This is a genomic window from Amycolatopsis sp. cmx-8-4 (assembly GCF_046548675.1).
Lineage (GTDB): Bacteria > Actinomycetota > Actinomycetes > Mycobacteriales > Pseudonocardiaceae > Amycolatopsis.
In genome coordinates this window covers 220614-278284 of the sequence record NZ_JAEBDZ010000012.1, presented here as the reverse complement: position 1 = coordinate 278284, position 57671 = coordinate 220614, and the positions used below count along the sequence as shown (strand labels likewise).

At 71.0% G+C, this 57671-nt stretch carries 52 protein-coding genes and 2 pseudogenes (2 of these 54 cut by a window edge); 21 read left to right on the top strand and 33 right to left on the bottom strand.

The genetic code is table 11. From position 1 onward, the window contains the following. A protein-coding gene (gene istA / locus ACLJQZ_RS26295) for an IS21 family transposase (RefSeq protein WP_410622532.1) crosses the window boundary here: on the bottom strand, positions 1-624 show its 5' end (the start). Its footprint begins 732 nt before the window's first position; only the first 624 of its 1356 coding nucleotides appear in the window; the start codon lies at positions 622-624; the stop codon falls past the left edge of the window. Between the two features lie 743 nt (positions 625-1367). On the opposite strand from istA, the pseudogene ACLJQZ_RS26290 reads away from it, so the two are divergent. Next, positions 1368-1547, top strand: a pseudogene (locus tag ACLJQZ_RS26290) (IS5/IS1182 family transposase); the annotation flags it as partial. Positions 1548-1672: 125 nt separating this feature from the next. Here ACLJQZ_RS26290 and ACLJQZ_RS26285 read toward each other — a convergent pair. The 4 genes from ACLJQZ_RS26285 to ACLJQZ_RS26270 all read right to left on the bottom strand — a co-directional run bounded on the left by ACLJQZ_RS26285 (position 1673) and on the right by ACLJQZ_RS26270 (position 4194). Beyond that, positions 1673-1966, bottom strand: a complete 294-nt coding sequence (locus ACLJQZ_RS26285) for a hypothetical protein (RefSeq protein WP_410622531.1) — start codon at positions 1964-1966, stop codon at positions 1673-1675. 25 nt (positions 1967-1991) lie between these two features. After that, positions 1992-3194, bottom strand: coding sequence for a non-hydrolyzing UDP-N-acetylglucosamine 2-epimerase (gene wecB / locus ACLJQZ_RS26280; RefSeq protein WP_328452814.1), 1203 nt, complete (start codon positions 3192-3194; stop codon positions 1992-1994). 92 nt (positions 3195-3286) lie between these two features. Then, positions 3287-3466: a peptidase gene (locus ACLJQZ_RS26275; RefSeq protein WP_410622530.1), complete on the bottom strand. Its 180-nt coding sequence runs from the start codon at positions 3464-3466 to the stop codon at positions 3287-3289. Between the two features lie 38 nt (positions 3467-3504). Then, positions 3505-4194, bottom strand: coding sequence for a choice-of-anchor P family protein (locus ACLJQZ_RS26270; protein ID WP_410622529.1), 690 nt, complete (start codon positions 4192-4194; stop codon positions 3505-3507). Positions 4195-4893: 699 nt separating this feature from the next. Here ACLJQZ_RS26270 and xrtP point away from each other — a divergent pair. Both xrtP and ACLJQZ_RS26260 read left to right on the top strand, forming a co-directional pair. After that, the gene (gene xrtP / locus ACLJQZ_RS26265) at positions 4894-5460 is read left to right on the top strand and encodes an exosortase P (protein WP_410622528.1); all 567 of its coding nucleotides are present in this window, start codon (positions 4894-4896) and stop codon (positions 5458-5460) included. After that, complete coding sequence (locus ACLJQZ_RS26260) at positions 5460-6845, top strand: glycosyltransferase (RefSeq protein WP_410622527.1); 1386 nt, start codon at positions 5460-5462, stop codon at positions 6843-6845. Before xrtP ends, ACLJQZ_RS26260 begins: the two co-directional genes overlap by 1 nt. 90 nt (positions 6846-6935) lie before the next feature. Here ACLJQZ_RS26260 and ACLJQZ_RS26255 read toward each other — a convergent pair whose 3' ends face one another. From ACLJQZ_RS26255 to ACLJQZ_RS26240, 4 genes are all read right to left on the bottom strand, one after another. After that, positions 6936-7091 carry a hypothetical protein gene (locus ACLJQZ_RS26255; protein ID WP_410622526.1) on the bottom strand — a complete coding sequence of 52 codons (156 nt, stop codon included), beginning with the start codon at positions 7089-7091 and terminating at the stop codon, positions 6936-6938. 607 nt (positions 7092-7698) lie between these two features. Further along, a complete protein-coding gene (locus ACLJQZ_RS26250; protein WP_410622525.1) occupies positions 7699-8349 on the bottom strand; it encodes a response regulator in 651 nt (216 codons plus the stop codon). After that, positions 8337-9584 carry a sensor histidine kinase gene (locus tag ACLJQZ_RS26245; protein WP_410622524.1) on the bottom strand — a complete coding sequence of 416 codons (1248 nt, stop codon included), beginning with the start codon at positions 9582-9584 and terminating at the stop codon, positions 8337-8339. The genes ACLJQZ_RS26250 and ACLJQZ_RS26245 overlap by 13 nt, the downstream gene beginning before the upstream one ends. Positions 9585-9638: 54 nt before the next feature. Next, entirely contained in the window at positions 9639-9791 is a 153-nt protein-coding gene (locus ACLJQZ_RS26240) for a hypothetical protein (protein WP_410622523.1), read from the bottom strand. A 262-nt stretch (positions 9792-10053) separates the two neighbouring features. Here ACLJQZ_RS26240 and ACLJQZ_RS26235 point away from each other — a divergent pair, with 262 nt between their 5' ends. Both ACLJQZ_RS26235 and ACLJQZ_RS26230 read left to right on the top strand, forming a co-directional pair. Further along, positions 10054-10476, top strand: coding sequence for a hypothetical protein (locus tag ACLJQZ_RS26235; protein ID WP_410622522.1), 423 nt, complete (start codon positions 10054-10056; stop codon positions 10474-10476). Continuing rightward, complete coding sequence (locus ACLJQZ_RS26230) at positions 10473-10730, top strand: hypothetical protein (RefSeq protein ID WP_410622521.1); 258 nt, start codon at positions 10473-10475, stop codon at positions 10728-10730. Before ACLJQZ_RS26235 ends, ACLJQZ_RS26230 begins: the two co-directional genes overlap by 4 nt. 681 nt (positions 10731-11411) lie before the next feature. Here the strand turns inward: ACLJQZ_RS26230 and ACLJQZ_RS26225 are convergent. From ACLJQZ_RS26225 to ACLJQZ_RS26200, 6 genes are all read right to left on the bottom strand, one after another. Beyond that, the gene (locus ACLJQZ_RS26225) at positions 11412-11864 is read right to left on the bottom strand and encodes a VOC family protein (protein ID WP_410622520.1); all 453 of its coding nucleotides are present in this window, start codon (positions 11862-11864) and stop codon (positions 11412-11414) included. Then, on the bottom strand, positions 11861-12349 hold the full coding sequence (locus ACLJQZ_RS26220) for an SRPBCC family protein (RefSeq protein ID WP_410622519.1): 489 nt from the start codon (positions 12347-12349) through the stop codon (positions 11861-11863). Before ACLJQZ_RS26220 ends, ACLJQZ_RS26225 begins: the two co-directional genes overlap by 4 nt. Next, entirely contained in the window at positions 12346-12672 is a 327-nt protein-coding gene (locus ACLJQZ_RS26215) for an ArsR/SmtB family transcription factor (protein WP_410622518.1), read from the bottom strand. Before ACLJQZ_RS26215 ends, ACLJQZ_RS26220 begins: the two co-directional genes overlap by 4 nt. Positions 12673-12905: 233 nt before the next feature. After that, entirely contained in the window at positions 12906-14012 is a 1107-nt protein-coding gene (locus ACLJQZ_RS26210) for a beta-propeller fold lactonase family protein (protein WP_410622517.1), read from the bottom strand. A gap of 98 nt (positions 14013-14110) precedes the next feature. Then, the gene (locus tag ACLJQZ_RS26205) at positions 14111-14890 is read right to left on the bottom strand and encodes a polysaccharide deacetylase family protein (protein ID WP_410622516.1); all 780 of its coding nucleotides are present in this window, start codon (positions 14888-14890) and stop codon (positions 14111-14113) included. Further along, positions 14887-15858, bottom strand: a complete 972-nt coding sequence (locus ACLJQZ_RS26200; RefSeq protein WP_410622515.1) for a magnesium transporter CorA family protein — start codon at positions 15856-15858, stop codon at positions 14887-14889. The genes ACLJQZ_RS26205 and ACLJQZ_RS26200 overlap by 4 nt, the downstream gene beginning before the upstream one ends. 433 nt (positions 15859-16291) lie before the next feature. Here ACLJQZ_RS26200 and ACLJQZ_RS26195 point away from each other — a divergent pair, with 433 nt between their 5' ends. Next, positions 16292-16498: a hypothetical protein gene (locus ACLJQZ_RS26195; RefSeq protein ID WP_410622514.1), complete on the top strand. Its 207-nt coding sequence runs from the start codon at positions 16292-16294 to the stop codon at positions 16496-16498. Between the two features lie 170 nt (positions 16499-16668). On the opposite strand, the gene ACLJQZ_RS26190 is transcribed toward ACLJQZ_RS26195, so the two are convergent. The 4 genes from ACLJQZ_RS26190 to ACLJQZ_RS26175 all read right to left on the bottom strand — a co-directional run bounded on the left by ACLJQZ_RS26190 (position 16669) and on the right by ACLJQZ_RS26175 (position 18666). Beyond that, positions 16669-16965 (bottom strand): PadR family transcriptional regulator, encoded by a 297-nt coding sequence (locus ACLJQZ_RS26190; RefSeq protein ID WP_410622513.1) that lies wholly within the window; start codon positions 16963-16965, stop codon positions 16669-16671. A gap of 61 nt (positions 16966-17026) precedes the next feature. After that, complete coding sequence (locus tag ACLJQZ_RS26185) at positions 17027-17947, bottom strand: M56 family metallopeptidase (RefSeq protein ID WP_410622512.1); 921 nt, start codon at positions 17945-17947, stop codon at positions 17027-17029. Positions 17948-17950: 3 nt separating this feature from the next. Further along, positions 17951-18334 (bottom strand): BlaI/MecI/CopY family transcriptional regulator, encoded by a 384-nt coding sequence (locus ACLJQZ_RS26180; RefSeq protein WP_410622511.1) that lies wholly within the window; start codon positions 18332-18334, stop codon positions 17951-17953. Between the two features lie 68 nt (positions 18335-18402). Next, on the bottom strand, positions 18403-18666 hold the full coding sequence (locus ACLJQZ_RS26175) for a hypothetical protein (RefSeq protein ID WP_410622510.1): 264 nt from the start codon (positions 18664-18666) through the stop codon (positions 18403-18405). A gap of 76 nt (positions 18667-18742) precedes the next feature. Between ACLJQZ_RS26175 and ACLJQZ_RS26170 the strand changes: the two genes are divergently transcribed. After that, positions 18743-19357 (top strand): phosphatase PAP2 family protein, encoded by a 615-nt coding sequence (locus ACLJQZ_RS26170; RefSeq protein ID WP_410622509.1) that lies wholly within the window; start codon positions 18743-18745, stop codon positions 19355-19357. 75 nt (positions 19358-19432) lie between these two features. Continuing rightward, positions 19433-20062: a transglycosylase SLT domain-containing protein gene (locus ACLJQZ_RS26165; RefSeq protein ID WP_410622508.1), complete on the top strand. Its 630-nt coding sequence runs from the start codon at positions 19433-19435 to the stop codon at positions 20060-20062. A gap of 1 nt (position 20063) precedes the next feature. Here ACLJQZ_RS26165 and ACLJQZ_RS26160 read toward each other — a convergent pair whose 3' ends face one another. Then, complete coding sequence (locus tag ACLJQZ_RS26160) at positions 20064-20750, bottom strand: phosphatase PAP2 family protein (protein WP_410622507.1); 687 nt, start codon at positions 20748-20750, stop codon at positions 20064-20066. 138 nt (positions 20751-20888) lie between these two features. On the opposite strand from ACLJQZ_RS26160, the gene ACLJQZ_RS26155 reads away from it, so the two are divergent. Further along, complete coding sequence (locus tag ACLJQZ_RS26155) at positions 20889-21131, top strand: hypothetical protein (protein ID WP_410622506.1); 243 nt, start codon at positions 20889-20891, stop codon at positions 21129-21131. On the opposite strand, the pseudogene ACLJQZ_RS26150 reads toward ACLJQZ_RS26155, so the two are convergent. The 9 genes and pseudogenes from ACLJQZ_RS26150 to ACLJQZ_RS26110 all read right to left on the bottom strand — a co-directional run. Then, positions 21101-21199, bottom strand: a pseudogene (locus ACLJQZ_RS26150) (DNA-binding response regulator); the annotation flags it as partial. The gene ACLJQZ_RS26155 and the pseudogene ACLJQZ_RS26150 sit on opposite strands and share 31 nt — an antisense overlap. Positions 21200-21560: 361 nt before the next feature. Beyond that, the gene (locus tag ACLJQZ_RS26145; protein WP_410622505.1) at positions 21561-23579 is read right to left on the bottom strand and encodes a glycosyltransferase family 4 protein; all 2019 of its coding nucleotides are present in this window, start codon (positions 23577-23579) and stop codon (positions 21561-21563) included. Next, positions 23576-24199: a DUF998 domain-containing protein gene (locus ACLJQZ_RS26140; RefSeq protein ID WP_410622504.1), complete on the bottom strand. Its 624-nt coding sequence runs from the start codon at positions 24197-24199 to the stop codon at positions 23576-23578. The genes ACLJQZ_RS26145 and ACLJQZ_RS26140 overlap by 4 nt, the downstream gene beginning before the upstream one ends. Before the next feature lie 56 nt (positions 24200-24255). Next, positions 24256-25650: an ATP-binding protein gene (locus ACLJQZ_RS26135; RefSeq protein ID WP_410622503.1), complete on the bottom strand. Its 1395-nt coding sequence runs from the start codon at positions 25648-25650 to the stop codon at positions 24256-24258. After that, a complete protein-coding gene (locus ACLJQZ_RS26130) occupies positions 25647-26345 on the bottom strand; it encodes a response regulator transcription factor (RefSeq protein WP_410622502.1) in 699 nt (232 codons plus the stop codon). The genes ACLJQZ_RS26135 and ACLJQZ_RS26130 overlap by 4 nt, the downstream gene beginning before the upstream one ends. Before the next feature lie 141 nt (positions 26346-26486). Continuing rightward, positions 26487-26963 carry a hypothetical protein gene (locus ACLJQZ_RS26125; RefSeq protein ID WP_410622501.1) on the bottom strand — a complete coding sequence of 159 codons (477 nt, stop codon included), beginning with the start codon at positions 26961-26963 and terminating at the stop codon, positions 26487-26489. Further along, positions 26960-27382: a YkvA family protein gene (locus tag ACLJQZ_RS26120; RefSeq protein WP_410622500.1), complete on the bottom strand. Its 423-nt coding sequence runs from the start codon at positions 27380-27382 to the stop codon at positions 26960-26962. The genes ACLJQZ_RS26125 and ACLJQZ_RS26120 overlap by 4 nt, the downstream gene beginning before the upstream one ends. Further along, entirely contained in the window at positions 27379-27900 is a 522-nt protein-coding gene (locus tag ACLJQZ_RS26115) for a Chromate resistance protein ChrB (protein WP_410622499.1), read from the bottom strand. Before ACLJQZ_RS26115 ends, ACLJQZ_RS26120 begins: the two co-directional genes overlap by 4 nt. 72 nt (positions 27901-27972) lie before the next feature. After that, positions 27973-29007, bottom strand: a complete 1035-nt coding sequence (locus ACLJQZ_RS26110) for a cation diffusion facilitator family transporter (RefSeq protein WP_410622498.1) — start codon at positions 29005-29007, stop codon at positions 27973-27975. Between the two features lie 126 nt (positions 29008-29133). Here ACLJQZ_RS26110 and ACLJQZ_RS26105 point away from each other — a divergent pair, with 126 nt between their 5' ends. From ACLJQZ_RS26105 to ACLJQZ_RS26075, 7 genes are all read left to right on the top strand, one after another. Beyond that, positions 29134-29517, top strand: a complete 384-nt coding sequence (locus ACLJQZ_RS26105) for an ArsR/SmtB family transcription factor (RefSeq protein ID WP_410622497.1) — start codon at positions 29134-29136, stop codon at positions 29515-29517. 409 nt (positions 29518-29926) lie between these two features. Next, complete coding sequence (locus tag ACLJQZ_RS26100) at positions 29927-31708, top strand: exo-alpha-sialidase (RefSeq protein WP_410622496.1); 1782 nt, start codon at positions 29927-29929, stop codon at positions 31706-31708. A 20-nt stretch (positions 31709-31728) separates the two neighbouring features. After that, complete coding sequence (locus tag ACLJQZ_RS26095) at positions 31729-32109, top strand: hypothetical protein (RefSeq protein ID WP_410622495.1); 381 nt, start codon at positions 31729-31731, stop codon at positions 32107-32109. 811 nt (positions 32110-32920) lie between these two features. Beyond that, a complete protein-coding gene (locus ACLJQZ_RS26090; RefSeq protein ID WP_410622494.1) occupies positions 32921-34993 on the top strand; it encodes a hypothetical protein in 2073 nt (690 codons plus the stop codon). A gap of 267 nt (positions 34994-35260) precedes the next feature. Continuing rightward, positions 35261-44422: an RHS repeat-associated core domain-containing protein gene (locus tag ACLJQZ_RS26085; protein WP_410622493.1), complete on the top strand. Its 9162-nt coding sequence runs from the start codon at positions 35261-35263 to the stop codon at positions 44420-44422. 88 nt (positions 44423-44510) lie between these two features. After that, positions 44511-46772, top strand: a complete 2262-nt coding sequence (locus ACLJQZ_RS26080) for a hypothetical protein (protein ID WP_410622492.1) — start codon at positions 44511-44513, stop codon at positions 46770-46772. Between the two features lie 164 nt (positions 46773-46936). Beyond that, complete coding sequence (locus ACLJQZ_RS26075) at positions 46937-47485, top strand: hypothetical protein (protein ID WP_410622491.1); 549 nt, start codon at positions 46937-46939, stop codon at positions 47483-47485. A 184-nt stretch (positions 47486-47669) separates the two neighbouring features. Here the strand turns inward: ACLJQZ_RS26075 and ACLJQZ_RS26070 are convergent, their stop codons facing one another. Then, a complete protein-coding gene (locus tag ACLJQZ_RS26070; RefSeq protein WP_410622490.1) occupies positions 47670-48449 on the bottom strand; it encodes a non-ribosomal peptide synthetase in 780 nt (259 codons plus the stop codon). Between the two features lie 15 nt (positions 48450-48464). Then, positions 48465-49352, bottom strand: coding sequence for a DUF5937 family protein (locus tag ACLJQZ_RS26065; protein ID WP_410622489.1), 888 nt, complete (start codon positions 49350-49352; stop codon positions 48465-48467). A gap of 22 nt (positions 49353-49374) precedes the next feature. Between ACLJQZ_RS26065 and ACLJQZ_RS26060 the strand changes: the two genes are divergently transcribed. From ACLJQZ_RS26060 to ACLJQZ_RS26040, 5 genes are all read left to right on the top strand, one after another. Continuing rightward, positions 49375-49863, top strand: coding sequence for a tetratricopeptide repeat protein (locus ACLJQZ_RS26060; RefSeq protein ID WP_410622488.1), 489 nt, complete (start codon positions 49375-49377; stop codon positions 49861-49863). Positions 49864-49930: 67 nt separating this feature from the next. Then, the gene (locus ACLJQZ_RS26055) at positions 49931-52951 is read left to right on the top strand and encodes a DEAD/DEAH box helicase (RefSeq protein WP_410622487.1); all 3021 of its coding nucleotides are present in this window, start codon (positions 49931-49933) and stop codon (positions 52949-52951) included. After that, a complete protein-coding gene (locus ACLJQZ_RS26050; protein ID WP_410622486.1) occupies positions 52944-53675 on the top strand; it encodes a hypothetical protein in 732 nt (243 codons plus the stop codon). Before ACLJQZ_RS26055 ends, ACLJQZ_RS26050 begins: the two co-directional genes overlap by 8 nt. A 44-nt stretch (positions 53676-53719) precedes the next feature. Further along, positions 53720-54283, top strand: coding sequence for a GNAT family N-acetyltransferase (locus ACLJQZ_RS26045; RefSeq protein WP_410622485.1), 564 nt, complete (start codon positions 53720-53722; stop codon positions 54281-54283). Between the two features lie 73 nt (positions 54284-54356). Further along, on the top strand, positions 54357-55205 hold the full coding sequence (locus ACLJQZ_RS26040; RefSeq protein WP_410622484.1) for an SCO6745 family protein: 849 nt from the start codon (positions 54357-54359) through the stop codon (positions 55203-55205). A gap of 67 nt (positions 55206-55272) precedes the next feature. Here the strand turns inward: ACLJQZ_RS26040 and ACLJQZ_RS26035 are convergent, their stop codons facing one another. Next, positions 55273-56646, bottom strand: coding sequence for an endo-1,4-beta-xylanase (locus ACLJQZ_RS26035; RefSeq protein WP_410622483.1), 1374 nt, complete (start codon positions 56644-56646; stop codon positions 55273-55275). Positions 56647-56890: 244 nt separating this feature from the next. Continuing rightward, positions 56891-57671 carry the 3' portion of a dimethylarginine dimethylaminohydrolase family protein gene (locus tag ACLJQZ_RS26030; RefSeq protein ID WP_410622482.1) on the bottom strand. 71 nt of this gene lie beyond the right edge of the window, so 781 of the gene's 852 nt are visible here — the last part of the coding sequence; the start codon falls outside the window, past its right edge; its stop codon occupies positions 56891-56893.

The following is a 57671-nucleotide window of genomic DNA, read 5'->3' as shown; positions in this document are numbered from 1 at the left end:
CAGCCGGCCGGTGGACGGGTAGCAGACGGTCGCCATGCGGTCGAAGCGCCAGTCGTGGGTGGTGCCGCCGAGTTTGCGCACGACGAGGTCGAGGGCCTCGATGAGGTGCGGGAAGTCTTCGGCGTCGGCCAGGACACCCCGCCATCGGCCCGAATACGCCAGCGCACCGACCAGCAGATGCGCGTGCCGCCCAACGCCCCACGCCACCGGCGGGTTCGGCAACTCGACCCAGTCGAACTGGGTTTCCTCGCCTGGTGGGTGGGCGATGATCGCGACGTCGCGGCCGCGGGCGACCTGGCACGGCTCGCAGTGCGGCCGCAGCTGGTGGCGGCGCAGCGCGCGGGTGAAGGTCGAATAGCCGCCGCGATAGCCCAGGTCGGCGAGCTCGTCGAGCAGGGTGGACGCCCACAGATGCGGGTCGTCGGCAAGACGGGTCCGGCAGTAGGCCAGGAAGGGGTCAAACGGGTCCGGACCTGCGGGTTTGCGGCTGCCGGGCTCCTGTTCGCCGGACAGGTACCGGCGGATGGTCTTGCGGTCACGTCCGAGATGTCGGGCGATGGCTGAGATCGACCAGCCTTGAGCGCGCAGCGCCTGCGCTTCCACGTCTTCCTCCAGCGAGAGCATCCACCCTCCAGCGACAATCCACGGTGATCAACACCGAAACCGTCACCCGAGGGCCGTTGACCAGCGCAAACGACGCGCCGACAGGACACCCGACTGGGGATTTTCAGAGAGCAGGACTGGCCCTAATCACAGAGCGCCATCACCATCGCCGCGGCCGGCGTGCTCCTCGCGATCCACGACAGCACCGGCCGGTCACGGCCGGGACGCCCCGCCGATCACCGGCGTAGTCACTGAGCCGTCGTGCAGCCGGAAGAGCACGAACTTTTGCTTACCTCGGTGCGCTAGTGCATCTGCGTGGCGAGAACGAGGAAGCCATGGCCTGGATCCGGAAAGCCCGCGGCCCCGGTGGCGTCCCGGCACACTCGGCATCGGGGCTTTGCCGGGTAATCGTGGGGTTGAGACGCGGCTTCGCATGCCGCCGACGCCGGCATCACCGCGACGATGGTCGACCTCGGGGGCTGCTGAAACACCGCGGTGAGGTCGAGAAGACCGAGTTCTGGTTCAGGAAAGCCGCCGAAGGCGGCGACACCTCGGCGGTGTTGCACCTGGGAACACTGTGGCACTACGCGGAAAAGGAGGTGGGGACGGCGTGGATCCGGAAGGCGGCGATTGGTGATCGCTCGCAGGGTGGTGGGCCGGCGCGGGTGGATTACCGGGCGACCTGCAGGGCGATCGTGTTCGGTTTGACCAGCGGGTGCTCGTCGCGGTGTCTGCCGACCGCTCATCGCCCGTTCGCTGAGTAGGCCAAGGCCGGGTTGTGTCCACGGGTGCATCGCACGGTTCTTGATGAATTGGTGCCAGGGCATGATCGACTGGTTCCGCGCGGTTTGTGACGGAGCGTCTGTCAGAGCGAAAACCGGGGATCCATGACCGGCCCGAACCCGGTCGATCGCGGCAAGAGCGGCTCGAAGATCCACATCCTGTCCGGCCTGACCGGCACCCGATACGACAGCTAAACCAGCCACTTCCGCGCCTTCCTCGCCCTCGCCGCCGCCCGCACCTGCCTCAAACACTGCGTCGATTCGGGCTTCTGCTATCGCAGCCAACATCAGCTGAGCCGGCGGCTCGGTCGATCGACCGGACGGAGTTCCTCGGCGAGGATGGTGCTGGCCTGTCGCGCAGCCCGGCGCAACGCTCGGACGGCGGCCACAACCACCAGTAGCGCACTGGCGAGCGCGGCGGCCAGCACCGGGGGGAACGACCCGTTCACGAGGAGGAGGACGGCTGTGCCGGTGATCAGCACCGTAGCCGTCACCTGGATGGTGTGTCGCCAGGCCACCCCGGCGTGAACGTCAAGGGTGCGGTGGAGTTTTCGGCTCAGGATGTCGGCGTGGCTGTGCATCGGATACCTCCGGCGTGACGGGGCGTTATGAGGATGTCGCCGCTACGGCAGGTGCGGGCAGGTCGCGGGGCGAAGGGGTGGGAACCTGTTCCGCGCGGGTCGTGGGCCGGGGCACCTGGAGCAGGTGCTCGATAGCGGCGACGGACTTCTCCGCGGCGTCGCCGGCGCCATAGGGGTTCGAGCCCTGGGTGGGTCGCAGGGTGCCGTCGAGCAACGATGTCGCGGTGGTGGTGATCAGGTCGACGTCGGTGCCGACCAGCCAGGCGCGACCCGCAATCACGCCTTCGGCGCGTTCGGTGTGATCGCGCAGCACGAGGACGGGGGTGCCGAAGCTCGGCGCCTCCTCCTGGATGCCGCCGGAGTCGGTGAGGATCACCGAGGCGATCCGCAGAGCCCGAACGAGATCGGGGTAGCCGAGCGGTTCGGTGATGCTCACCCGGGGGTGGCCGGCCAGCGCGGCCTCGACCTGCCCCCGTACGGCCGGGTTGGGGTGGAGCGGAAAGAGGATGTGCACGTCGGAGTGTTCGGCGAGGATCCGGCGGATCGCGACCAGGATGCGGTCGAGGGGCCGGCCCCAGGACTCGCGACGGTGCGCGGTCACCAGTAGCAGCCGCCTGCCGGTCTGGGCGACCTCCATCTCCAGAAGGGCCAAGGTGGCGTCGCGCGCGGGCAGGTCTCGCGCGGTGATGGCCTGGACGGCGTCGACGATGGTGTTTCCGGTGATGGTGATGCGATACGGAGGAACACCTTCCGCTCGCAGGGCGGCTGCGGCGGCGACGGTCGGTGCCAGGTGCAGCGCGGCGATACGGGAGATCATCTGCCTGTTGCCCTCTTCGGGAAACGGGGAAGCCAGGTCGTGGGTGCGCAGGCCCGCTTCGAGGTGCACGACGGGTACTTGCTGCCAGAACGCGGCCAGCGCGCCGGCCAGCGCCGTGGTGGTGTCACCCTGCACCACGACGGCGGCCGGCGGATGCCGGCGCAGCAACTCGGCCGCGGCGGGCAGAATACCCGCGACCAGTTCGGCTTGTTCGCCGGTGGCGCGGGCCGGGGTGGGCAGCCAGGCGCCGACCTTCAGATCGAAGGGCGCGAGGGCCTGCTCGACCATGACGGGGTGTTGGCCGCTGTGCACGATGATCGGCCGCAGGACGGGATGGTCCTGCAGGGCTGTCGTCAGCGCTGCGATCTTGACCGCCTCCGGGCGGGTTCCTGCCAGCACCATGATGTCCATGTGCGACTCCTCGCTGAAGGGGTGTGGTGTGGTCGGGCCGGACAGCGGCTGCCTGGCGTGCGGGCAGCCGCTGTCCCGCTGCGTGGGCCGAGTCAGCGCCGGCTCTGGCCGAGCCGTCTGCGGCGGTGGTGCAACGCGACGAGAGTGCTGGCGCCCAGGAGCACCAGGAACACGCCGATGGCGAGCCACCACCCGACGTCGGCGCCGGTGTAGGCCAGGGTGCCCACACCGCCACCGGCCACCCCGACGCCTGCGCCTGGCATCTTGTACATCAGAGCCTCACTTCACTCGGTGCGGTGAGCCGGCGTTGTCAGACCGATGTCGCCGAGCGGCGGCGGACGACACCGACACCGACAGGGACGGCGAAGGCGCCGAGCAGCCCGAACGCGATCCACATCCCGGCGCCTGAAGCGAGCGGCACGGGCAGTCCGGCGGGGCCGCAGGTGACCGAGGACACGATCACGTCGCCGGAGCCCAGCGAGCCGAGCACGCCACCGAGCAGTTTCACATGCAGTGCGTTGACGGTGAGGCTGCCGTCGGGATTGTGGATCTGCTCGTTGAGGATGATCGTGGCGATGTGCACCGTGGCGACGTTGACCGCGAGAGTGGTGTTCGGTGCAGGGGTGGCCGCGACCGCACCGAGGCTGCCCAGTGTGGCGTTGAGGAATGTGCTGCTTCCGGTGACACCTTGCTGCGTTGCGGTGCAGTCGGCCTCGATGGCCTGTGCTTTGACGGTTCCCAGCGGAATGTTCAGCAGCGGCAGGCCGACGTTGGCCGTGCTCGCCTTCGCGGTCACCGCGCCGGTGGTGGTGTCACGGGTGGCGGAGGTGGTGATGACGCCGGTGGTGAGGATGCCGGGCGCTGTCACCGTGGCGAGGGTGTTGGTCGTCGGTCCGTTGGTGTTCGACGCGGCCAGCGGGCCGATGTGCACCGCGGGGGAGCCCACCAGGGTGACATCGACGTCGACCCCGTACGCGGAGCCGTCACCGGCGGCCGCCATGGCGGCACCCGCCTCGAGGAGGACTGTGCACGCGACCACGGCGGCGAGGATTCCACCTCGGCGCACAACAACATGCGTTGTCATCAATTGTTCCTCCGAACTATCTCGGCGATGAATGTGTGCGGCCCGCTGCTGGGCACGTCCGGCCGGAGTGAGTCGCTTGGCGTAGTGGTTATCGAATGTCGGCCACCGGAAGATACGAAATGGGCAATTTGATCACCCCTCCGGGTGAGTTTCTGATCCCTTCCCGCAAGTCGGACGCATACTCCTTACCAAGCGTGTGCGCAGCTGTTCAGCAGCCGGGCCGGCCCCCGGATGGCCGGCGGTGCGCGGGATCGCCCGAATGGTCTCAGGTGCCGGTTCCGCGGCGGTGGAGCAGTTGCCCGTGCGCCTGGCAAGGCCGGAAACCCTTTCGGTGTAACGTGATCAGCGGATCTCGGGCGGGCAACGCCGGCGTCCTTCCGCTGTGGACTGACGATTGATACCCGGTGTGCACCACGCGATATCCCCGGCTGTCGTCCAATGGGGACAGCCTCGATCTACACGTGCTGCAGCAGTTCTTCGCAATCGGCACCTGGCTGCTCGGGCTTCGTCCAGGCTGAGCGGCTACCGGTAACACGATGGACGGAATGTCGAACCAATGAGGGTAGCCGTCACCGGCACGGCAGCGGCTCCTCCACGACGGCCAGGAGGTCAATTGTGACTGCCTTCAGTGCCCCAATCCCAGGTCGCGGCCGATTTCGCAAGGGGGCAACGGTCGGCGCGCTGGTCGTATCCGTGCTGGTGCTGGTGGTCCTCGAGCGTGGTTACCGGGTCCTCGAGGTGCAGGTCGCGGGCCTGATTCTTCGTGGCGTGACATCGACGGGAGTCGAAGTGTCCGCCGCTCGGGAGACCGTGTACTTCGGGTTGACCGGCCCCGCTCCGCTGGGGTTGACGATGACTCCCGAGTGCTCGTCGCTGTTCCTGCTGCTGCCGCTAATTCTGGTGGCCGCGGTCATGATCCACTACCGGCCACTCGGTCAGCGGAAAGTGCTGATCGCGTTGGTCATCTCCGTTGTCGCATTGTTTTTCGTCAATCAGTTGCGGTTGCTCATGATCGTCGGCCTGGTGCGGTGGCTGGGTGTCAATAAGGGCTATTACTGGGGTCATACGCTGCTCGGCTCGATGGTCAGCGTCTTCGGCGGCGCGGTCGCGCTGGTGCTGTTCGTGTGGCTCGGTACCCGACGCTCCGGTGGCGCACGATTCACCCGAAAGAGTGATATCTGATGGGCGACGGGTCGCTGAAGGTTTTGCTGGCGGTCACCCAGGCGTTCGCGCTGACGATGAGCGTGGCGTTCATCGTCTACGTCGTGGTGATCGTCGTGCCGTACCTGCGGCGCACCGCGGCGCCGGTGGGAGACCCAGCCGACTTCACGTGGCACTTCTTCGTGCCGTGCCGCGACGAGCAGGCCGTGATCGGCGATACCGTCCGCTACCTGCGGACCACGTTCCCCGGTGCCCACGTCTGGGTCGTCGACGACGATTCCGAGGACGCCACGGCCCAGGTCGTGCGCGCGCTGCGGCGCCGCGGCGGTGGCCATGACCCGTACGTGCACCTCGTCGAACGTCATCGACCGCAGGCCAGGACCGGCAAAGGTGACGCGCTCAACGCCGCGTACGACGCCCTCAACGACTCGATAGCCGTCGGAGTTGCGCGCGACAGCGTCGTGGTCGTGGTCGTCGACGCGGACGGGCGCCCGGCATGGAACTGTCTCGAGGTGTGCGCGGCCGCCCACCTCTTCGGTGACGAAAGCATGGGCGCCGTGCAGCTCGACGTCCGAATGAGCAACGTCGATGCCCGGGCGCCCGGGCGGAACCGGTTTTCCCGCGCGTTCGGATCGAAGCTGGCGCAGTTGCAGGATCTCGAGTTCCGCACGGCGATCGCGGCGATCCAGACCTCGCGCGGCTTCACCGGCACGATCTCGATGGGCGGCAACGGCCAGTTCACCCGGCTCACCGCGCTCGACTCGATCGCGGGCGACAGTGGCCGGCCGTGGCGCGGTTCGCTGCTGGAGGACTTCGAGCTCGGCGTCCACCTGCTGACCGCAGGCTGGCGCACCGGGTTCACCCCTGACTCGTTCGTCGCGCAGGAAGGCTTGTACAGCCTGCGACGGTTCCTCGTGCAGCGCACCCGCTGGGGCCAGGGCACCATGCAGTGCGCGCGGTACCTGCGCCAGATCTGGGATTCACCCCACGTCAGCACCCTCGGTGCGGCCGAGATGATGTACTACCTCGCGCAGCCGTGGCTGCAGCTGCTCGGGTCGCTGCTCTACCCGATCCCGTTCATCTTGTTACTGATCAGCACCGCCGGCGACCCGGCGCAGGTATGGACCTGGTTCACCGGCGGCGCGTGGATCCTGTTCGCGATCTACGGATCGTTCGGACTGCTGCCGTTTGTCGTGTGGGGCCCGATCTACCAGCTGAAGTGCTTGCACAGCAGGAATATTCTCCGCGGCGTCGGGATGGGTATGGCCTACGCGCTCTACATTTACGCCTTCTACATCACATCGTGGCGCGCGGTGACCCGGTTGGTGCGTGGTCGCAACGGCTGGGCCAAAACCCGCCGGAACACCGACACCGCCGTCGGCGTGAAAACCGCACTCGACACCTGATAGCTTGTGACTGGCTGCATCTAATGAAAAGTAGCCTGAATCCGCAGGGTTCGGATTCCCGCAATCTAGTGTCTCGTGATTCTGGTGTCTTTACTTGGAGTTGTTGTCGACGAGTTTCTTGATGGTGGCCTGGACGAGGCGGACCTTGGCGACGATGTCCTCGGCGGTGGCGGTCCAGATGAAGGGTGTGGCATTGGTGTTCCAGTGGGCGATGTAGCTGCGGATCTGGGCGGTGAGGATCTTCACGGAGCTGAAGGTACCCCGCCGGATGGATTGGCGGGTGATGACTCATGGTTACGAATCGATACAATGACGACTCGACGGCCGCGCTCGTTGCAATTTATCAAGCAGAGCGCGCCGGCTCGACATACAAGAACTAAACTTTCCCTACTCAATGGATGGCCTTACTGCCTTTCCGTTGATATGCTTAGCTTCATTTTCGTCCGTTCTTCTGGTCGCCTCGGCAGCGAAGGTTGTTTCTATTGCCCACCTAGAGGGTCAATTCGGCTGCCGGCCTTCCGGCCCAGCGGACGTCGGCAGGTGTGCACGTCGTAGCGAAACGCCGTATCTCCAAGAGTGCTGCCTGCCGACGGGCTATCCGTGGAGCCGGGCGAACAGTTCTCTCGCCTCCTCGGATCGGGCTTCAGCTTCCTCATCCCGGCCCAACGCACGCAACGGCAGGCCCATCCGGTCCAAGGTGCTGGACACGTACCTGAGGTAGCAGTGGGCGGCGCGGTGCGAGAGCTCGCTCGTAGTGCTCGACCGACTCGGCTGGGCGGTGGGCGTGATACTCGATGTAACCGACGGAACGGCTTGGTACTCCAACCGTAGATCGTGATCACGGATGGGAAGGTCAGGCCCGGGACGCTCCGAGGAACCGCAGCACGGCCAGGACGCGGCGGTGGTCCGTGTCGACCACGGGCAGGTCAAGCTTGGCGAAGATGTTGTTGATGTGCTTCGCCACGGCGCTCTCGCTGACCACCAGCGCCTGCGCGATGCCGGCATTGGAGCGCCCCTCGGCCATCAGGCCGAGCACTTCCCGTTCGCGGGGGGTCAGCCGCGCGAACGGGTCGCTGTCGCGCCGCAGCAGCAACTGGGCGACGACCTGCGGGTCCAGGGCCGTGCCCCCGTCCGCCACCCGCCGGAGGGCCGCCACGAAGTCGGCGACATCGGCAACCCGCTGCTTGAGCAGGTAGCCCACACCGCTGGTGTTCGCAGACAGCAGGTCAGCCGCGTACCGCTCCTCCACGTACTGCGAAAGCAGCACCACCGGCGTCCCCGGCCAGCGCCGACGGATCTCCATCGCCGCCCGCACCCCCTCGTCGGTGAAGCCGGGCGGCATCCGGACGTCGATCAAGGCGAGTTCGGGCCGGTGCTCCGCCACTGCCGCCAACAGTCCCTCCGCGTCGCCGGCTTCCGCGGCGACCTGGAACCCGCCCATCTCCAGCACCTTGATCAGGCCGACCCGCAACAACACCGAATCCTCGGCGATCACCGCGCGCACGGCAGCTCCGCGGTGATGGTGGTGGGCCCGCCAACGGGGCTGCTGACGTGGAAGGCCCCGTCGAGGGAGCCGACCCGCTTGGCCAGCCCGGTCAGCCCCGTGCCGGCGGCGTCGGCACCGCCCAGCCCGTCGTCGGTGACGCGCACGCGCAGCACCTCGCCGACCTGACGGACCAGCACCTCCGCACGCATCGCGTTGGCGTGCTTCGTGGCATTGGTCAGCGCCTCGGAGATCACGAAGTACGCGACTGACTCCACATTGGGCGCCACCCGCTCCTCCAGATCGACCCGCAACCGCACCGGCACGGGCGTGCGGGCAGCCAGCCCGGACAACGCCGCGTCCAGGCCTCGGTCTTCGAGCACGGCCGGGTGCAGCCCCCGCACCAGGTCATTGAGTTCGCTGATCGCCTCCTTCGCCTCCAGGTGCGCTCTCTCGATCACCTCGCGGGCATCACTCGGCAGGTCCGGGCGGGTGGCCATGGCCAGACCCAGGTTGACCGCGAGGGACACCAACCGCTGCTGGGTGCCGTCGTGCAGGTCGCGCTCGATCCGGCGGCGCTCCGCGTCGACGGCCTCGATCAAGTCGGTCCGGCTCACGGCCAGCTGATCGACCCGCTCCTGGAGCCGCTGCGCCCGGCTGGGCCCGAGCAGGCCCGACGCCAGCCGCGCCTCGGCCCGGGCCACTGCCCGCGCGGTCCAGGGCAGAGCGCACAGGAGGAGGAGCCCAGCCGCGGTGTAAGCCGGCAGCTGGGTCAGGTAGCCGAACCAGTCCTGGCGGATTCCGGTCGGCAGCGCCCATGACCAGGCGTAGGCGGTGACGCCCGCCAGGCACGCCGCTGCCACCGCGAGCACCAGCAGCTCCAGCAGCGCGAGCAGCGGGCCCAGCAGGAGGTGGTAGCCGATCTTGCGCCAAGGCCGCGTCGCCGCGAGCCACCGGGCGGTCGAGGCCCACGTCCATTGTTCCGCTGCGGTGGGGGTGAGCCGGGGGACGTCCACACCGATGAGCGCCCGGTAGCGAGCCCGCTGAACGGCCGTCAGCACCGGGGTGCCGAGCAGGACCAGGGCGGCCGACACGGAAACCGTGAGGAGCCAGTTCCCCGTCCTGGCGGTAGTCGTCGCCGCCCAGCCCGCCCACACGGGCACCAGCGCCAGGTGCGGCAGCACACCCGCGGCAAGAAAGCCGGTGTCCCGCCGCGCCCGGAGGACCGTGCGTCTCAGTCCGGCTGGAATCGTCATGGCACGACGCTAGGGCACCGCAGGAAGACGGTGCCATGAAACCTGGACCCGATCTCATGGTGAACCTAGGTTCACCTGAACCGCGGTCAGCACCGGGACAGCAGTGAAGATCACCCCGCTGGAGGCGATGTCCCTGGCGAACTTCACGTCGGTCCGGTGCAGGCCGAACGAGAGCGCGGAGCTGATCGACGAGGTGATCAGCTGCACGGACGCTCCGGCCGCGACGAACCCGAGAGCCGGCGATACGTCGTTCCCGCCCGCGGGGTGCCGTGTCCATGATCCGACGGTAACCGAGCCGGGACCGGCGCCACCATCCTGCAGCTACCCGGACCGGTGCGGTAGCAGGCACCCCCACGAAGTCGGAACCACGGGCTACTGATCTCGGCCGGTTCCGGCGGCAAAGTTCTGCCGCAGGGCTGCCCCGCACCGGCGTCGGCAGCATCGGCACGACGTTCAGTGGAGGAATTTCATGACCGTTCAGACGATTCCCTGGCCGCCATGCCCGGCGACGTCGCCGGGTGCCCGGCCCAGGTGGGTGCCCGGCGTGCTGGGCGCGGTGGCGGCGGGCATGGTGCCGTGGATGTTCGTGCTGGGCCGGACCCTGCCCGAGACCACCCAGGTACGGCATTGGCCGGCCGTGTGGATCGGACTCGACCTGGCCATGGCGCTCGGCTGCGCGACCACCGCGCGGTGGTACCACCGGGGCGATGCCCGCGCCCGCCTGTCAGCCTCGGCGGTCGCGGCACTCACGGGGATGGACGCCTGGTTCGACGTCCTCACCGCCCTGCCCGGCACCGAATTCACCCAGGCCCTCGTCTGCGCGGTCCCGGAACTGGCCCTGGCCGGACTGTGCACCTGGCTCGCCCTGCGCGATACGGAAAGGCCGTCATGAAAACGAGAACATCCGCGACTGCGGCGGTCGAGCCGGGCAAGATCCCCAACCCGGAAGACGCGGTCGAGAACAAGCTCCACAGTGCCGTCCGCTCCGGCCTGATCCCGCCGGCCACCGCGCAGAAGGCAATCGCCGGCAACTGGACCACCGCCTTCGACGACGCCGGCTCCGCATCGCCGGCGGCAAGGTCTGCCTCCGAGACACCCCGGCCCAGTGCACCACCAGCCAATTGCGGTGACGAAGACGGCAACTGATCACCCACCTCGCCCCGTGACTTGGAGCTCGCTGGAGACGTCCTGCGTAGATCGGATGGCGGAACCCGGTGAGGGCCCGGATCGTGACCTGACGCCGGCGTCGGTGAGGATTACGGCGGGAGTAGCGGCCCGGCGACGAATCCATCGCCGTGATCGCTCTGCCGCATCTCGCCGTCATGCACCAGCCGGTGCGCGATGTGCCGACCGACGCCCTTGCAACCCGCCACCGCCCATACCCGTTCGATGCACCGGCGCCCGGCCGCAGGACGGTTGCCGGACACCACGGAACGCACTCTTCTGCCGATGTGTGCGGGCGTCGGGACCTCGTCGGCCGGGAGCTGGTGGCGGTGTCACGAGGAACTCGCGATGCGGTGGCTCGGCGCGGGGAGTGTCGGCACGCCGGTGCACACGGCGCTGCTGCGGGCTTACGGTGGTGAAGATCGGCCGTGGTGTGGTGTGTGAGACGACGTGGCTGCCCGAGCCGGACCTTATGACGCTCGGGGGACGGCGCCGTCGTCGACCGCGGCTGCGTGCTCCAGACTCACCTGTTCCAGGATCGGGTGCTGCAGCTGGGCCCGGTGACGCTCGGCCCGGGGGCCCTTGATCGGTGCGCGGTTGACCGGGTAACGCGGCGCAGGAATGCCCAGCCGCCCGCGGTCGGCGGCTTTTGGTGAACGGTGGTCAGCGCCAGGGCATGTGCTGGAGGCACCAGGTGTTGCCGTCCGGGTCGGCGAAGTAGGCGTAGAACACGCCGCCCATGTCCTCGACGGCGCCGACGTCCACGCCACGTTCGACGAGCTGAGCGCGCGCCTGCTCGATGTCGGCGACCACCAGGTGCAGGCCGCGCACGGTGCCCGGCGGCATGGTGAGGGCAGGCACTCCCTCGGTGAGGGAGATCGAGCAGGCCGAGCCGGACGGGGTGAGCTGCACGATGCGGACGCCGTCCGCCGGGCGTACGTCGACGTCGAGGGTGAATCCGAGCAGGTCGCGGTAGAAGGCCGTGGCGCGGTCGATGTCCGTGACCGGCACGGGGACGAGTTCGAGCAGGTACGCGCCGGGGAGTACGGGCGGGTTGCCGGGATCGGCGGCGATCGTCGTGGGGTCGGCGGGGATCTCGGTGACGGGGTCGTTCATGAGTGGTCTCGTTTCTCGTGGTCGAGCAGGGATGCGAGGCGGCCGTACGCCTCGCCGGCACCGCGCCGCATCGGGCTGCGCACGACCTGGTCGCGGATGTCCGGTGACGGGTACTGCGCGGTGACGGTCATGGTGGTGTGGCCGCCGGTCTCGGCCAGGACGGTGGTGACGAGCGCGGTGCCTTCGGGCCAGCCTCGGTGGATTTCGGTCTGCACGAGACGCACGGGTGGCTCGACTTCGCGGAACACGCCGTACATCTCCATTTCCGCGCCGCCGGGGCCGTGGGAGACGAAGCGCCAGGCGCCCCCGGGGCGCAGGTCGACGTCGCAGCCGGTCAGGTGCCAGCCGTGGGCGCCGTGCCAGCGGCGCAGCAGTTCGGGCCGCGTGAGGGCGGCGAAGACGAGGTCGGCGGGAGCGGCGAATTTCCGGGTGAGCACGAGCCCGGTGGCGCCCGCCTCGGTGACCTGAAGTCCCGGGAGTGTCATGGCTGCAGGTCTTTCAGGAGGTCGTCGAGCTGGCGATAGCTGGCTTCCCAGTAGTCGCGGTAGCCGGCCAGCCAGGCCGTGGCCGCCTTGAGTGGTTCGGCCACCAGGCGGCACGGCCGGCGCTGGGCGTCCCGGCCGCGTTTCACCAGCCCGGCCCGCTCGAGCACGCGGAGGTGTTTCGACACGGCGGGCTGGCTCATCGCGAAGGGGACGGCCAGCTCCGTGACGGTGGCGTCGCCGGTCGCGAGCCGGGCGAGGATGGCCCGCCGGGTGGGGTCGGCGAGTGCGGCGAACGTCGCGTCCAGGGTGCTGCCCGTGACCATACATAACCTCCTGGTTCTGTAACCATGTGGTTTATATATGCAGCTCAGAGTCGTGTCAAGCGACTGACTGCGGTCTGTTGTGCGCAGGTCAAAACTCGGCGCGTTGGGCTGGAACGCCTTGTAGGCAGGCCCGCAAGCCCGCTGATCGACATGCATAAGCGCTGCGCGAGCGGCCGCCGTTCGATCCGGACGCGACCTGACCGATCAAGGCGCGGTGTGATCGGTCGTGCTGGTCAACGGGTGATGCCGGTGTGCCCCAGGGAGTACCGGCCGGGCTGCGGCCAGACGCACAGCCCGTGTGGTTCGTTGCCGACCGGGATCTTACGGATCAGTGAACCGTCCTTTGTGGAGAGCACGTAGACGGTCCGGTCGTAGCGTCCGGAAAGCCACAGCTGGGTGCCGTCCGCGGTGACGTTGCCCATGTCCGGGCTGCCGCCGCCGGGCAGGTGCCACACCGTGACCGGAGCGCCGGTGTAGGCGTCGAGCACGCTGATACTGCCTTCGTGCCGGTTGGTGACGTAGAGCTGTTTGGCATCTCGGGACAGGTACAGGCCGTGGGCGCCGCGGCCGGTGGGGATGAAGCGGAGCACGTGCGTCGCGGCGCCGTCGAGCACCCAGAGGCCGTTCGCGTCGGAATCGGCGATGTAGAAGACCGAGCCGTCCGGTGCGAGCTTGATGTCCTGCGGGCCCATGCGGGTGTTGCGGTGGGGCATGTCGACCATGCGCAGCAGCCGGTGGGAGGCCACGTCGACGACGGCGACCCGGCCGGCGAACTCGCAGGTGAAGACGGCCGTGCGGCCGTCGGGGGAGAAGTCGGCGTGGTCGATGCCCCCGCAGTCGGGTGCGGCGGTCTCGTCGTGGACCTGCCACGTGCGCGGGTCGTACCAGACCAGCTTGCGTAGCCGTTCCGCGACCGAGATCGCGTACTTGCCGTCCGGGGTGAAGTACATGTTGTACGGATCCACGACGGGAATCGCCTTGCCCGGTTGCCCGGTGCGCGGGTCGAACGGCAGGACGTGGTCGCCGCGGTCGTCGGTGGCGTACAGGGTGCGCATGTCCCACGACGGCACGACGTGCTGAAGTTCCTTGCCCGCCGGGTATTTGGCGATCACCTGGTACGTGGCGGGGTCGATCACCCAGACGTCACCGGATCCGCTGTGCGGCACGTAGACCAGCGGCTTGTCCGCCGCGACCGCGGCCGAGAGCATGCCGGGGCCGGCGGCGGCGTCCACGTCGTGTGGATCGGTGACGGCGGGCATGCCGGGCAGCGGGTCGAGCGCCGGTGGTGGCGGGGTGGGCAGGTGTGGCAGCCCGGCGGTCGGAGGGACCGGCCCGCTCATGCCCGGCATCGTGTCGCCGGGGTTCGGTTGGCTCCCGGATGAGCAGCCGGCGGCGAGGAGGGCAGTGACTGCCACGGTGGTGAGCCGGAGTCGCATCGTCACGCCAGCAGCTCGGACGCGGTGACCAGGGTGAGTCCGCGGCCCGCGAGGTCGGCCAGGACGCCGGGGAGCGCGGCAACGGTCCCCGGGTGCCCGAGGTGCATGCTCACCACGCTCCCCGCGCGGGCCTTCGCCACCGCGGAGCGGATGGCCGCCGGGCCGGGATCCTTCCAGTCCAGGGAATCCACGTCGTAGGACAGCACTTTCGCGTAACCGGCTTTGCCGGCTTCGACGAGTTCCTGTTCGGTGGCGTGCTGTCCCTGGGACTGGCGGAAGAAGCCTCCGGGCGATCCGGTCAGTTCGACGAGCTTGTCCCGGCAGCGCTGGATTTCCGCGTACATCGGCTCCGCCGCGTATCCGGAGAGGGCCGGGTGGCTCCAGGTGTGGTTGCCCAGCTCGTGTCCGCCGTCGCGCACCATGCGCGCGGCGTCCGGGTGCGCGGCGAGCCAGGTCCCCACCGCCAGCACGGTGATCCGCGCGTTGTGCTGGTGCACCAGGTCCAGCACCTGGCGGGTGACCTGCGGATCACCCGCGCCGTGGAAGGTCAGTGCGACTTGCGGGCGGCCGCTGGTGGAACGGCTCACCTCGGTGGCCGGCCCCAGCGGGTGCGCCGAGGACGGTGGTGCGCTCGGGGACGGCGTCGCACCGGACGGCGAGGTGGTCGTCGGGGCGGCGGTGGTCGCGGGCGCCGGGTTCTGGCCGGGTGCCGAGCACGCCGTCAGAGCCGCGGCGCCCAGTGTCATGCCGAGCAGGCGGCGTCTGGTCAGGGGATCGTTCACAGCCAGTCCCGTTTCTTGAAGGAGGCGTACAGCCCGGCGGACAGCACGATGATCACCAGGGTGGACGTCCAGAAGCCGGCGACGGATTGGAACCCGGGGTAGGGGACGTTCTGGCCGTAGAACCCGGTGACGGCCGTGGGGATGGCGATGATCGCCGCCCAGCTGGTGACCTTCTTCATGATCGTGTTGAGGCGGTTGCCCTGGATGTTGAGCTGCGTTTCGCGGATCGTGGTGACCAGGTCGCGCAACGACTCCGTCCACTCGGAGGCGCGCAGCACGTGGTCGTAGACGTCCTGGAAGTAGGGTTGCATCTCGCCGTCGGCGATGTGCAGGTCGCGGCGCATGATCGAGTTGACGACCTCACGCATCGGCAGCACGACCCGCCGCACCTGCACCAGGCTCTTGCGGAGCGCGAACGATCGGCGTTGCATGTCGGCGTAGTGCGGCCGCTCGTCGAACACGAGGTCCTCGAGCTGCTCGATCTGCTCGTCGAGGGCCTGCACGACCGCGAAGTGGCCGTCGACGACGTAGTCGAGCAGGCCGTGCACGAGGAACCCGACGCCGTTCCCGGCCAGTTCGCCGGCCGAGTCCCAGCGCGCGATCACGTCATCGATCGCGAAGTTCTCGTCCTTGCGCACGGTGACCAGTGCCTGACCGGTGATGAACGCGGCCAATTCGGAGACGACCAGCGTTCCCGTCGTCTCGTCCAGCACGGCGGAGTACGCGGTCAGGAAGGCGTGGGAGCCGTAGCGGTCGAGCTTGGCGCGCTGGTGTTCGTGGACGGCGTCTTCGACCGCGAGCGGGTGCAGGCCGAGCTCTTCGCTGATCGCGGTGAGGTCATCCGCCGTCGGAGCGCAGAAGTCCAGCCAGACCGTCGCTTCGGGATCGGCGAGGTGGTCCGAGACGTCGGCGACGGGGAACCCTTCGGCTTCGAGCAGTCCCTTGCGGTACAACCGGGTGCGTGACATGAGTGCGCGCCGATCAGCTCGCCGCCGTACGCCGGCGGGACCGGTCCGCCGGCCACCTCGCTGCCCCGGGGGAGATCGGGCAGCCGGTCCTGGCGAACAGCACTCCATCAGCTCCTGACGCAACAGTAATCTGCTCGTCCTCGCCGGACGAGCACCGCCGAACCTTTCCGGAAGGTCGCTGTGAAGACGCTGAGAGTGTTTCGGGCGAGGTGCGGCCCGTCGGCAAATCGCCGATGTGACGGTGGGTCTGCGGTCGTCCCACAAGGCTCGCCCTTCGGCCGCCGGTAAGTCGTCGCGCCGCTGATCGCCGCGCTCGGGATTCTGCGGCCGTCGCGGTGTCCGGGTTAGCAGAAGGCAAAACCTGCCGCGTGCTGTGTCGCCGGATGGGCTGATGGCCGACCGTCGACGGCGGCCGCTGCGCTTGGATGGGATCATGCGCAAGCTTCCGCAGATCACTGTCGTGTTCTGGATCATGAAGATCGCGGCGACCACGTTGGGCGAGACGGCCGGGGACCTGATCGCCCAGACCATGCGGGTGGGCGACCTCGTGAGCTCGCTGATCCTCATCGGTCTCTTCCTGGCGAGCCTGACGACGCAGCTGACGGCAAAGACTGGTGCCGCCGGGCCAGCGGGTAGCTGAGCCGGCTCTTGCCGGTGCCGGACGCGCTGCCGAGCAGCAGCACCCGCCAGTCACGCTCGCTGGGGTCGCTCACGACCGCGGGCCGCTCGTGCGGACCTCCGCCGCCAGGTCCGTGCCCCAGCGGTCCCGGAACGCCCGTGGGTAGAGCCGGACCAGCCGCTGCGCGACGGTCATGCCGGCCGCACGCCGAGCCGCCGGAGTCCCGCGTCGGCCACCTTGGCCATGGCCCGCAGCTCGCGCTCCAGGACGGTCCGTCCCTGATCGGTGATGCGCACCGGACGCTGGCGGCCTTCGCCCTCGAGAGCGTCGACCAGCCCCTTCGCCTCCAGGCGGGCGAGGGCGCCGTAGAGGCTGCCCGGCCCCAGTCGTTCGCCGGTCAGCTCGTCGATCGCGGTGTTGACGGCGTAGCCGTGCAGCGGCCCGTCGGTCAGCGCATAGAGCACGAGGATCTGGGCGTCGTTCGGCATCCGCGTCACGCTACTACGCGTCGAGTAGTACGCGCAACGTAGCGATGGGAGAGCCGGAGGATCAGTCGGACTGGTGTCCCGCTTGGGCCGATTCGATGGTGCGGCGGAGGTCGGTGACCGAGTCCAGCGCGGTTCCCGCGGACCACGCTGTGATGCCGAGGACCACTGCGGCCGCGAGCAGCGCGGCCGGAAGGCGGCGGCGCTGGGCCGTCAGCAACGCCTTGACGCGGCGGGGGACCGGGCCACCGGTCGCGGCGAGGGCGAACGTCGGCCGGGACGGCCCGGCCAGCGCGGCTTTGGCCACGGCGTGGGCGACCACCGTGCGGTCGCCCACCTGCTCGGCGGCGGCCTCGTCGGCCCAGCGCTCCAGAGCGAACCGGGCGGCCGTGCACAGCGGGCGCAGCAACGGGTTCAGCGTGCCGGCCAGCGTGACGGCGACGAGGAAGTGGTGGTGGCGCAGGCGAAGATGGGCGCGCTCGTGTGCGAGCAGGGCGGTGCGTTCGCGCGGGGAGAGGGCGCTGAGCATGCCGCTGGAGATCGCGATCCGGCCGCCGCGCCCGGGTGCGGCGAACGCCACCGGTTCGTCGCCGGGCAGGATGACCACGCCCGGTTCGCGGCTGTGGTCGTCGAGTTCGCGGGTCAGGGCGCGGATCCAGCGCGCGTAGCCGATCGCGGTGCGGACGAACGCGACGGCGAGCCCGGCGAGCAGCAGCCCGCAGACGGCCGACGCCGGGAGGTTGATCGGATCCAGCCCGCGCAGCACCGCAGGTGACCAGTGTCCAGCGCGCGCGACCACCGGGACGAGCGTCAAGCCGGCGAAGGCCTGCAGCGCCAAGGTGATGGTGCTGCCGGTGGCCAGTACGAGACAGCCGGCCGTGAGCAGCCAGCTCGCTTCCCGGGGCGGGAGCCTGGGGGCGACGATCCGGGCCAACGGCCAGGCGGCGAGCGGCAGGATCAGCGGGACCCAGACGTCGAGGTCCACGGCTCAGTCCCCGGTGCCGGACTCGCCCAGGAGCTTCCGCAGCTCGCGTTCGTCCGATGTGGACAGGTTCGAGACGAAGCGGGCGAGCACGCTGCGGCGGTCCGGCTCGTTGTCGAGCACCTTGGTCATCCGCCGCGCTGCCAGGCCGGGTTCGTCCTCGACGGCGTGGTAGCGGAACGACCGGCCCTGCTTTTCGCGGGCGGCGACGCCCTTGTCGTGCAGGCGCGAGAGGATCGTGACCACGGTTGTGTAGGCGAGGTCGCCGTCGAGGCGTTCCTGGACGTCCGCCGGGGCGAGGGGGCCGTCGGCTTCCCACAGGATCGCCAGGACCTCCGCCTCGAGCGCGCCGGGGGCTCGTCGCGTGCCTTCGTCCCGCTGCATCCTCATGGCCGCATTCTACAGAAGTGTCGTACCCGGCCGGCCGAGGCGGAGGCCGCGGCGGGCGTCGCCGATGATCAGGGGCAGCGCGCCGAGCGTGGCCCGCCCCAGCGTCGTTGCCGATGGTGACGTCCGTCGAGGGTGCGCAGGGTCCGGTCCCAGCTGCGCGGGGCGGTCTGCAGCCGGCGCAGGTACGGCCGGCACAACCGTCCGCCCAGCGCGGGCGGCAGGAGGCCCAGGAAGCCGAGCACCTCGACCTCGTGCCCGCTCAGCCGCGCCGTCCGGGCGTCCGTGGCCCTCGATGCCGAAGTTCTCCAGGCTTGTAGATCAATGCGCGGCAAGAAAGCGATTCGCTACATCTACACTGGAGTAGAACTTCTAGAAGACTGTAGATGTACGGCGGAAGGGGACACTCGCGTGGACGGCGGGGCAATCGATGGCAGCTGGTACCTCGCGGTGCTGGGGTTCGCCCGGGAAACCCCGTGGCTGCAGGGGTTCATGGCGATCTACACCAACGCGGCCCTGGTGCTGCTCGCCCTGCTGGCGGTCGTGACCTGGTGGCGGCTGCGCCCCCGCGATGCGGCCCGCATGGCCGCCGCGTTGTGGGTCCCGCTCGCCGTCGCGCTGGCCTACGGCCTGAGCAACCTCGTGAAGATCCTCGTCCAGGAGCCGCGGCCGTGCATCCGATATCCGGCGGTGCCCACCGTGGCGACCTGCGACTACGCCACGGACTACTCGTTCCCCAGCAACCATGTCACGCTCGCCGTCGCCGCGGCCGTCGCTCTGCTGTTCGCCGCGCGCCGCACCGGCCTGGTCGCGCTCGGGCTGGCCCTGCTGGTCGCGTTTTCGCGCATGTACCTGGGCGCGCACTACCCGCACGACGTGCTCGCCGGAGCTGTTCTCGGTGCGCTGGTCGCGTGCCTGGGCCTGCCGCTGCGTCGCCCGATGACGGCCCTCGTCGACCACTTGCGGGACGGAGCCCTGCGGCCGCTGGCCGGAGCGGGCGAACGGACCGCGGTCGTGGCCCGGTGACGTGAGTCCGTTGTGGACATTCGCTCGGCCGGCCGTACGCCGTACAGTTGCGTTCACCCGACGAAGGCAGGACTCATGCGGCCGTACCGTGTGCTCGCGGCTGTATGTGCGCTGGCGCTGGCCGGCTGCGCCCCGCCAGTGGAGACCCGTGCGCCGACGACGTCGGCCACTCCGGTGGCGCCCGTCACGAGCACATCGGCCCAGGACACCGCGGTGAACCCCGATCCGGCGAAGTTCGCGCCGCAGGTCATCGCGCGCGCCCGCGAAGCCGGCGTCGATCCGCAGCTGGTGCTGGCCATCCTCTACAACGAGAACTACAAGCCGCACGATCCGCAGCTCGAGCGCGCCTGGCAGAACCTCAAGCCGGACGCCGCGTTCGGGGTGGCGAACATGCACCGCGCGACGTACGAGCAGACCCGCCGCGGCCGGCCGTTCGCCGGCCGCGACTGGCAGGAACTGCCCGACGACCCGGACCTCGCCATCCAAGCCGAAGCCTGGTACCTGCACGACCTGGCCGCCCAGCTGCCCGCGAAACACAGCGGCCAGTACACGACCGACGAACTGCTGGCCCTGGGCTACAACGCCGGACCGGGCGCCATGAAAGCGTTCGCGCGCGGCACCAAGCCCGGCGCGCAGGTGCAGACCTATCTGACGGACCTGCGCGCCAACTGGGCGAAGGCGGGCGCGGCGGTGGGAAAGCCCTGAATCAGGCCCGATGACGTGTCTCACGCTCGTCGAGGCGTTGAAGGACGAGCGCGCCGGACAGCCAGGTCGTGACGAACGCCAAGCTGCCCAGGACATCGGTGGGCCAGTGGACGCCGAGGTAGACGCGGGTCCAGGCGATCAGCAGGGCGTACGCCGCGGCGATCGGCCACACCACCCGCGCCGTGACGCGGCCGGTGAACCGGCGTACGACGAGCCAGGCGATCAGGCCCGCGGCCAGGGCGCCGTCGGAGGTGTGCCCCGACGGGAAGGACAGTCCGCCGGCCTGGACGACCCAATCCGCCGCGGGCGGACGTGGCCGCGCGATCAGTTCGGAAATCCCGAAGCGGCACAGCACGGCGAACAACATCACGGCGAGGACGAGACCGGCGCGGACGAGCCGGACGCGCACACTTCCCCGGCTGAGCGCGGCGGCGACCACGAACACCAGCGGCGCGGTGAACGCCGAGGACGCCGTCGACGTGATGACCGCGGCCACCGACGCGAGTTGCGACGTCCGGTGCGACACCAGCCACGAGTGGACGTCGAGATCGAACCCTCTCGCCCACGGCAGCGCATCACTCGCCGACGCCAGCAGCGCCAGGAAAACCGCCGCCGCGAGGGCTGCGACCAGGAGCGGTCCTCGGGCAGCGAGGCCGGCGTCTCGCTCGGTCGACGACGAGGAGGCCACGAACCCACGCTAGGGAGGCCTCGGCCAGCAGCCGGTTCGCTGCGGGTTAAGCCGCGTTTACCTTGGCCTTGCCGGTTGAGCAAAGACGGCGCCCGGCGGAGGATGGCGGCCGTGAGGACGCTGCGGACCGTTGCTCTGGTGGCCTGGCCCATCAGCTGGTACCTCGTGTGGAAAGAGATCTTCCACTGGCGGCACATGACGAAGACCTTGCGGTTCCGGGCGCCCGACCCGCCGGCGGGGGTGACCGTGACCCCGCGGCCGGGCGTTCCCGTGCGTTGTCTCCGCGCGGTCGCCGTGGTGTCGCCGGTCGTGTGCGTCCTCGGGTTCGCCGGCGACGCGTGGCGCCGCGGTCAGGCCGGTCGCACCAGGCCGACGTCGTAGGCCGGCACCACGGCCTGGACGCGGTCGCGGAGTTCGAGCTTGTCGAGGATGCGCCCGACGTGGGTTTCACCGTCGCTGCGGGCAGGACCAGTATCCAGGTCCCGCAGCACTGCGTCGCTTCGGCCGGCCAAGTGCAGCGGTTCACCCGGCTGAAGGTCGGCTTCAGGCTCGATGAACAAGGTGCTGCCCCGGGTGAAGGAGATGTCGATCGTGGCGGCTTCCGGCCTCGCAGCCTCCGTGGTGCCTGGTCCGTCGCCGGGCCGCTTGACGACGGGGGCGCCGTAACCCGCCTGGCACGCCATGAACGCCTTGCCGCGCGTGGCCGAACCGAGTTCTCCGGTGGCACAGCGGCCTGGCCACCGCACTGTCACACGGAGCGGGCAAGTGCTCGGCAACCGGACTTGGCCGAACGCTTACCCTCCGCTCCCGTCACGCGCTCTGCGCCACCGCAGGCTCGTTCGTCACCGCCTGCTCGGGCAGACCGAGCAGAATCCGGTACTGGCCCTCGAAAGCGTCCAAAGCGCCGTCGAGGTCGTGGCCGGCGACGATGGCCCGGGAGGCCTCGCTCATCCGCGCGCGGGCCGCGGGGTCAGCGGCCAGGTCGGCGAGCCACCGGGAGATCGTCGTGATCGCGCCGGGTTCGAACAGGTAGCCGTTCTCGCCGTGGTGGACCAGGTGCGGCAGGGCGAGCGCGTCGGCCGCGACGACGGGCAGGCCGGCGGCCATCGCTTCCATCGTGGCCAGGCTCTGCAGCTCGGCCGTGCCGGGCATGCAGAAGACGTCGGCCGCGGCGTAGCGGCGGACCAGCTCGGCGTCGGAGACGAAGCCGTGGAACGTCACGCGGTCCGCGATGTCCAGTTCCGCGGCGAGGGTTTCGAGTTCTCGCCGGCGGGTGCCGTCACCGACGAGGTCCGCGCGCACGTGCGGCAGCGGGGCGAGGGCGTGCAGCAGCTGGTCGAGGTTCTTCTCGGCGTCCAGGCGCCCGACGAACAGCACCGACATCGGCCCGTCGGCGGGGCGGACGGCCGGTGCGGCGTAGTGGGCGAGGTCGATCCCGCAGGAGACGACCTGGACCGGGCGGTCGAGGCCGATCCCGGCGAGGACCTCGGCGGCCCGTGGGGTGGGGGTGGTCACGATGCGCGCGTCGCGGTAGACGCGCACCAGGTCCCGCCAGGCCCAGCGGGCGATCGAGTCCTTGACCCGCTGCGGGAACGGCGTGTAGCCGAGCAGGTTGTCGGGCATGAAGTGGTTCGTGGCCATGCCGGGCAGCTCGCGTCCGGCCGCCGCTTCCAGCAGTGCGCGGCCGACGCCGAAGTGGGCTTGGACGTGGACGACGTCGGGGCGCAGCCGGTCCAGCAACGGCCCGACCTCCTCGCGGGCACCGCCCGGCGTGCAGAACCGGTACTCGCCGTGGAAGGGGATGGCCCGGGACCGGACCCGGTGGACGGTGTAGCCGTCACGTTCTTCGGTGTGCGAGGGACCGTCGGCGGACGGGCACACGACATGGACGTCGTGACCCCGCCGCGCGAGGCCCCGGGCCAGCCGCTCGGCGAAGAACGACGCGCCGTTGACGTTGGGCGGGAAGGTGTCGGCGCCGATCAGGACGCGCAGGCCGGACGAGGGCACGGGGATCTCCTTGACTGGTGGCGGGTTCTGCGGAAGGGCACCGGCGAGCACACGCACACCGGCGAGAGCGAGAAGAGCGGCGGCAGCCGCGAGGACCGCGGTGGTCGCGGTGAGCTGCGGGGCCTCGCCGTAGGCCAGGGCGGCTACGGCGACGGCGGTCAGCGGGTCGAGCACGGTCGTGGTCCCGACGACGACGGCGGTGGGACCGGCGGCGTAGGCGCGGTGCAGCACCACCCCGCCGGCCCCCAGCAGGAGCACCGCTTGCGCACCGAGCAGGAGGGCCGCCGCGAGCGGCTGGGTGACGGCGGCGTGCACGACCGCCGAGCCCAGTCCGAACAGGACGGCCGCGGCCCCGGCCAGTACGGCGCAGCTCGCCCGGGCGAACCAGACGACCGAAACCACCACGAACCCGGCCACCGCGACCGGCTCGGCCGTACCCCAGCCGATCACCGTGTCCGTGGTGGCCGCCGCCGCGAGCGCCACAAAACCGGCGACACCGAGCAGGACCAGAGCCACGGCGCCGAAGACCCGGCGGTCGCGGGCCCGGCGCGCGAAGACGACCGTGAGGACGAGGCTGAAGACGCCCAGCGGCTGGACGACCGGAAGCGGAGCGAGGGACAGGGCGACGACGTGCAGCAAGCTCCCGCCGGTCGCCAGCGACGTCCCGGCCCACCACCCGCGCGAGCGCAGCAGCCGGGCCAGGGTGCGCAGCCGGGGCGTGCCCTCGACCGCCAGGCCGGCGACCTCGTGGTGCTGCCGGGTGGCCGCCGCGGCGAAGAGGACCGCGGCGAGCAGGGCGCAGACGACGGCGAGGGCGGTCATCGGACGGCCCGCCGCAGCGCGGTCGCCATGGTGGCGATGATCAGGAACTCGGCCAGGAGCGCGACGCGTTCGAGCAGGCCGGCCGGGAGCCAGCCGACGAGCTGCGCCAGCCCGAACGCCGCCGCGGTGACGACGCCCGCGAGCGCGCCGCGACGGAGGGTGGCCGCGGCGGCGAGCCAGCGGGTGTCGGTCCGCAGCCGCGCGCCCAGCGTCCACGCGGCCAGCGGGAGGCTGGCGAACAGCACGGCGCCGCCGGCGCGGTGGATCTCCCCGGACGCCGTCGGGTCGGCGGCGCTGAGGTTGCTGCGGAACACCAGGACCACGAGGAGCCCGGCCGTCCACAGCAGGAACAGGGTGCTCGCGAGCGGTGTCCGGGGTAGCGCGGCGAGGTGGGCGGCGACCGCCAGCGCCGCGGCGGCCGCGAGCAGGAGCACGACGGCCACCGCGAACAGGAGCCGGCCGCCGCGGTGCCAGGCGTAGTCGCTGACCGGGTCACGCCAGGGACTCACGTTGCCGGCGAAGCCGAGGGTCAGCCCGGCCAAGATGGCCTGGGCGCCGGCGGCCATCACCAGCGTCAGGGTCGCCAGCGGAGTGGGCGAGAGCGCGGACCGTGGAGTCACTCCTCAGACGGTGCTGCCCGTCCATGAGAGTTCGATGAAGATCACGCGCGGTTTCCTTAAGAAGCGGCCGGCGGCACCGCCAGGTCGAACCGGGCGCCCCCCGTGTCCGCCCGGCCGGCCTCGGCACGACCGCCGTGCTGCGCCAGCACCTGCTCGACGATGGCCAGCCCCAGCCCCGAACCGGGCAACGCGCGAGCGGCGTCGGCCCGGTAGAACCGCTCGAACACGTGCGGCAGATCGGCGTCGGCGATCCCCGGTCCTTCGTCGTCGACGCGGATCCGCACCGCGTCCGGCGTCACCGACATCGTCACCTGCACGCTTCCGCCGGGTGGCGACCACTTCGCGGCGTTCTCCAGCACGTTCAGCACCGCGCGCTCCAGCGCCGCCGGCCGGGCGAGCACCTCGGCGCCGGCCAGTTCGGCGGTGAACGACACCTTCGGCCACCGCGACCGGGCGCGTTCGAGTGCGGAGCCGACGACGTCGGCCAGCGCGACCCGCTCGGCTGCTTCGCTGGGCCGTTCCCCGGTGGAGAGGTCGACGAGCTCGCCGATGAGCGCGGTCAGTTCGACGGCCTGGGTGTCGAGGTCGGCCAGCAGCCGTGACCGGTCGTCGGCCGACAGCTGCCGCTGCGGGTTGGCCTCGGCGTGGATGAGCAGCTCGATGTTGTTGCGCAGGCTCGTCAGCGGGGTGCGCAGTTCGTGGCCGGCGTCCTCGACCAGCCGCCGTTGCTCGTCGCGGGATCGGCTCAACGCGCCCAGCATCGCGTTGAACGCCGTGGCCAGCCGGCCGATCTCCCCGGCCGCGGTGACCTCGATGGCCGCGGACAGCTCCTGGGTGCGGGCGACGTCCTCGGCCGCCGCCGTCAGGTCGTCGACCGGGCGCAGCGCCGACCGGGCGATCACCCGGCCCACCAGCGTCGCTCCGACGATCCCGGCCAGCGAGACGACGATGAGCCACAAGCCCAAGTGGCCCAAGGTGTCCTCGACGTCCTCGGAGTCCTGGGCGACTTCGACCGTCCCGCCGTCGGAGCGCTGGGCCGTCCACACCCGGTACCGGTCGCCGTCGATGCGGCGGACGTCGGAGGTGCGGCTGCCCTCGCCCGGGGCCGTCGGCGCGCCCGGCGCCCGGGGCGGGATGACCGGCTTGGCGCCCGCCGTGCCGATCACCGCGCCGGCTGGGGACAGGAACTGCACGGTCAGCCCACCGTCGTGGCCGGGCCCTTGGCGGTTTCCGGTGGACCTGAGGGTGGCCAGCGCGTCGGCCGGGGACGCGGTCTTCGCCGCCAGCTGGGCGTAGGACTGCAGCCGGGCGTCGAACTGGTCGTAGAGATCCGCCCGGGTGATGCTCCAGGAGATCGCCGACACTAGCACGACGGCGACCGCCACCGCCGCCGCCACGAGCACCCCGAGGCGGGCCCGCAGCGACAGCGTCTTCCAGCGGACCCGCTTCACAGGGGCTCTTCGCGCAGTACGTAGCCAACGCCGCGCACCGTGTGCAGCAGCCGGGGTTCGCCCTCGGCTTCGAGCTTGCGCCGCAGGTAGCTGACGTAGACGTCGAGGCCGTTGGACGCGGTGCCGAAGTCGTAGCCCCACACGTGCTCGAACATCGCGGTGCGGGTCAGCACGATCCGGGGGTGCCGCAGGAAGGTCTCGAGCATCGCGAACTCGGTCCGGGTCAGGTGCACCGGCCGGTCGCCGCGGAACACCTCGCGCGTCGCCGGGTCCAGGGTCACGTCCGTGAACCGCAACGCCGTCGAGGACGGGACCGTGGCCGGCGGGGTGTTGTACTCGGTGCGGCGCAGCAGGGCCCGGACGCGGGCCAGCAGCTCCTGCAGCGCGAACGGCTTGACGAGGTAGTCGTCGGCCCCGGCGTCGAGGCCGGCGACCCGGTCGGTGACCGCGGTGCGGGCGGTCAGCATGAGGATCGGCACAGGGTTGCCTTCGGCCCGCAGTACCCGGCAGGTTTCGAGGCCGCCGAGCAGTGGCATGGTGACGTCGAGCAGCACCCCGTCGGGTGCCTCGCCGCGGATCAGCTCGAGCCCGGCGACGCCGTCTCCGGCGACGGAGACGGCGTAGCCCTCGAACCGCAGCGTCCGGGACAGCGAGTCCTGCACGGCAGCTTCGTCGTCGACGATCACCAGGTGCACCCGCGTGTCCCTTCAACCTGCTCGATGACCCACCGTGACTGTAGTCGAGGTCCGGACGGGGCCGCCCAACTCTCATCGAACATTAACGTTCGACCGCGATCGGGGTCGTATTCCGCGGTTGACCTCGCTGGAAAGGGAAATTCACCGAGGCGAAAGAGAAACGACATGAGCGAAAGCGTGCTCGGCGCGACCCTGCCCACCGACTCGGCGGCGGCCGATCGTTGCCGCGGCCGGCCGGAATCCGGCCGCGGATCTCGCGGTCCGGCTCGGCCGCACCCCCGAACCGACGCCCAGCCGCCGACGGCTGCTGCTCGCCGTCACTGTCCTCATCGGACTCTTCGTCACGGCCGCGCTGGTCGCCGGCGCGGTGCACGGCTTCACGGGCGACGCGTTCGAGCGGGGCGAGCGGGGCGTGGGCGAGGAGAAGCCCGCCGGCGACCGCGAGCCGTTGCTGGTGAGCTGGGTCAGGGTGAGCACCGGGACCGCGACGCGCAGTCCGAACAGGACGGTGAAGACCGGCAGCAGCAGGACACCACCGCCGAACCCGGCCACGGCCGAGAGCAGGGCGAGCGCGAAGGCCGCGGCGGAGGCGAGCGGCACGGTCAGGACCGTGCTCATCGGCCGGAGTCGTGCAGGCCGGTGAGGCGGATGAGGGCGGCGAAGCCGTCGTCGGTGCCGGGCCAGTGGGCGCGCACCGCGTCGATTCCGGCGCGGTGGATGACGCTGCGCAGCACGGCGGTGGTGATGATCGCGTCGTCGGCGTAGCCGAGGACGAGGATGAAGTCGGGGATCAGATCGATCGGCACGGCCAGGTAGGCCAGCAGCAGCCCCAGCCGGACCCGGACGCCTCTGGGCAGCGTCCGATCGGTGGCCAGGCGGCGCAGCAGGCGCACCACGTCCGGCAGCAGGCGGAGTGCCTCGGTCAGCAGTCCGCCGCGGGGCCGGGCGATCGCCAGCACGAGGACCAGGGCGATCCAGGACAGCAGCAGCGCGGCTGCGACGGTGATGAGCAGGTCCCACCAGAACGACCCGGTCACGGCTCTTGCCCTGCCCGCGGCCGCGGCATGTCTGCGGCGGTGAGGTCCGGTGCTTCGGCGCGCAGGGCGGCTTCCTCGAAGGCGGCCAGATCCGCGGCGGCGGCCTCGACGGCCTCGCGGGCGGCCTGGCCGGCGGGTGCGGCGAAGTAGTCGCGGGCGGCGATCTTGGCCAGCCAGCCGCGGAAGCGCTGCAGGTCGGCCTCGGACTCTTCGACCTCGGCGTAGGTGGCGTTGCCGCGAGCGCGTTCGTCGGCCAGCTCGGTCGACAGCTCCGGCAGCCGGTCGAGGACCTCGGCGTACTCGGCGTCACGCGCGGTGTTGAGCTCGGCGATCACGGCCTGCTCCTGGGCCGGGTCGGTGAAGGTCATCGACAGGACCCGAGCGGTTCCGCCCTGGTGGCGGACCCGGTCTTCCAGCCGTCGGACATCGCGCACCACCTGCGGTCGCGCGAGCAGCAGGCACACCGACTGCTGCAGGTAGAGGGCCCCGAGGGAACGCAGCTTGCGCCAAACCCGCACCCGTAGCGTCCCGGCCGCGCCCGCAGTCGACCTTCTTCACGGAAAGCGCGGTGGGACGAGACCGAGACGGGTCTACGTGTGCTGGTGCGCGAGAGCGTGGTGTTCGGCGGCCGTGTCGCCGCCGGGGTGGGCGTGGATGAGTGCCTGGGTCAGCCGGGGCAGGGCGTCGATGAGCCGGTGTTCCGCGTCGTGGGCGATGGCGTGCGCCTGCAGCAGGGTCAGAGCCGGATCGACGTCGAGTTCGGACTCGGCGACGAGGGTGTGCCCGACCCAGCGCAGCCGGACCGTATCGACCCCTCGCACCCCGGGGGTGGCGGCGAGGGTCTTTTCGGCGGTGTCGACCAGCTTCGGGTCGACCGCGTCGAGCATCCGGGAGAACACCTCCTTCGCCGCGCCGTAGAGCACCGACAGGATCGCCACGGTGATCAGCAGGCCGACGATCGGGTCCGCCCAGCGCCAGCCGAGCCAGGATCCGCCGGCGGCCAGCAGCACCGCGAGACTGGTGAACCCGTCGGTGCGAGCGTGCAGCCCGTCGGCGACCAGTGCGGCCGAGCCGATCTGCCGGCCGACGGTGACGCGGTAGCGGGCGACGACCTCGTTGCCGACGAACCCGATCAGTCCGGCGCCGGCGACCCAGCCGATCTCGGTCATGTCGCGGGGGTTGAGCAGCCGGTCGATCGCCGTCCACGCCGCGAGCACCGCGGAGGCGAACATGACCAGCAGGATCACCAGTCCCGCGAGATCTTCGCTGCGGCCCAGGCCGTAGGTGAAGCGACGGGTAGCCGCCCGACGTCCGAGCAGGAACGCGACGGCCAGCGGGACGGCGGTCAGGGCGTCGGCGAAGTTGTGCAGCGTGTCGCCCAGCAGTGCCACCGATCCGCTGATCGCGACCACCACGAGCTGCGCGACAGCGGTGATCATCAGGCCCGCGAAGGAGATCCACAGCACTCGCATGCCCCGCGCGCTGGCCTCGAGGGTGGAGTCAACGATGTCCGCGCTGTCGTGACTGTGCGGTGTTACTGCATGCTTGACCTGGCTCCAGAGCGAGGCCACCGGTCCCTGGTGGCCGTGTCCGTGTCCGTGCCCGTGGTCGTGCTGGTCCCGCATGACGTGATCCACCCTGTGCTCGCGTGACGTAACGCAGTCTCCGACGGCCTGCGCGCCCACTCTAACAGCGTATCTGCGCATACATGCAGCTACGCAGTCAGTCGAGTAGCCGGTACGGTGGCCGGTATGCACGCAGACCTGCCGCAGTTCGACATGCCCGCCGACGAACAGGTCGACCTCGCGGCCGAGTCGTTCCGGATGCTCGCCGACCCCACCCGCATCAAGGTGCTGTGGGCCTTGCTCCAAGGCGAATCCTCCGTGGCGTGCCTGGCCGAGCTCGCCGGAGCCGCACCGACCGCGGTCAGTCAGCACCTGGCGAAGCTGAGGCTGGCCGGATTGGTCACAGGTCGCCGCGAAGGCACTTTCGTGTACTACTCCGCCGCGAACGACCACGTGCGGAGCCTGCTCTCGCAGGCGTTGTTCCACGCCGACCACGTAGATCGTGACATCCCGGCCGACTCCGTCGCACAGCACGCTCATCGGCCATTGCCGGCAGGCGGCACGCGATGACCGCGAGCCGCGACCTTGACGTTCGGGGATCTCGTTTTGGCTGCCCTTATAAGTGAGGGTGGAGGGCGACCTCCGTGAGCGGATCTCTGTCGCGGCGCAGCTCAAGACTTCGCGTCCGGCCGGCAATATCGTCGCTTGACAGCGACGTGCTACGAGCGGCCCTCGCTCGGCGGCGGACAGTGGATCGTCGCGGCCGACGACACCGCTTGGCTGCCCAGTGGCAGGTGGACTACGCGTCAGCGTCCGACCGGTCCCAACGCGGTCGCCGACTACGCCGATCCCGCGCAGACGAACCGGGCGGACGTCCGTTTCAGGTGGTTCCGAACTTCCGTCGCTTGACCGGGCTCGGGCGCGCGTCAAGCCTGGTGCGGCCGGCGAATCCGTCAGCTCCGCGGGAAGGGATCTTCCGATGTCCTTGGGTGTTTCCGCCACCAAACGAAGAATCTTCGCCACGCTCACCGCGCTCGTCGTGCCTCTCGCTGTCGTCTTGGCGCCGGCCGCCCACGCCGCGACCGCGAACGCGCCACTGCCGGCGGATCCGCAGTCGAGTCGGCACAAGGTCGCCGCCGCGGCGGCCGAGCCGCGTCACGACGTTCCGAATCCGCTGCTCAAGGAGCGGTTCGCCGAGGAGGAAGAGGAGGACAGCGACGATCCCGCGTTGTCCGCGCTCTGCCAGACCTACCTCGGGCATCCGAACCCGTACCGGCCGCTCGCGCCCAACACCGACGTCATCACCGGCGACACCATCGTGCCGACCGGCAGCCAGACCGGCTGCAGCACCGCCCAGAACGAGACGACCATCGCCGTCAACCCGGAGAACCCGCGCAACATCGTGGCGGGGTCGAACGACTACCGGCTCTATAACACCCGCGAGGCCCGCAACGACTCCGGCGGCTTCGCCTACACCTCCTTCGACGGCGGCCGGACCTGGGCGAACGTCCGGCTGCCGCACCTGGACTTCCCGACCGGGGCAGCCGCGCCACTGTCCTACATGGACGCCGCGGGCGACCCGGCCATCGCTTTCGGCCCGCACAACACCGTCTACTACGCGACGCTCGTGTTCAGCCGGGCCGCGGTGCCCGACGACCAGCAGTCCGCCAGCGGCATCGCCGTGTCGGTGTCCCACGACGGCGGGCGCAGCTTCGGCGACCCGGCGATCCTCGAGCTGGACGGCGTGACCCCGGCCGGCGCGCCCACGCCGACGTCGATCTTCAACGACAAGGAATGGATCGCCGCGGATCCCCGTACCGGCGACGTCTACGTGACCTGGACCCAGTTCACCTACGACGCCGGTGGCGAGTTCGTCGAATCGCCGATCGTGGTGTCGAAGTCGCGCGACTTCGGCCGGACCTGGTCGCCGAAGCAGCGGGTCTCGCCGTCGCTGACCGGTTTCCCCGGCGGGATCACCCCGTTCGGCAGCGGCTCGAACCCGGTCGTCACCCGGGACGGGACGCTCCAGATCGCCTACGAGACGTCGGTGTGCGCCACCGCCGCCTGTGACCGGCCGGCCGACCACGACGCGGTCGTCGTGGCGACCTCGCGGGACGGCGGCCGAACCTTCCGGCATGCCGAGGTGGCTCTCGACTTCGACTTCCCGGTCGACGAAGACGTCGCCAACAACGCGCTGACCGGCGAGAACTTCCGGATCAACAGCTTCCCGCAGCTGGCCTACGACCGCGTCACCGACCGGCTCTGGGTCACGTGGGCCGACGACCGCAACGGCACCTACCGCGACGGCGAGTCGGTGAAGACGAACGGCGACGCGTTCTTGAGCGGCTCCGACGGGCGGCACGGCTGGTCCAAGCCGGTGAAGGTCGGGACGGGCGCCGACGAGGTGTTCCCCGCGGTTGCCGCGCTGGCCGGACGTGTCGCGGTCACCTTCTACACTCGTGCCTACGACCCGCACGGCATCGGGCTCGACTACGCCTACGCCACCGGCTGGGGTGACCGCGTGGACTCGGCACCGATCCGGCGGATCACGACGCAGACGGCGAATCCCCAGGTCCAGTTCGTCTCGACCGGCGCGGTGACCGGCAAGGAACTGCAGGGAGTGTTCATCGGCGACTACACCGCGGCGGCGATCGGTGCCGACTTCCGGCTGCACCCGTGCTGGACCGACTTCCGCGGGAATCCGGGCACGACCACACCGAACCAGGATGTCGGGACGCAGACTCTGGCGATGTTCCCGTAGCGACGGAGCCGTGCCGGCTGTTGCTTCAGAGCAACAGCCGGCACGGGCCGCTGATCCGGCGGTCACGCCGCTCGTGCGACCCTGAACTGCCGTACGCGCAGGAGTGGTTCACGAGAACCCCGGCCGGCGGCCCCGGCAGCACCCTGGGTTACGACCGGGCCGGACGGCTGACCAGCTTCACCGGCACCGGCGGCACGACCAGCTACCTCTACGGCCCGGACGGGCTGCCGATCGAGCGGACCGGGCCGGCCGGCCGCTTCTGGTTCGTCCACGACAACGTCGGATCGACCGTCGCGTCGACGAACGCGACGGCGAGGTACATCTACAACGCCTACGGCACGCCCACACGCACCGCGGTACGGCTTCGACGCCCTGCAGTACTTAGTGCTGTGTCCAGATAGGTTGGCCGGGTTGGTCAGGCGACTGAGGTGAGGTGTTGCCCGCCCCAGCGGACGCCCCTATCCCTGCGGACTCGTGCGCGTTCACGACGTTGTGCGGTGAGGACGTCGGGGTGAGGTGGTTCGATCCGGCGATGACGGCGGGGGTGGGCAGAGCGGCTCCGTCCCGCGGTCCCAGCGGCTGGCCCGCTCGTCCGGCCCAAGCGGCAGCAACCTCCCAGCAGGTCCGGGATTTGATCTCCGTGCTTGCTCTCTCAAGCGGGTCGACGGCTGGCTGAGTTTGCCGCTGCGTGATCCGCGGAGACGTCGCCGTGTCCCTTCGCCTCGCCCGCACTGGTCCGATCGGGTAGAGCCGTTACCGCGGGGTCAACCCCACTGCCTGGTCGCGCGTGCCCTGCCGGTCGGCCCTGCTGCTCGTCGTTCAGAGCTCTACGCCGCCAACGCAAGGGGGACGGCCGGAAAACAGGCGGCGATCCAGGGATAGCGGTCGCCGCGGTAGCAGGAATCTGTGATCGGCGTCCGATCGCGGCCAGTGAGTGTGTTCTCGGCGGACCGGCCGCCACGTTCTCGCGGTAAACGAAATTCGAGAGGGAGAAAAAAGGTGAGATCAAGACTCCGATCCGCGGTCATGGCTTTCACGGCCGTGGCGGCCGTGCTTGTGGTGCCGCAGGTTGCGCACGCCGATTCCGCGGGTAAGGGCGGTGATTACGTCCCGCTTTCCAGCGCACGGGTCGTGCTCGACACTCGCACTGGGACGGGTGGTGTCACGGGGGCGCGTGGTGCGAACAGCACAACGTCGGTCCCGGCGCTGGGGGTGAGCGGTATCCCGTCGGCGGGGGTCAGCGGGCTGGTCCTGCGGGTTCTGGTAGTCACGCCGAGCGCGGCCGGTTACGTCACCGTCTTCCCGGACGGCGTCGCCCGGCCGAACCTCTCCACCGTCGACTTCAACGCGTCGCAGACGATCTCGAACTTCGCCGTCGTCCAGCCCGGAGCCGACGGCAAACTGGCCGTGTACAACCAGGCCGGGACGACGCAGGTCCGGATCGAGGTGCAGGGGTATTTCACCAGCGCGCCGAGCGGGACGAACGGCGGTGAGGTGCCGATGACGCAGGTCCGGGCGATCGACACCCTCAACGGCGTGGGTACGACGAAGGCCAAGATCCCCTCGGGCGGGACCCTGACGGTCAGCCTGCTCGCCGGCGGAGTGCCCGCGACCGCCTCGGCCGTCTCGGCGTCCGTCACCGTGCCGACGCCGACGGCGGCGGGGTCCGTCACGATGGTGCCGACCGGGACCTCGAGCAGTGCCGTGACCCTCATCGACTACGAGGACGGCATCAACAACACCTCTGGCGCGACCATCCCGCTCGGTGTCAACGGGGCGGTCACGTTCACCAACCGGGGTCCCGCGCCCGTGGACCTGATCGTCGACACCATGGCGTACTTCAGCAAGTCCGCCACCGACGGCGCCGGCTTCCGGCCGCTCGGCGCGCGGGCGTTCGGCGGGTCGGTGCCCGCCAACAGCACCATCGACGTCGTGGTCAGCGGGACGAACGGAATGCCCACCCGTGGTGTCGCCGGCGCCGCGTTGAGCTTCGGTTACACCGGGCCCAACGCCGGAACACTGCGTGCCTGGCCGGTCGGGGCGCCCGAGCCGGGTATCGCGCTCACCCAGCACGCCGCGGACGGCAGGCACCGGTCTTCGGCCGTCGTCCGTCCCGGTACCGACGGCAAGATCCGGATCCGCAACAACAGCACCTACGCCAGCCAGGTCTACGTGGATGTCGAAGGCTGGTACGCCGACCCGCTGCCCGCGCTTCCGGTGGTGCAGAACAGCCCGGTCAGCATCACCCAGGCGGCGGCGACCGGCGGGCAGGGCGCGGGCACGATCGAGTACGCCTACGTCGACAACATCGGCCGGGTCGTCAGCGGGCACCAGACGCAGCTGGACAACTTCTGCTGCGTGCAGTTCAGCGTGATCTCCGGCAACGAGGCGTTCTCGGGACAGCCGGCTTTGACCGCTCAACCCGGCGGCTTGGTCCAGGTTGCCGCGCAGTACACCGACGGTGACGTCTGGACCAGCACCCAGACCGCACCGGGTGCCGGTACCTGGAAGCCCTTCACGGACATCGGCGGGTCGATGGCCGCGCCCCCGGCGACGGCGCAGCTGAGCACCGGTGTCACCACCGAGTTCGCGATCGGCGCCGACGGACGGCTCTGGACGTACGCGCAGACGGGCGCGGTCCCGTTCTGGCGCGGTGTCGGTGGTACGAACCTCATCGGAACGCCGGTGCCGGCGACGGTCCGCGACGGCGTCCAGGTGTTTGCCCGCACCACGGCGGGCTCGGTGGCGACCGCGACCTACCATTCCGACGGCTCCGTGTCGGCGTGGTCGGATCTGGGTGGTGACGGCTCGGGAGTACCGGCCGTGATCGTCTACCCCGGCTACCGGCTCCGTGTCCTCGCCCGCGCCGCGGACGGTTCGATCGTGACCAAGCTCCAGGACGCGACGGGGACGTTCCCGGCCGCGTGGGAGCCGCTCGGCACCTTCACCGCCGCAGGCAGCCCGTCGGCGCTGGTGGACCCGGTGAGCGGACGGACCATGGTCGTCGCCCGCGGCCAAGACGGGATCGTGTACCTCAGTGTCGAGGACGGCCAGGGGACGGGGCGGTTCCAGGAGTGGACGCCGGCCCAGGACGCCGGGGCGCCGGCGACGGCGACCGACCCGACCCTGGCGGTGGTGAGCAACGGGAGCGGCCAGACGGTGATCTTCGCCTACCGCACCGTCAACGGCACGATGGTGATCGCGACCGGCCGCCCGATCGGCGCCCTGGTGGCGAACTCGCGCCGTTTCACCTCCTCACCCGAGATGGCGCCCACAGTTCGCTGAGGTCGGAAACCCGAGGTGATCGTGGCGCGGTTCATCGGGACTGCGCCACGATCACCAACGGAATTGTCCATCGAAAGCCGTTAAGACTTTTAAGTCCGTTATGAGTGATACGCGTATCACTTACGGCCATTCGAGTGACATTGAGGGCGAGCACTCAACCGGCGAATGACCCGGGAGTGAAACGGCTGTCGCTGCATTTCTCGACCCTGGGGGACAATCGTGATGTCACGGGCAGGTGCCGGCCGGACCGGGTCCAGATGGCTGGGCTTGGGGTCTCTCATCGTCGTACTGGCTCTCGTCGCCGGTATCGCCGCGGACGCCCGGCTCGCCCAGCAGCGGACCGGCGGCGCGCACTCCGCAACCGCTCCGGCGCAACGATGGGGCAGCGCGGCCGGTCAGGAGCACCTGAAGCCGGGTGCGGTCAACCGGACCCTGCCGGAATCCGAACGGGGCCGCTATCCGCGTGTCCCCGGCGCGGTGCAGCCGGCGAACGTCGCCTCGGCCGGAACCGGCGCCACCACGGCGCGCACCGGCTTCGACCGCGCGACCAGCAAGGAAATCCTGGGAGCACGGGACGCGAACCGGACCGTGTTCGCCAACACCGACGGCACCGAGACCACCGAGGTTTCCCCGGCGCCGGTCAACTACCGCGCCGCCGACGGCTCCTGGCAGCCGATCGACACCACCCTGTCCGCGAGCGGCGGCGACGGCTGGCGCAACACCAGCAACTCCGTCGCCCTCGGGTTCGCCCAGCACGCCGACGCCGCCGAGCTGGCCAGCATCCAGGTCGACGACCGCCACTCCGTCGGCTACGGCCTGGCCGGCGCGGCGCCCGCGATCGGTACGGCCGAGGGGGAATCCGTCCGCTACCCGGCGGTGCTGCCCTCGGTCGACCTCCGGCTGGACGCCCGTCCGGGCGGTGTCAAGGAGACGCTCGTCCTGAAGAACGCGAACGCCCCGCAGTCCTTTGTGTTCCCGTTGCGGCTGAACGGATTGTCGGCGAGCCTGGACTCCGGCCGCCTCGCCTTCACCGATACCGCCGGAACCGTCCGCGCCGTCGTCCCGCCCGGCGACATGACCGACGCCGCGGCGACGCGCTCCACCGGCGTCACCTACCAGCTGATCGCGTCCGCGGGTGGTCCGGCACTGCGGATGACGCTCGACCCCGCGTGGCTGCGCGACCCGGCCCGCCGGTTCCCGGTCGAGGTCGACCCGACGATCACCCCGCCGGTGGACGCGAACGCCGCCGACGGCGCGATGTACGTCCACGGGACCACCTCGACCTCGGGTGCGTCGGAGCTGCAGGCGGGCGTGGTCGGCGGCGCGTCCACGGCGTCCTACCTCGCGTTCGGCGGGCTCGTCTCGAGCCTGCGCTACCACAAGATCTTCGGAGCGCAGCTGCAGCTGGTCAACTACGACGCGGGGTCCTGCCAGGCCCGGCCGCTGAGCGTGCACCCCGTCACCCAGGCCTGGACGCCGACCGGGGCCTACTCCTATCCCGGCCCGTCGGTCGGTCCCGCCCTCGCGACACGCTCCTTCGCGCACGGCTACGTCGCGACCGGCCAGTCGACGTCGGCCTGCCCGCCGGCCGCCGAGCTGTTCGACCTCGGCGGCGGTGGCGTCGACCTCGTCCAGGGCTGGGTCAACGGAACCACCCCGAACAACGGCCTTTCGCTGCGCGCGCCGGTGTCGGATCCACTGGCCGGCAAGCGGTTCACCGGCCCGGGTACGACGAACCCGCCGCGGCTCTACATCACGCACAGCCCGTACGACGCGGCGTACGCCTTCCCGAACCCCACCCCGGATCCGCCGGTCCTGCAGAACCAGGACGGCCACGTGAAGATCACCGTGACGAACCGGAGCGCACAGGCGTGGACGCCGGGGTCCTATTCCCTCGGCTACCGCGTCTACACCCCGACGACCAGCGCGCCGGTGGCCCAGCAGCGGGCCGCGGCGCTGACCACCACGGTCGCCCGGGGCGGCACGGTCACCTTCGACGCGACCATCAAGGCACTGCCCCCGGGCTCGTACTTCCTCGACTTCTCGATGATCGGACCGGGCAACGTCTTCTTCACCGACCACCTCGTGCTGCCCGCCCGGCTCAGCCTCCGGGTCGTGGACATCCCGCCTGTCGTGCAGGAGCTCTACCCGCCGAACGGGTACCACACCCCGACGTTGACGCCGTCGCTGTGGGGCCGGGCCGTCGACCTCGACGCCCCACCCGGGTCCTCGCTCTCCTACAAGTTCGAAGTCTGCGAACGCACCGACGCCGGTGCCGCGACCGGCTGCTTCGACTCCGGTTACCTGCCGGGCCAGGCCTGGACCGTGCCGGCCGGGAAACTGTCCTGGAGCAAGGCCTACCTGTGGCGGGTGTTCGTGAAGGACGGCGGCAACGAGGTCGCCTCACCCCGGTCCACCGTGCTCGCCGACGTGCCGCAGCCCGAGCTGACCTCCAGCATCGCCGGTGCCGCGCGGGCCGCTCAGGACCATGAGTTCGACGCACAGTCCGGAAACCTGTCCACGACCGCCGTGGACGCCACCCTCGCCACGGCCGGGCCGGAACTCAGCCTCGTCCGCACCTACAACAGCCTCGACCCGCGCCGCGACGGGCTGTTCGGCGAAGGCTGGACCACCCGCTACGACATGCGTCTGGTGACCGACGACGACGGATCCGGCAACGTCGTGATCACCTACCCCGACGGCCAGGCGGTCCGCTTCGGCCGCAACCCCGACGGCAGTTACGCCACGACCGCCCAGCGCACGGCCGGGCTGACCGCCGTCGCCGGCGGCTGGCGCCTCGCCGACCGGGCCGGCGTCGTCTACCTGTTCTCCACGAGCGGGCGGCTGACCAAGGTGACCGACGCCGCGCAGCGATCGATGGTGCTGACCTACAACTCGACGGACGGACGGCTGGCCCAAGCCCAGGTGTCCAACAGCCAGACCAACACCGCCGGCCGCAGGCTGCGCTTCACCTGGTCCGGCGCACACGTCGCCACGGTGACCGACGACCTGAACACCACCTGGACCTACGGCTACACCGGTGACGCGCTGACTTCGGTGTGCACCACCGGAAACGGGTGCACCCGCTACACCTACAGCACCGGCTCGCACTACCGCGGCGCGGTGCTGGACGACCGCCCCGAGTCGTACTGGCGGCTGGGCGAGGTCCAGGGCGGCGCGGCCGGCAGCGAGATCGCGGTCAACCTCGGGAAGGACGCCGGCACCTACACGGCGGTCACGCTCGGCACGCCCGGTGCGACCGCCGGCTCCGGGGGCACCGCCGCGACGTTCAACGGCACCTCCTCCCGGCTGGACCTACCGAAAGGGACGGTGAAGAAGAGCCGGGACGGCGCCGTCGAGCTGTGGTTCAAGGCCAACCCCACCGGCACCGGCGGCCCGTTGCTCGGCTACCAGGACAAGGCGTTCGGCACGGCCGCCGGACGCGGGGTGCCGGTGCTCTACGTCGGCACCGACGGCCGGTTGCGCGGGCAGTTCGGCGCCACCGCGATCGCTCCGATCACGTCGGCGGCCACGGTGAACGACGGCCGCTGGCACCACGTGGTCCTCTCCGCGATGGGCACCGGCGAAACCCTCTACCTCGACGGCGTCCAGGCCGGCCAGGCCACCGGCGTGACGATCGACCACGCACTGCTGACGTTCAACCAGGTCGGGGCGGCCTCGGTCACCACACCGGCGTCCTGGCCCGCGTGGGGCACCGCGGCTCAGCGCTTCTTCACCGGCACGATCGACGAGCTCGCCGTCTATGCGCACCCGCTCGGGGCGGCCGCGGTCTCGGCCCACTTCCGGTACGGCAGCACGGCCGCGGACCAGCTGGCGACGGTGACCATGCCGAGCGGGGCACCCGGCTCCCGGGCGACCTACGACACCGGTCTCGACCGCGTCGCCACCTACACCGACCGGGACGGTGGCACCTGGAAGATCGGCGCCCCCGCGGTGTACGGCGACGACACTGACCTGCGCCGCAGCGTCCAGGTGCTCGACCCGGCGAACCGCGCGAACCTCTACGAGTACGACGCGCTCACCGGACTGATGCTGCGCTCCGGCGTCCCGCTCGGACTCGAACTGCGCGACGAGGACCGGCCGGGCGCACCGGTCCCGCCACCGCCCCCACCGGTCGAACAGTGCAGCAAGCCCGACCCCGGCGATCCGCAGTTCTGCACCATCATCCCCGGCGACGCGGGCGGGCCGGTGTTCGTGCAGCACCCGCTCGACGGCATGGCCATCCGCACCTACTCCTACGACGACCGCGGTGATCTGACGGTCGCCACGAACGAGAACGGCGACGCGGTCACCATGGCCTACGACGGCCGCGGCAACGTCGTCTCGACCAAGACCTGCCGGCAGGCCGGCCAGTGCCAGACGACGTACTCGTCGTTCCCGGCCACCGCGCCGAACCCGTTCGACCCGCGCAACGAACTGCCGACCGAGTCGCGGGACGGCCGGTCCGCGGACGCCGCCGATCCGACCTACCGGACGTCGTTCACCTACACCGCCTACGGCGACCCCGCGACGGAGACCGCCCCGGACGGCGGCGTCATCCGGCACACCTACACCAACGGCGCCGAACCGGCGGCCGGCGGCGGCATCGTGCCCCCGGGGCTGCCGCTGACCACGACCGACGCGCGCGGCAAGGTCACCACCTACAGCTACTTCGCCAACGGTGACCTGTCGCGGATCAGCGAGCCGTCCGGACTGGTCACCAGCTACACCTACGACGCGCTCGGGCGGCAGGTCACCGAGACCGAGATCTCCGACGCCTACCCGGCCGGCGTCACCACCACCACGGCCTACGACCCGCTGTCGCGCCCGGTGAGCGTCACCGAACCGGCGACGACCGACGCCGTCGGCGGCGGCCGGCACCAGCACCGGACCACGACGGTCTACGACGCCGACGGCAACGCGATCCGGGAGGACGAGGCCGACCTCCTCGGTGCCGATCCCGTCCGGACGACGCTCACCGACTACGACGAGAGCGGCCGTCCGGTCCGGGTCACCGACCCGGAAGGCCACGAGACGACGTCCGGCTACGACCGGTCCGGCAACCTGACGTCCACAGTGGACCCGAACGGCAACCGGTACGATTTCGCCTACACCGCGCGGAACATGCTGGCCGAGGTCCGGCTGCGGGCCTACACGAGCGATGCGGCGGGCGGCCTCACCGGTGACTACCTGGTCCTGCACTCCTACTCCTACGACTTCGCCGGCCGGCCGGCGAGTGACACCGACGCGATGGGCCGCCGGGTCGAGTACTCCTACGACGGCGCCGACGGGCTGCGCCGCAAGGTGCTCAAGAACTTCCACGACCCGGACAGCACGACCCGCGACTACGTCCTGGAGGACAACACCTACGACGGGGCGGGCAACCGCACGAAGCAGGTGACCGGCAACGGCACCCGGACGGTGACCCAGAGCTTCGACCGGGTCGGCAACGTGACCGGCACCGTGGCCGACCCGGCCGGGCTGGCCCGTGCCACCGCGTTCAGCTACGACGCGGGCGGGAACGTCACCCGCGTGAGCCGGACGGGCAAGGCGTCCAACGTGCCCTGGGCCGGCTCGTCCGACGCGGAAGTGGTGGACTACGGCTACGACGACAGCGGGAACGTCGTCCGGCAGGCCGTTTCCACCGGAACCGACACCCTGGTGACGACCTCGGCCTACGACCGGCGGGGACTGCTGGTCGCGCGGACGGAACCCCGCGGCAACGTCGCCGGCGCGGATCCGGCGGCCTACACCACGAACTACAGCTACGACGAGCTCGGCCGGCAGGTCACCGCGACCGGGGCGCCGATCGCGGCCGAGAGCGGGGGAGCCGCACCGCAGACCGTCCGGCCGGTCACGAAGGACGGCTACGACGCGTTCGGCGAGCGGATCGCGCTGCAGGACGAAGCCGGCGACATCAGCCGGTGGGACTACGACCGGGCGGGCCGGGCGGTGAGCGCGTCGGAGCCGTCGTACCGTCCGCCCGGCGCCACGGCCGCCTTCACGCCGACCACCCGGACGCGGTACGACGCGCTCGGGAACACCCTCGAGGTGACCGACCCGCTGGGCAACGCCATCCGGTACGGCTACGACCAGCTCAACCGCCTGGTCACCCTGGACGCGCCGGCGACGACGAACGACGTCCGCGCCGTGTCGCACTACACCTACACCCGCACCGGCCAACGACTGTCCACAACGGACCCGTTGGGCGGCCGGACCGAAGCCACCTACGACGACCTGGACCGGCCGGTGACCGCGACGCAGATCGAGCGGTACCCGGTCGCGGACGCCTTCACCGCGCACACCGTCTACGACGACCCCGGCGACGTCACCGCATCCGCCACCCCGTCCGGCGCGACGACGCGGAACACCTTCGACGCGCTCGGCCAGCTGACCCGGTCGGCCGACCCTAACGGCGTCGTCACGCAGTCCGGCTACGACAAGGCCGGGCGGGTCGCGCGGCAGAGCGATGCCGCCGGCCGCACGGTCCAGACCGGGTACGACGGTGCCGGCCGCGCGGTCGCCAAGGCCGACCTGCGGGCCGACGGCACCGCCGTGCGCACCAGCCGGCAGGCCTACGACGCGGCGGGCAACCCGACGTCGGCGACCGACGCGCTGGGGGTGACCACCACCTTCGCCTACGACGCCGGTGGCCGGCTGGTCCGGCAGACCGAACCGGTCGCCGCCGGTTCGGCGATCACCACGTCGTTCGGCTACGACGCGGCCGGCCGCCGCACCCGCTACACGGATGGCGCCGGGCACGACACGGTGTTCACCTACAACACCCTGGGGCTGCCCGAGTCTCTCATCGAGCCGGCGACCGCGGCGTACCCCGCCGCGAACGACCGGACCTGGACGGCCGGCTACGACGCGGCCACCAACCTCGTCCGGACGGTCGCGCCCGGCGGGGTCGTCACGAACTCGACGTACGACGCGGCGGGCCGGCTCACCCAGCAGTCCGGCGCGGGCGGGACGGCCCAGGCGGCCACCCGGACCCGCGACTACGACCTGCTGGACCGGATCGTCCGGGTGGGGGCGCCGGGCGGGTCGGACACCTACTCCTACGACGACCGCGGCCAGGTGCTCACCGCACGCGGGCCGTCCGGGAGCGCCGACTACGTCTACGACGGCGACGGCGACCTCACCGCCCGCACCGACGCCGCGGGCACCGCCCGGTTCGGCTACCTGAACGGCCGGCTGACGACCGCGGCCGACGGGCTCACCGGAACCACGGAGCAGTTCGGCTACGACCCGACCGGCCGCCTCGCGTCGACCGGCTTCGGCGCCGGCCGCGTCCGCAGCTACGGCTACGACGAGCTCGGCCGGACCGCGTCCGACACCGTCCGCAACGGCACCGGGCAGCCGGTCGCCTCGATCGCCTACACCCACGACGCCGACGACCGGCTCACCGGCAAGACGACCACCGGGACCGCCGGCGCGGGCGCCAACAGCTACGGCTACGACTCGGCAGGGCGGCTCACCTCGTGGACCGGTCCGGCCGGCACGACCGGCTACGGCTGGGACGCGGCGGGCAACCGGACCACGGCCGGAGCCACCGCGGCGACCTACGACGCGCGCAACCAGCTCCTGTCCGACGGCGACCACACCTACAGCCACACCGCCCGCGGCACCCTGGCGGCGAAGTCCGGTGGCGGCACCGACGTGCAGTACACGTTCGACGCGTTCGACCGGATGGTCGCCGCGGGCGGCCAGAGCTACGCCTACGACGACCTGGACCGCCCGATGTCGAATGGCGGTACCGATTTCGCCTACGCGGGTACGGCGGCCGATCCGGTGTCGGCCGGTGACACCCGGTACGCCCGGGGCCCGGACGGCGACCTGCTCGCGTCCGCCACCGGTGACTCGGCACGGGTCACGCTCGCCGACGAGCACGACGACGTCGTCGGCGACTTCGCGGCCGGTGACACGGCGCTGACCGGGTTGGCGGACTCCACCGCCTACGATCCGTTCGGCCAGGTCGTCGCCGAGCAGGGCGACACCGGCGATCTCGGGTTCCAGGGTGACTGGACCGACCCCGTCACCGGCGACGTCGACCTGGGTGCCCGCTGGTACGACCCGGAGACCGGCACGTTCGACTCGCGGGACCAGGCGAACTACAGCACCGGGGACTCGGTGCTGGCCAACAGGTACGCCTACGGTGCGGCCGACCCGCTGGACTTCACGGATCCGGACGGGAACTTCCCGTTCAAGTGCGGGTTCTGCCACACGGTCTGGAACGCCGCGAAGTCGGTTTACAACTCGGGGAAGTCGTTCGTCTCGACCGGTGCGAGCAAGGTCTCGGACGCGGCGCGCTGGTTCGGCGGCAAGGTCGTCCAGGCGGCCAAGGCCGTGGCCAGTTTCGCGCGGAACCCCGGCAAGCACATCAAGGCCGGGCTGACCAAACTCGGCAACGGCATCAAGCATCTGGCCGACAAGGTCAGGAACAGCGACTTCGGGAGGGCCGCCGGGAATGCCTGGCACCAGGCAACCCACGGGCACGTCGCCGCGGCGCTGGACACCGTGAGCAAGGCCGCGAAGGAGAAAGCCCGGAAGGTGGCCAAGCACCTGGCCGACCTCAAGATCACCAAGGACGCGAAAGCCGCGCTCGCCCGGGTGGTCAAGACGACGGCGATCCCGGCGCTGATCGCCGCGGCCAAGCCGGTGGTGCACGCGCTGGGCCGGCAACTCGCCCCTGCCGCGTCGCTGGCCGCGAAACTGGTACCGGTGCTGCGGGATTCGGTGGCCGACAGCGTCAAGAGCGCGACGGCGTTGTACCACCAGGCGACCGACCTCCGGGGTCCGATCGTGGAGGGCTTGTCCAAGGCGGGCCAAGCGGTCGCGGAGTTCGGTCAGGATCCGAACGGGCAGATCCAAGCCGGGCTGAAAGCGGCCGGGAACAAGGTGCTCGACGACCCGTCCTGCTCGAACGGGTTCAACTGCGCGTGGAACCTCGGTTGGGCCGCCGCTGTGGATGTCGTGCCCGGCGGTGCCGTAGTGCAGGGAGCCGTGAATGCCGCGGGAGTGAACACGACGCCTGACTACGTGACTGTCGACGCCTCGGCCATCCCCTCGGTGCTCCGGCCCGGGCCGGCGGTTTCCCTGACCGTGACCAGCAGCGGTCAGATTTCGTGGGCTCCGGGGGGCGCGACGGGAACTCCTGGAGCTGGTGCCGGGCTCCGGGCGGGCTGGCTGGTCAAACGGCCGGGTGCCGAGGCTGTGAACAGCTTTGCGACCGGGCCCGCGGCCAGTCTGGGGGGGTCGGTTCCGATTTACCGCGGACTGGGTCCGAGCGCAGCGATCACCAGATCGAGCGGCTACACCGCGATCGAAGCAGGGATCTCCTTCAGCGGGTCGAACTCGAAGGATCCGTCGCTTTCCATCGTCGGAAGTTACGGCATAAAGATTCGCTCCGCTTCGCCGCCTCGCTGAGGTACCGAAACAGATACGGCAGTTCCTGGAAAGGCAACAGATGTTGAGATCAAGACCACGCCGCGGCCCCGCACGCAGACCGATCGCCGTGCTGACCGCACTATTGGCCGCCTTCGCCGTGGTGCTCGTCCCGCCCGCGCCCGCGGCGCACGCGGACGCCGCGGGAAAGGGCGGTGACTTCGTTCCCTTCACCACCGGGCGGATCGTGCTGGACACCCGGACCGGCGCCGGCGGTGTCACGGGCGCCCGGGGGCCGGCCACGACCACGTCGTTCAGCGTGCTGGGCGTCGCCGGTGTGCCGGCCACCGGGGTCGGCTCGGTCCTGCTGCGGGTGTCCGCCATCGCCCCGACCGCGGCGACCTACCTGACCGTCTTCCCCGACGGTGCGACCTGGCCGAACGTGTCCATGGTCAACGCCGGTGCGACCCAGACCCTGTCGAACACCGCGTTCGTGCGCCCGGCGGCCAACGGGAAGCTGTCGGTCTACAACTCCGCCGGAAACACCCAGATCTTCATCGAGGTCCAGGGCTACTTCACCGCGGCGGCCGGCACCACCGCGGGGGGCGAAGTCCCGGTGACCCAGGCGCGGGTGGTCGACACCCGTACCGGGGTGGGGACCACCAAGGCGCAGATCCCCGCCGGCGGGAGCCGGACGGTCAACCTCGCCGTCGGCGACGTCCCGGCGGGCGCCGCGTCCGTGTTCACGTCGATCACCGTGCCGCCGACGACCGCCGCCGGCTCGTTCATGGCGTCGCCGGCCGGGTCGAGCACCGGCCTGACCGTGCTCGACTACGAGAACGGCATCAACAACGCCTCGGGAGCGATGATCCAGCTGGCCCCGGACGGCCGGGTGACCATCACGAACCGGGGCACCTCACCCGCGGACCTGATCATCGACACCCTCGCGTACTTCACCAAGACGGCCACCGCCGGCGCCGGGTTCCGGCCCGTGACCAGCCGGCTGTTCTCCGGGACCGTGGCGGCGAACGCTTCGTTCGACGTCGTGGTCGGTGGCACCAACGGGCTGCCGACACGAGGAATCGCGGGTGCCGTGCTCAGCATGCAGGGCGGCGGGGCCGCTGCCGGCGCGCTGCGCGCGTGGCCGCTGGGCGCAGCCGAAGGGACCACCTCGTCGACCCAGCACGCGGCGAACAGCGTCCACCGGGCGTCGGTGATCGTGCGACCCGGGACGGACGGCAAGGTGCGGATCCACAACATCAGCACGGCCGCGACCACGGTGTACATCGACCTGGAGGGCTGGTTCGCCGATCCGCTGCCGGTGGTTCCGGTGGTGCAGAACAGCCCGGTGACCGTCCTGCAGGCTCCGCCTTCCGGCGGGCAGTCGGCGGGAACCGTCGAGTACGCCTACGTCGACAACATCGGCCGGGTCGTCATCGGCCATCAGACGCAGCTGGACAACTTCTGCTGCGTGCAGTTCACCGTGATCTCCGGCAACGAGGCGTTCTCCGGCCGGCCGGCGCTGAGTCCGCAGACGGACGGAGCCGTGGCCGTTTCGGCGCAGTACAACGACGGTGACGTCTGGACGAGCAGTCAGACGGCACCCGCCGCGGCGACGTGGAAGCCGTTCGCGGACCTCGGCGGCTCGATGGCCGCGCCGCCCGCTGCGACGCTGCTTCCCGGTGGGGTCACCGCGCAGTTCGCGGTCGACGCGGACGGCAAGTTGTGGACGTTCGCCAAGACCGGTGCGGTCCCGTTCTGGCGCGATCTCGGTGGTGCCGACCTGACCGGCACGCCCGTGCTGGCGGCGGTGCGTGACGGTGTCCAGGTGTTCGCCCGGACCACGGCCGGGACGATCACGACGATGCTGTACCGGACCGACGGCACGACTTCGGCCTGGACCGACCTCGGCGGCAGCGGCGCCGGCGTCCCCGCCGTCGTCGTCTACCCCGGCTACCGCCTGCGGGTCTTCGCGCAGGCCGCGGACGGCACGATCACGACCAAGCAGCAGGACCCGGCCGGAGCGTTCCCCGCCGCCTGGGACCAGATCGGGGCGATCGCCCCGGCCGGAGCGCCGGCGGCGCTGCTCGACCCCGTGACCGGGCGGACCACAGTCGTCGCGCGGGCTACGGACGGCACGGTCCTGCTCAGCCTGGAGTCCGCACCGGGAACGGGCGTCTTCCCGGAGTGGACACCGGCGCAGGCCGACGGCGCCCCGCTCTCGGCGACCGACCCGGCCTTGGCGACGGTGAGCAGTGGCGGCGCGCAGACGGTGATCATCGTGTACCGCACGATCAACGGCACCATGGTGATTTCCGATCGCCGCGTCCAGGCATTGACCGCCAGGTCGGCGACCTTCGACACGCCGCGGCTCTTCCCCGCCGTGGCCTGAGACGGGTAGCGCACCTCGAGGTGTCCTCTCAGGACAGTCCGCAAATCGGGCACCTCGAGGTGCGGTCGTGCTACTCGAGATGATCTGGCCGTGGCCTGTGGCCAACCGACCTGACCCGGATGTCGTGGCGGCTTCGACGTCGGCGAGGTTTGTACGCTGGGGTGATGGAGGCGGAACTGGCTCGCGAGCTGGAGCGGGTGGGGGCGGTCGCACTGCGGGCGACGGCGTGCGGCATGGCCTGGGTGGTCGGGCTGGTGGTCCTGCTGATCTCGTACAGCAGCGGCAGCGACATCTTGGCGTTCGGTGCGTTTGTGGTGATCGCGGTGTCGGTGGGCTTCACGCCGGGGGCGGTGCTGTGGTGGATGCGCTACGAGTCGGTCCGGCGCACCGGCTGGCGAGCCGTGACGGTCCAGGCGGTGTTCGTGAGCGAACCGGGAGGGTGCCTCGCCGCGTTCTCCAGGCCGGGGATGGATTCCGGGCGGAAGCTCGACTACGTCGTCCGGTACCGCGACGGCGATGGTGCTCGGCTGCGGGGTGGAGCGAGCTTGTGGCACCGCCCTCCGCCGTTGGCGTTCGATCGCGCGCAGCCCGGGTGGGTCGGTGGCTCGGGCCGCTCGTGCGTCGTCCTGTTCGCCGGCGGGGGCTGGGGTCCCCGCCGGCCGCGCGCTGTGCCCGCGACGTTCCTCGCCGACCTTCCCGCGGGCGCGCAGTAGCCGGCCGGGGCCACCGAGATCGGGGATGGGCGGAGTCCACTCCGGTCGGGGAACCGCTTCAGGTGGTCCGGCCCTCGGTGTTCTCGACCAACCGGAACACCGGGCTGTAGCGGCTCTGACGAGACCCGCGGGGATCTACCGGCGGGGTGCTGCTCGCCGGGCGAAAGCCGGCGGCCGCGGGCGGTCAGTGGCCGTGGTTGTCCTTGAGTGCGTTCGTCAGCTTGCGGATGGTCGGGTTCAGGTACAGCTCGCGCAAGGGCAGGGCGGGCAAGCCCTGTTGCTGCATCGCAGCGTCCAGGCGGACCGCGTAGAGCGAGTTGCCGCCCAAGCCGAAGAAGTCGTCGTCCGGTTCCACCGGTTTGCCCAGTACCTCCGCCCAGATCTTGAGCATGGCCGGGTCGACGTCGTCCTCGCCGGCCGGCCGGTCAGGGGTGGTGCTGTGGTCGAACTCCGGCTCGGGGACGGCCGCCGTGTCGAACTTGCCGTTCGCGGTGAGCGGTAGCCGGGGCAGCGCGGTGACCGTGGCCGGCAGCATGTGCTCCGGGAGGAGTTTCGCCGCCCACCGCCGGATCGCGGTCGTCGTGGTGCCGTCGGCCACGACGTAGGCGTCCAGGCGCAGCGCCGCGGTGTCACCCGCGTCGCGGCCGCCGACGACGACCGCGGCGTCGCGCACGCCCGGGCACTGCCGGAGCACGCCGCGGACTTCGCCGGGTTCGATGCGGAACCCCCGGATCTTGACCTGGTCGTCCAGCCGGCCAAGGTGCTCCAGGCGGCCGTCGGCCAGCAGGCGGCCCCGGTCGCCGCTGCGGTACAGGCCCGCGACCCCCGCTGGACGCAGCAGACCTTCTTCGCGGCGTTCGACCCCACCGCCACTTGGTTCGACGCCCTGCGCCCGGCCTTCGGCGAGCGGGAGTTCTTCTTCAGCCGGGAGTACGCGGCCATGACCGGTGCGGGAAGCTGACACCCCGGCCCGGGATCTTCAGTGGCAGAGCAGGGAAGAGCCGCGCTCGGAGAGTTCGTGGAACGCCGAGCCGCGCGACCGGCCCGTCGTCACCAAACCGGCCCCGCGCAGTACCGACGTGTGCTGGCTCGCGCTGGCCAGTGAGATGCCCGCCGCGCGGGCCAGTTCGGTGGTGTTCACCCGGGGGAGGGTCGCGATGACGCGCAGGACCTCGGCGCGGGTGTTGCCGAGCAGGGTGTCGAGCGAGCGGTCGCACCCGGTGGCGGGCTCGGCCGCCCAGCCGGGTTCCGGGGCGATGGGGTAGACGAGCACGGGCCGGTCCGGCTGACGCAGCAGCGTGATCGGGCCCGGCCAGCAGAACAGCGACGGCACCAGCGTCAGCCCGGCACCGCCGAGGACCAGGTCCTGCTCGACGGGGTAGGCCAGTTCGAGGACCGGGGCGCGCCAGCGGGCCGAGGGGTGCAGGGTGGCCAGGACGGCCTCGAAACCCCGGGTGACGGTCAGTTCCGCGCGCTTCCGGCGGTCGGCGCGGATGTGGCGGCGGAGGGTTTCCCAGTGCGGCTTCACGGCCGCGTCGTGGTAGGTCGTCAGCGCGTCGCCGAGCAGCTTCAGGGCCGGTACGTTGCCGTCGGCCAGGTCCGCCGGCCAGGACGCGACCCGGGTGCCGGACGCGAGCTGGGCGATGTCGGCGCGCAGCCTCTCGCGCGGCGTGCTGAGGACGAGGTCCAGCCCGGTGCCGAAGTCGGTGACGTCCCCGGACGGCGTGAGGAAGTCGGGGGAGTACCCAGTCGGCAGGCCGCGCCGCCAGCCGCGGAAGCGCTGGTCGGCCGGTGCCGGCGTCGTCAGGTGCAGGCTGAGCAGTACCTCCCACATCGGGTCGGGCTCGGCGGGGATCCGCACGCGCACGAGGTCGGCGTCGGTGAAGTGGATGCGAATGCTCCGGGAACTCGGCGACACCACCGGGTGCGCCGCGGCGCTGGACAGCCTGGGCATGGTGCTGCACGAGGCCGGGTTCGTGGTGGGTCAGGCGAAGGTGCTCGGCAACGTCGGTTTCGTCCTGGCCACGATGGGCCGTACCGAGGAGGCCAGGCAGCGCTTGGCCGAAGCGGCGGCTTTCGCCGCGCGGCTCGGTGATCGTCACCTGGAAGCGACGGTTCAGCACATCCTGGGTTACGCGCGGGCGTGTGACGGGCGGTTCATCGAGGCGGAGCGCAGTTATCAGCAGGCGTTGCTGATCCGGGAGGACATCGGCGACGCCGAGGGCCGGGCGTCGACGCTGGAGAAGATCGGCACGTTGCTGCACGACACGGGCAATCCCGCCCAGGGAACGCGGTACTGGGAGGCGGCGCTGGTCGTCTTCGACGAGATCGCCCACCCGAAGGCGGCCGAGGTCCGCGCCCGGCTCGGCCAGTACTGACGGACCGCTTCGACCAGGCGTGCGACGATCTGCGGGGAAACCGGATCGGACTAAGGAGCCTCGGACCTTGCCTGTGGTGCACGCCCTGTGGTCTCCGGGCCGGGGTCTGCTGCTGTGGGCGGAGCACGACCGGGGCCCGGCCGGCACGTCGAGCCGGTCGGCGCGGATCGCGTTGCCGCATCCGTTCGCGGTCTCCAGCGCGCAGCTGACCGCGCTGCACCCCGGCAAACCGACGTCGGCGACGCTGCTGCTGCCGTCGCGGGCGAGCCGGCCGCTCGCCTCCAGCGAAGCGGCGGGTGGTCGGCGGCGTGGCCCGGCGCCGTCGTTGCGGCCGTGGTCGGTGCCGGCGTTGATCGTGGACGCGACCGAGCTGGACGACCTCGACGACGCGGCCTCGTACGGCGAATCCGTCACCTACCTGCGCGCGGTGGCCCGCCTGGCCGCGGATCTGGTGCGGCGCGGGCGGGTGCTGCCGACGCTGCTCCGCCAGGGCGACGCGGCGGAGGCCCGGTGGCGCCCGGTGCTGCAGGGCGTGGACTTCGTGGCGTTCGACGCGCTGGTCGCGGCCATGCCGCCGGTCGGGCGGGCCGAGCAGGTCGCGCCGCTCACCGGGGCCTCGCCGCGCGCGCTCGTCACCGACGCCCTCCACACCCTGGTCGACACGGCGGTCCGGGACCGGCTGGCGCGCGCGGAGCCGCCCGTCGACCTGCGCGGGGGCCGGGGCGCGGCCGGGGTGTGGCTGGCCGCGTTGCAGGGCGGCGGTCCCCGCGTCGAGCTGCCGCTGGGCGAGCTGGGTGTGCTGGCCGAGGCCGTCGCGAAGTGGGACGAGGTCGCCGACACCGACGTCGTCGACGGCCGGGCGTGTTTCCGGCTGGCCGAAGTCGGCACCCTGCGTCGACCGGCCGACGCCGATCCCGACGACCAGACCGGCGACGGCACCAAGTGGCAGCTGCAGTTCCTCCTGCGGGCGACGGCCGATCCGAGCCTGCTGCTCTCGGCCGGGCAGATCTGGTCGGGCGAAGCGCACGGTCTGGTCCGGGACCCGAAGGGGCTGCTCGTCGCCGAACTGAGCCGGGCCGCGCTGGTCGAACCGATGCTGGCGCCGGCGTTGCGCCGGACCCGGCCGGCCGAGTACGACCTGACCGTCGAGGAAGCCGAACGGTTCCTCATCTCGGGCGCGACCCGGCTGATCGGGGCCGGGTTCGAAGTGCAGCTCCCGGCCTCCTGGGACGGCAGACGCCGGCTCGGGCTGCGGCTGTCGGTCCGCAGCACGCCGTCCGAGCAGGTCGTCACCCGCAACCGGGTGGGCCGCGACGAGCTGGCCACGTTCCGCTGGTCGATCGCGGTGGGCGACGACGAGATCGGCCGAGAAGAACTGGCCACCCTCGTCGCGGCGAAGACCCCGCTGGTGCGGCTGCGGGGGAGGTGGATCAGCGTCGACGCCGATCGCCTGCGCGCCGGACTCGAGTTCCTGCGCCGCGACCCGCACCGGCACACCGAGCCCCCGACCGGGGCCGAGCTGCTGGAGCTGGTCCACCTCGCGCGGGAGGCGCCGCTCCCGGTCACCGGCGTCAGCGCCGACGGCTGGGTCGGGGACGTCCTGGCCGGGCGGGTCGAGGAGGCCCTGCGGCCGGTCGAGCTGCCGCCGTCGTTCCGGGCCACGCTGCGCCCCTACCAGCAGCGGGGTGTCGCCTGGCTGGCGTTCATGGCGGAGCTGGGGCTCGGGGCGTGCCTGGCCGACGACATGGGCCTCGGCAAGACCGTCCAGACACTGGCGCTCGAGGCGCTGGAGCGGGCAGCGGGCGAGCACCGGCCGACGCTGGTGCTGTGCCCGATGTCGCTGGTCGGCATGTGGCAGCGGGAGGCGGCGAACTTCGCCCCCGGCCTGCGGGTCCACGCCCACCACGGCAGCGCCCGCGCGCACGGCGACGCGCTCGCCGAACAGGTCGCCGCGGCCGACCTCGTCGTCACGACCTACGCCACCGCCGCCCGCGACGCCGATGAACTCGAGACGGTCACCTGGCGGCGCCTGGTGCTCGACGAAGCGCACGCCATCAAGAACGCCGACACCGCGACGGCCAAGGCGGTGCGGCGGTTCACGGCCGGGCACCGGCTCGCGCTGACCGGCACCCCGGTGGAGAACCGGCTGGCGGACCTGTGGTCGGTGCTGGACCTGCTCAACCCCGGGCTGCTCGGCAGCAGGTTCGAGTTCCGGCAACACTTCGCCGTCCCGATCGAGCGGCGGGGCGACACCGACGTGGCCGCCGAGCTGCGCCGGCTCACGCGGCCGTACCTGCTGCGCCGGGTGAAGACCGACCCCGCGATCGTCCCCGAACTCCCGGAAAAGCTGGAAATCCGGCAGGAGTACCGGCTCACCCGCGAACAGGGCACGCTGTACTGCGCGATCGTCGACGAGATGATGAAGAAGATCGAGAACAGCCAGGGCATCAAGCGCCGCGGCAACGTCCTCGCCGCGATCACGAAACTCAAGCAGGTCTGCAACCACCCCGCGCACCTGCTGCACGACGGCTCCCCGATCGGGCGCCGCTCCGGCAAGGTCAGCCGCCTCGAAGAGGTCCTGGCGGAGATCCTGGCGTCGGGTGATCGGGTGCTGTGCTTCACGCAGTACACCGAATTCGGCCACATGCTCGTGCCCCACCTGACGGACCGGCTCGGCGTCGAAGTCGCTTTTCTGCACGGCAGCCTGGCAAAAGGGGCGCGCGACGCGATCGTGGAACGCTTCCAGGCCGGCGACGGGCCGCGGATCCTCTTGCTCTCGCTCAAAGCGGGCGGGTCCGGGCTCACGCTGACCGCCGCCAGCCAGGTCCTGCACCTGGACCGCTGGTGGAACCCGGCCGTGGAGAACCAGGCCACCGACCGGGCGTTCCGGATCGGGCAGGCCCGCACCGTCCAGGTCCGGAAGTTCGTCTGCCCGGGCACCATCGAGGACCGCATCGACACCCTGATCACCAGGAAGCGCGCGCTCGCGGGCATGGTCGTCGGCGAGGGCGAAAGCCGGCTCACCGAAATGTCCACCGACGCGCTGCGCGGGGTGCTCACCCTGGGGGAGGACGCGATCGATGACTGAACCGCTCCCGTGGTGGCCGACCCGGTTCCTCCGGGCGCTGACGGCGATCGGCGTCCTCCTGCCCGCACCCGGCCGGGGCCGCGTCGTGTCCCTGGAGGTCGGCGCCGGGCGCGTCGAGGCCGAGGTGCGGGACGGCCGCCCGTACCAGGTGCGGATCGGGCTGACGGCGTTCGGGAAGGCGGACTGGGCGGCGATCACCCACGCCCTCGCCGCGAAGGCGTCGGCCACGGTCCTGCTGCTCAGCGGCGAGCTGCCCCGCGACGTCGAACAGATCTTCAAAGCCGTGCGGCTGCCGCTGTTCCCGTCGTCGGCGCGGGAGGTGTCGCTGGACTGCACCTGCCCGGACGCCGAGGTGCCGTGCGGCCACCTGAACGCCGTGTTCGCCGCGCTCGTGGCGCGGGTCGCCGACGACCCGTTCACCGTCCTCGCCCTGCGCGGCCGGAACCGCGAGACGCTGCTGGAGGAGCTGAAGAACCGGCTCATCTCCGCCGAACCGTTCGACCCCGACGACCGGTCGCCGGCCCTGACCGAGGTCATGGACACCTTCTTCGCCTGCGGCCAGGCCCCGGGCCTGGCCGCCGCGGCACCGCTGCACGGACCGCGAACGCCGGTCGACGCGCTCCTGGACCAGGCCCCGCCGTTCGCGATCACGGCGGGCGGCGAAGACGTCACCGAACTGCTCCGGCCGGCGTACCGGGCACTCGCCGGAGAGCCCGGCGCTTAGCTTCGGCCGGCGGTGGCGACGACTCGGCTGCGACACTGTCCGGCATGACGTTCCGGTCGCAGCCCCTGGGTCCGGCCTCGTGGCCGGACCTGGAGCGGGTGTTCGCGGGCCGGGCCGGCCGGGCCGACAGCTGCTGGTGTCAGCGGTTCCGGCGGCACGACCAGCCGGACAACCGCGCCGCGCTGCGTCGCGAGGTCGACACCGCCGCGGTGCCGGTGGGGCTCGTCGGGTACGTCGACGACGAACCGGTGGGCTGGACCCGGGTGCAGCCGCGCGCCCTGCTGCCGGGAGTGACCGGGAACCGTGCGGTGCGCCGGCTGCTCGAGGACGATCCGGCGGCGTGGTGGGTCACGTGTTTCGTCGTCCGGCGCGGGCACCGGGGTCACGGTGCCGGCGTGTCCTTGCTGGGCGCCGCGGTCGAGTGGGCCCGGGAGCACGGGGGGTCCGTTGTGGACGGACACCCGGTCGACGTCGCCGCGCTGGCGGCGGTCCCGTCACCCGCCGCGGTGTTCACCGGCACGGTCGCCATGTTCACCCGGGCGGGGTTCACCGAGATCGGCAGGACGTTCCCGAGCCGGCCGATCATGCGCAAGCGGCTGCGGCCGTAGCCGTCCTCGAGCTTCGGCCGTGCTCGGGATCAGGAAGACCGGCGCCGTACCGACCGGGTGGTATGTTGGCGCAGTGATCGAAACGGCGCGCCGGACCTGGCGATTCCTGGAGCCTTACCACGGGATGATCTACTTCGCGCCGGAAGCCGCGGCCGCGTACGCGGAGCTCGGTATCACCGGCCGCGCCGGCTACTTCGCGTCGCGGTCGGCGGCGTTCGGCGCGGTTCCGGCGCCGGTCGTGGTCGCGACCTTCTTCAACTTCAACCCGGCCCTCGTCACGGCGTCGATCGCCACCGCCTGGTCCGCCAGCGAGCCGGCCGCGGTCCTCGCCGCCCGCTACGCCGCGGCCGACCAGGCCCTGCGCGGCGTCCTGGGCGACGCGATCGGCTCACCCGAGATGCGCCGGGCCGCCGTTCTCCTGCGCGAGGCCGCCGAGACGGTCACCGGCGACGTCACCGGCCGCCCGCTCTTCGCCGCCCACGCGGCCCTGCCGTGGCCCACCGAGCCCCACCTGGTTCTGTGGCACGCGCAGACCCTGCTCCGCGAGTACCGCGGCGACGCGCACGTGGCCGCCCTGCTGACGGCCGGCCTGCGCGGCGTCGAAGCCCTCATCACCCACGCCGCCTCGGGTGCCGTCCCCGCCGAGACCCTGCGCACGTCCCGGGGGTGGTCCGAGGACGACTGGAACCGGGCCGTCACCGGCCTCCGCGAGCGGGACTGGCTCACCGACGACGCCGACCTGACTTTCACCCCCACCGGTGCGGCCCGCCGAGCGGAGATCGAGAAGGCGACCGACGAGAACAGCGTCGATCCCTACGCCCACATCGGCGAGCCCGCCTGCGCCGAACTGCAGGCGCTGGTGAGCCCGTTCAGCCGGGCGCTCGCCGAGAAGCTCATGCCGTGGGCGCTCGCGAGGCAGTAGCCGAGCCGCTGCGCGAATGACTCGTCCGCGAAGTCCTGCCTTCGCGGACGAGTCACCCACCACCCCCTCAGGAGGTGCTGCAGCTGACGCTCGGCCAGTTCCGGTTCCCGTTGTGCTGGATGGTCACCCCGAAGTTGTTGCCGCTGCCGTTGGGTGTCGCGACCATGACCTGACTGCTGGGCCAGGTGGCGTTGACGTTCCAGGTGGCGATGATCTTCGCGGGGCTCGGCACCGTCATGGTGACCGTCCACGAGCTGGAGCCGCTGACCGAGACGTTGAGGTTGTACCGGTCGCTCCAGGACTGGCCGGCCGACAGCGAAGCGGTGCAGCTGCCCCCGCCCGGTGTCGTGGTCGGGGTGGTCGGTGTGGTGGTGCCCGTCGGGGTCGTGGTCGGGGTGGTGGTCGTGCCTCCGGAGTTGAGGACGTTCAGCACCGAGTTGTAGGCGGCCTTCTTGTTGCCGTTGCCGTCGAACAGGAGCGGGCTCTCGCCGGAGCGCCAGGAGTCGCTGTCACGCACGCCCCACACGGTGATGCCGACGCAGCGCGCGACGTTCACGCACGCCTGGGTCAGCGCCGCGTACTGCGACGTCGACGCGTTCGTGACGTCGACCTCCGTCAGCGCCACGTCGACGCCGAGCGCCGCGAAGCTGGAGATCGTGGTCTGGAGGTTGCCCGGAACCGAGCTGCCGCCGGTGAAGTGGGCCTGCAGGCCGACGCAGTCGATCGGCACGCCGCGGGACTTGAAGTCCCGCACCATGTTGTAGACGCCCTGGGTCTTGGCGTAGCTCCAGTTGTCGATGTTGTAGTCGTTGTAACAGAGCTTGGTCGACGGGTCGGCCGCGCGGGCGGTCTTGAACGCGACCTCGATCCAGTCGTTGCCGGTGCTCTGCAGGTTCGACGAGCGGCGGCTGCCGTCTTCGTTGAAGGCCTCGTTGACGACGTCCCAGTACGCGAGTTTCCCTTGGTAGTGGGCCATCACCTTCTGGATGTGGTTGATCATCGCGTTGCGGAGCGAACTGCCGCCCATGCTCTGCATCCAGCCCGGCTGCTGCGCGTGCCAGGCGAGGGTGTGCCCGCGGACCTGGGCGCCGTGGCTGATCGCCCAGTTGTAGACCTGGTCGCCCGCCGAGAAGGTGAACTGGTTCTGGTTCGGCTCGGTCGCGTCCGGCTTCATCTCGTTCTCCGGCGTGACCATGGTGAACTCGCGTGCCGCGAGCGTGGTGTAGGCCGAGTTGCTCAGCTTGCCGGCGGCGATCGCCGTGCCGAAGTAGCGGCCGGACTGCGCGGCCGCGGCGCCCAGGGTGCCGGCCGCGGCGTCGGCGCCCGGAGCGGCCACCAGTACAGCGGCCACGGCGGTCACGGTGGTGACTCCGGCCAGTACTCGGCCGACCGAGGACCGCCACCACCGGTTGCCGCGCAGGCCTGACGAACTTCCTGCCATCCGAGATCTCCTTCCGGGCTCCCGCCCAGGAGCTGTCCACCTCGGGGTCGAGTCCCCGCCGGCGCTTTCCGGGCCTGGGAACCAAGTCGTCGGTGACCTGGACGAAAATCGTGGATGTTCACTGTCCGCGATCAGGAGAGCACGCGGCGCCGTAGCCGGGCAAAGAGTTTCGGTCGAGTTTCGGGCACCTGCGCGAGCGACGACGGCGTGCCTGGCGAGCGCGGGGCTCGCCAGGCACGAGACGTCAGGCCGGGTTGTCCAGCGTCAGGGCCGTGCAGCGGATGCCGCCGCCGCCCTTGCGCAGCTCCGTGGTGTCCAGCTGGACCACCGTCAGGCCCAGGGACCGCAGGTCGGCGGCCAGACGGGGCGCGCCGCTCGTCATGGTCACCGTGCGGCCGTCGCTGATCAGGTTCAGCGCGAACGCCGCCGCCTCGTCCGGGGTCACCTCGATCAGGTCCATGCCGAGCCCGCGCAGCGTGCGCAGGCTCGGCGCGTCCAGCGCCTGCGGGTTGTACGCCAGCACGCGGCCGGGGTGGATCACCGCGACCGCCAGGTCCAGGTCGTACCACTGCGGGCTCGTCGTCTGGAGGGCGACGACCTCGTAGCCGAGGTGTCGCGACAGCGTGTCGAGCGCGCGGAAGTCCGTGCGCTGGCCGTGGGCGCTGAGCAGCAGGTCGCCGCAGGCCAGCGCGTCACCCTGGCCGCTGAAGGCGTACGGCGTCTCCGCGACGTCGAAGCCGTTTTCCTCCAGCCAGGCCCGGTGGTGCGGCGTTTCCGCGGCCCGCTCCGGCGGGAGCGTGGCCAGCACCGCGCGGTCGCCGCGGACGACCGCCGCGTTGGCCGTGTAGGTCATGTCGGGGCAGCCGGGGTCGGCGTCGACGAACTCCACCTTGCGGCCGGCGGCCAGGTGCGCCGCGACGATGCGGTCGTGCTCGGCGACCGCGGCCGCGACGTCGGGCTGGACGCCGACGTGCATGTACGGGTTGATCTCGTAGTCGATCCGGAAGTAGTCCGCGGCGCACATC

What these genes read in the sequence shown, in the direction of transcription:
- ACLJQZ_RS26060 (WP_410622488.1), top strand. Translation starts at nt 49,375, where the DNA reads ATGCGAATGCTCCGGGAACTCGGCGACACCACCGGGTGCGCCGCGGCG.
- ACLJQZ_RS26235 (WP_410622522.1), top strand. Translation starts at nt 10,054, where the DNA reads ATGACCGTTCAGACGATTCCCTGGCCGCCATGCCCGGCGACGTCGCCG.
- ACLJQZ_RS26215 (WP_410622518.1), bottom strand. Translation starts at nt 12,672, where the DNA reads ATGGTCACGGGCAGCACCCTGGACGCGACGTTCGCCGCACTCGCCGAC.
- ACLJQZ_RS26220 (WP_410622519.1), bottom strand. Translation starts at nt 12,349, where the DNA reads ATGACACTCCCGGGACTTCAGGTCACCGAGGCGGGCGCCACCGGGCTC.
- ACLJQZ_RS26045 (WP_410622485.1), top strand. Translation starts at nt 53,720, where the DNA reads ATGACGTTCCGGTCGCAGCCCCTGGGTCCGGCCTCGTGGCCGGACCTG.
- ACLJQZ_RS26230 (WP_410622521.1), top strand. Translation starts at nt 10,473, where the DNA reads ATGAAAACGAGAACATCCGCGACTGCGGCGGTCGAGCCGGGCAAGATC.
- ACLJQZ_RS26270 (WP_410622529.1), bottom strand. Translation starts at nt 4,194, where the DNA reads ATGGCGGCCGCCGGTGACGGCTCCGCGTACGGGGTCGACGTCGATGTC.
- ACLJQZ_RS26125 (WP_410622501.1), bottom strand. Translation starts at nt 26,963, where the DNA reads ATGAGCACGGTCCTGACCGTGCCGCTCGCCTCCGCCGCGGCCTTCGCG.
- ACLJQZ_RS26035 (WP_410622483.1), bottom strand. Translation starts at nt 56,646, where the DNA reads ATGGCAGGAAGTTCGTCAGGCCTGCGCGGCAACCGGTGGTGGCGGTCC.
- ACLJQZ_RS26050 (WP_410622486.1), top strand. Translation starts at nt 52,944, where the DNA reads ATGACTGAACCGCTCCCGTGGTGGCCGACCCGGTTCCTCCGGGCGCTG.
- ACLJQZ_RS26105 (WP_410622497.1), top strand. Translation starts at nt 29,134, where the DNA reads ATGCACGCAGACCTGCCGCAGTTCGACATGCCCGCCGACGAACAGGTC.
- ACLJQZ_RS26165 (WP_410622508.1), top strand. Translation starts at nt 19,433, where the DNA reads ATGCGGCCGTACCGTGTGCTCGCGGCTGTATGTGCGCTGGCGCTGGCC.
- ACLJQZ_RS26285 (WP_410622531.1), bottom strand. Translation starts at nt 1,966, where the DNA reads ATGCACAGCCACGCCGACATCCTGAGCCGAAAACTCCACCGCACCCTT.
- ACLJQZ_RS26180 (WP_410622511.1), bottom strand. Translation starts at nt 18,334, where the DNA reads ATGAGGATGCAGCGGGACGAAGGCACGCGACGAGCCCCCGGCGCGCTC.
- ACLJQZ_RS26210 (WP_410622517.1), bottom strand. Translation starts at nt 14,012, where the DNA reads ATGAGCGGGCCGGTCCCTCCGACCGCCGGGCTGCCACACCTGCCCACC.
- ACLJQZ_RS26200 (WP_410622515.1), bottom strand. Translation starts at nt 15,858, where the DNA reads ATGTCACGCACCCGGTTGTACCGCAAGGGACTGCTCGAAGCCGAAGGG.
- ACLJQZ_RS26275 (WP_410622530.1), bottom strand. Translation starts at nt 3,466, where the DNA reads ATGTACAAGATGCCAGGCGCAGGCGTCGGGGTGGCCGGTGGCGGTGTG.
- ACLJQZ_RS26245 (WP_410622524.1), bottom strand. Translation starts at nt 9,584, where the DNA reads ATGACGATTCCAGCCGGACTGAGACGCACGGTCCTCCGGGCGCGGCGG.
- wecB (WP_328452814.1), bottom strand. Translation starts at nt 3,194, where the DNA reads ATGGACATCATGGTGCTGGCAGGAACCCGCCCGGAGGCGGTCAAGATC.
- ACLJQZ_RS26100 (WP_410622496.1), top strand. Translation starts at nt 29,927, where the DNA reads ATGTCCTTGGGTGTTTCCGCCACCAAACGAAGAATCTTCGCCACGCTC.
- ACLJQZ_RS26075 (WP_410622491.1), top strand. Translation starts at nt 46,937, where the DNA reads ATGGAGGCGGAACTGGCTCGCGAGCTGGAGCGGGTGGGGGCGGTCGCA.
- ACLJQZ_RS26110 (WP_410622498.1), bottom strand. Translation starts at nt 29,007, where the DNA reads ATGCGGGACCAGCACGACCACGGGCACGGACACGGACACGGCCACCAG.
- ACLJQZ_RS26260 (WP_410622527.1), top strand. Translation starts at nt 5,460, where the DNA reads ATGGGCGACGGGTCGCTGAAGGTTTTGCTGGCGGTCACCCAGGCGTTC.
- ACLJQZ_RS26145 (WP_410622505.1), bottom strand. Translation starts at nt 23,579, where the DNA reads ATGACCGCCCTCGCCGTCGTCTGCGCCCTGCTCGCCGCGGTCCTCTTC.
- ACLJQZ_RS26195 (WP_410622514.1), top strand. Translation starts at nt 16,292, where the DNA reads ATGCGCAAGCTTCCGCAGATCACTGTCGTGTTCTGGATCATGAAGATC.
- ACLJQZ_RS26190 (WP_410622513.1), bottom strand. Translation starts at nt 16,965, where the DNA reads ATGCCGAACGACGCCCAGATCCTCGTGCTCTATGCGCTGACCGACGGG.
- ACLJQZ_RS26225 (WP_410622520.1), bottom strand. Translation starts at nt 11,864, where the DNA reads ATGAACGACCCCGTCACCGAGATCCCCGCCGACCCCACGACGATCGCC.